The organism is Castellaniella sp. (assembly GCF_049650445.1).
Taxonomy (GTDB): domain Bacteria; phylum Pseudomonadota; class Gammaproteobacteria; order Burkholderiales; family Burkholderiaceae_B; genus Castellaniella.
In genome coordinates this window covers 1-55,458 of record NZ_JBASAD010000020.1, presented here as the reverse complement: position 1 = coordinate 55,458, position 55,458 = coordinate 1, and the positions used below count along the sequence as shown (strand labels likewise).

Annotated in this window: 57 protein-coding genes (1 of these 57 only partly in view); 31 read left to right on the top strand and 26 right to left on the bottom strand. The window is 67.4% G+C overall.

From position 1 onward, the window contains the following. Nucleotides 1-580: the 5' portion of an EI24 domain-containing protein gene (locus WA983_RS06850; RefSeq protein WP_424311782.1), read on the bottom strand. Its footprint begins 212 nt before the window's first position; 580 of the gene's 792 nt are visible here — the first part of the coding sequence; its start codon is at nt 578-580; the stop codon falls past the left edge of the window. 64 nt (nt 581-644) lie between these two features. Here WA983_RS06850 and WA983_RS06845 point away from each other — a divergent pair, with 64 nt between their 5' ends. After that, complete coding sequence (locus WA983_RS06845) at nt 645-1,022, top strand: thioredoxin family protein (RefSeq protein ID WP_424247930.1); 378 nt, start codon at nt 645-647, stop codon at nt 1,020-1,022. Nucleotides 1,023-1,033: 11 nt separating this feature from the next. Here WA983_RS06845 and WA983_RS06840 read toward each other — a convergent pair whose 3' ends face one another. After that, nucleotides 1,034-2,425 (bottom strand): DEAD/DEAH box helicase, encoded by a 1,392-nt coding sequence (locus WA983_RS06840; protein WP_424247928.1) that lies wholly within the window; start codon nt 2,423-2,425, stop codon nt 1,034-1,036. A gap of 129 nt (nt 2,426-2,554) precedes the next feature. Between WA983_RS06840 and WA983_RS06835 the strand changes: the two genes are divergently transcribed. The 4 genes from WA983_RS06835 (at nt 2,555) to WA983_RS06820 (ending at nt 5,282) form a co-directional block, all read left to right on the top strand. Continuing rightward, nucleotides 2,555-3,475: a branched-chain amino acid transaminase gene (locus WA983_RS06835; RefSeq protein ID WP_424247926.1), complete on the top strand. Its 921-nt coding sequence runs from the start codon at nt 2,555-2,557 to the stop codon at nt 3,473-3,475. A gap of 62 nt (nt 3,476-3,537) precedes the next feature. Beyond that, nucleotides 3,538-3,747: a zinc-finger domain-containing protein gene (locus WA983_RS06830; RefSeq protein ID WP_424247924.1), complete on the top strand. Its 210-nt coding sequence runs from the start codon at nt 3,538-3,540 to the stop codon at nt 3,745-3,747. A gap of 11 nt (nt 3,748-3,758) precedes the next feature. Further along, nucleotides 3,759-4,181 carry a YybH family protein gene (locus tag WA983_RS06825; RefSeq protein ID WP_424247922.1) on the top strand — a complete coding sequence of 141 codons (423 nt, stop codon included), beginning with the start codon at nt 3,759-3,761 and terminating at the stop codon, nt 4,179-4,181. A gap of 15 nt (nt 4,182-4,196) precedes the next feature. Further along, a complete protein-coding gene (locus WA983_RS06820; RefSeq protein ID WP_424247920.1) occupies nt 4,197-5,282 on the top strand; it encodes a YheT family hydrolase in 1,086 nt (361 codons plus the stop codon). A 60-nt stretch (nt 5,283-5,342) separates the two neighbouring features. On the opposite strand, the gene WA983_RS06815 is transcribed toward WA983_RS06820, so the two are convergent. Together WA983_RS06815 and WA983_RS06810 are read right to left on the bottom strand one after the other, a co-directional pair. Continuing rightward, on the bottom strand, nt 5,343-6,824 hold the full coding sequence (locus tag WA983_RS06815) for a M48 family metalloprotease (protein WP_424311781.1): 1,482 nt from the start codon (nt 6,822-6,824) through the stop codon (nt 5,343-5,345). 31 nt (nt 6,825-6,855) lie between these two features. Beyond that, nucleotides 6,856-7,713, bottom strand: a complete 858-nt coding sequence (locus tag WA983_RS06810) for a cytochrome c oxidase assembly protein (protein WP_424311780.1) — start codon at nt 7,711-7,713, stop codon at nt 6,856-6,858. 128 nt (nt 7,714-7,841) lie between these two features. On the opposite strand from WA983_RS06810, the gene WA983_RS06805 reads away from it, so the two are divergent. The 9 genes from WA983_RS06805 (at nt 7,842) to WA983_RS06765 (ending at nt 17,001) form a co-directional block, all read left to right on the top strand. Then, nucleotides 7,842-8,993 (top strand): monooxygenase, encoded by a 1,152-nt coding sequence (locus WA983_RS06805; protein WP_424247914.1) that lies wholly within the window; start codon nt 7,842-7,844, stop codon nt 8,991-8,993. 47 nt (nt 8,994-9,040) lie between these two features. After that, a complete protein-coding gene (dusB, locus tag WA983_RS06800) occupies nt 9,041-10,051 on the top strand; it encodes a tRNA dihydrouridine synthase DusB (RefSeq protein ID WP_424247912.1) in 1,011 nt (336 codons plus the stop codon). Nucleotides 10,052-10,077: 26 nt separating this feature from the next. Then, nucleotides 10,078-10,317 carry a helix-turn-helix domain-containing protein gene (locus tag WA983_RS06795; RefSeq protein ID WP_376811556.1) on the top strand — a complete coding sequence of 80 codons (240 nt, stop codon included), beginning with the start codon at nt 10,078-10,080 and terminating at the stop codon, nt 10,315-10,317. A 36-nt stretch (nt 10,318-10,353) separates the two neighbouring features. Next, nucleotides 10,354-11,949 carry a bifunctional phosphoribosylaminoimidazolecarboxamide formyltransferase/IMP cyclohydrolase gene (purH, locus tag WA983_RS06790; protein ID WP_424247910.1) on the top strand — a complete coding sequence of 532 codons (1,596 nt, stop codon included), beginning with the start codon at nt 10,354-10,356 and terminating at the stop codon, nt 11,947-11,949. A 13-nt stretch (nt 11,950-11,962) separates the two neighbouring features. After that, a complete protein-coding gene (gene ruvC, locus WA983_RS06785; RefSeq protein WP_424247908.1) occupies nt 11,963-12,511 on the top strand; it encodes a crossover junction endodeoxyribonuclease RuvC in 549 nt (182 codons plus the stop codon). 61 nt (nt 12,512-12,572) lie between these two features. Then, nucleotides 12,573-13,160 carry a Holliday junction branch migration protein RuvA gene (gene ruvA, locus WA983_RS06780; RefSeq protein ID WP_424247906.1) on the top strand — a complete coding sequence of 196 codons (588 nt, stop codon included), beginning with the start codon at nt 12,573-12,575 and terminating at the stop codon, nt 13,158-13,160. Between the two features lie 54 nt (nt 13,161-13,214). Continuing rightward, nucleotides 13,215-15,089, top strand: coding sequence for a DNA helicase RecQ (gene recQ, locus WA983_RS06775; protein WP_424247959.1), 1,875 nt, complete (start codon nt 13,215-13,217; stop codon nt 15,087-15,089). A 237-nt stretch (nt 15,090-15,326) separates the two neighbouring features. After that, a complete protein-coding gene (locus WA983_RS06770; protein ID WP_424247904.1) occupies nt 15,327-16,076 on the top strand; it encodes an SHOCT domain-containing protein in 750 nt (249 codons plus the stop codon). After that, a complete protein-coding gene (locus tag WA983_RS06765) occupies nt 16,066-17,001 on the top strand; it encodes a hypothetical protein (protein ID WP_424247902.1) in 936 nt (311 codons plus the stop codon). The genes WA983_RS06770 and WA983_RS06765 overlap by 11 nt, the downstream gene beginning before the upstream one ends. Before the next feature lie 43 nt (nt 17,002-17,044). Here the strand turns inward: WA983_RS06765 and ruvB are convergent, their stop codons facing one another. From ruvB to WA983_RS06745, 4 genes are read right to left on the bottom strand one after another with little or no spacing between them, the layout of a single operon-like run. After that, entirely contained in the window at nt 17,045-18,106 is a 1,062-nt protein-coding gene (gene ruvB / locus WA983_RS06760) for a Holliday junction branch migration DNA helicase RuvB (protein WP_424247900.1), read from the bottom strand. Between the two features lie 50 nt (nt 18,107-18,156). Then, nucleotides 18,157-19,911 carry a ClcB-like voltage-gated chloride channel protein gene (locus WA983_RS06755; RefSeq protein WP_424311779.1) on the bottom strand — a complete coding sequence of 585 codons (1,755 nt, stop codon included), beginning with the start codon at nt 19,909-19,911 and terminating at the stop codon, nt 18,157-18,159. A gap of 19 nt (nt 19,912-19,930) precedes the next feature. Beyond that, nucleotides 19,931-20,980 carry a cytochrome d ubiquinol oxidase subunit II gene (locus tag WA983_RS06750; protein ID WP_424247896.1) on the bottom strand — a complete coding sequence of 350 codons (1,050 nt, stop codon included), beginning with the start codon at nt 20,978-20,980 and terminating at the stop codon, nt 19,931-19,933. Continuing rightward, nucleotides 20,977-22,311 carry a cytochrome ubiquinol oxidase subunit I gene (locus WA983_RS06745; protein WP_424311778.1) on the bottom strand — a complete coding sequence of 445 codons (1,335 nt, stop codon included), beginning with the start codon at nt 22,309-22,311 and terminating at the stop codon, nt 20,977-20,979. The genes WA983_RS06750 and WA983_RS06745 overlap by 4 nt, the downstream gene beginning before the upstream one ends. A gap of 41 nt (nt 22,312-22,352) precedes the next feature. Between WA983_RS06745 and WA983_RS06740 the strand changes: the two genes are divergently transcribed. The 4 genes from WA983_RS06740 (at nt 22,353) to minE (ending at nt 26,175) form a co-directional block, all read left to right on the top strand. After that, nucleotides 22,353-24,104 carry a glutamine--tRNA ligase/YqeY domain fusion protein gene (locus WA983_RS06740; protein WP_424311777.1) on the top strand — a complete coding sequence of 584 codons (1,752 nt, stop codon included), beginning with the start codon at nt 22,353-22,355 and terminating at the stop codon, nt 24,102-24,104. Between the two features lie 13 nt (nt 24,105-24,117). Continuing rightward, complete coding sequence (gene minC / locus WA983_RS06735) at nt 24,118-24,939, top strand: septum site-determining protein MinC (RefSeq protein ID WP_424311776.1); 822 nt, start codon at nt 24,118-24,120, stop codon at nt 24,937-24,939. Nucleotides 24,940-25,090: 151 nt separating this feature from the next. Next, a complete protein-coding gene (gene minD, locus WA983_RS06730) occupies nt 25,091-25,906 on the top strand; it encodes a septum site-determining protein MinD (RefSeq protein ID WP_424247135.1) in 816 nt (271 codons plus the stop codon). 2 nt (nt 25,907-25,908) lie between these two features. Then, nucleotides 25,909-26,175: a cell division topological specificity factor MinE gene (minE, locus tag WA983_RS06725; RefSeq protein WP_424247136.1), complete on the top strand. Its 267-nt coding sequence runs from the start codon at nt 25,909-25,911 to the stop codon at nt 26,173-26,175. Here minE and WA983_RS06720 read toward each other — a convergent pair. The 5 genes from WA983_RS06720 to ettA all read right to left on the bottom strand — a co-directional run bounded on the left by WA983_RS06720 (nt 26,172) and on the right by ettA (nt 31,945). Beyond that, nucleotides 26,172-27,056, bottom strand: a complete 885-nt coding sequence (locus tag WA983_RS06720) for an AEC family transporter (protein ID WP_424247138.1) — start codon at nt 27,054-27,056, stop codon at nt 26,172-26,174. The genes minE and WA983_RS06720 overlap by 4 nt on opposite strands. Before the next feature lie 79 nt (nt 27,057-27,135). Next, complete coding sequence (locus tag WA983_RS06715; protein ID WP_424311775.1) at nt 27,136-28,941, bottom strand: acyl-CoA dehydrogenase C-terminal domain-containing protein; 1,806 nt, start codon at nt 28,939-28,941, stop codon at nt 27,136-27,138. Between the two features lie 317 nt (nt 28,942-29,258). Continuing rightward, complete coding sequence (locus WA983_RS06710; protein WP_424247142.1) at nt 29,259-29,486, bottom strand: glycine zipper 2TM domain-containing protein; 228 nt, start codon at nt 29,484-29,486, stop codon at nt 29,259-29,261. Between the two features lie 147 nt (nt 29,487-29,633). Further along, a complete protein-coding gene (locus WA983_RS06705) occupies nt 29,634-30,191 on the bottom strand; it encodes an isochorismatase family protein (protein WP_424247144.1) in 558 nt (185 codons plus the stop codon). An 80-nt stretch (nt 30,192-30,271) separates the two neighbouring features. Continuing rightward, nucleotides 30,272-31,945: an energy-dependent translational throttle protein EttA gene (gene ettA, locus WA983_RS06700; RefSeq protein ID WP_424247146.1), complete on the bottom strand. Its 1,674-nt coding sequence runs from the start codon at nt 31,943-31,945 to the stop codon at nt 30,272-30,274. Nucleotides 31,946-32,321: 376 nt separating this feature from the next. Between ettA and WA983_RS06695 the strand changes: the two genes are divergently transcribed. From WA983_RS06695 to WA983_RS06685, 3 genes are read left to right on the top strand one after another with little or no spacing between them, the layout of a single operon-like run. Next, entirely contained in the window at nt 32,322-32,582 is a 261-nt protein-coding gene (locus WA983_RS06695; protein WP_424247148.1) for a toxin HicA, read from the top strand. Then, complete coding sequence (locus WA983_RS06690; RefSeq protein WP_424247150.1) at nt 32,579-32,902, top strand: type II toxin-antitoxin system HicB family antitoxin; 324 nt, start codon at nt 32,579-32,581, stop codon at nt 32,900-32,902. The genes WA983_RS06695 and WA983_RS06690 overlap by 4 nt, the downstream gene beginning before the upstream one ends. Nucleotides 32,903-32,917: 15 nt before the next feature. Then, nucleotides 32,918-33,361: a hypothetical protein gene (locus tag WA983_RS06685; protein WP_424247152.1), complete on the top strand. Its 444-nt coding sequence runs from the start codon at nt 32,918-32,920 to the stop codon at nt 33,359-33,361. 4 nt (nt 33,362-33,365) lie between these two features. Here WA983_RS06685 and WA983_RS06680 read toward each other — a convergent pair whose 3' ends face one another. From WA983_RS06680 to WA983_RS06670, 3 genes are all read right to left on the bottom strand, one after another. Then, on the bottom strand, nt 33,366-34,328 hold the full coding sequence (locus tag WA983_RS06680; protein WP_424247154.1) for a glycosyltransferase family 2 protein: 963 nt from the start codon (nt 34,326-34,328) through the stop codon (nt 33,366-33,368). A gap of 135 nt (nt 34,329-34,463) precedes the next feature. Next, complete coding sequence (locus WA983_RS06675) at nt 34,464-34,592, bottom strand: hypothetical protein (RefSeq protein WP_003803595.1); 129 nt, start codon at nt 34,590-34,592, stop codon at nt 34,464-34,466. Nucleotides 34,593-34,655: 63 nt separating this feature from the next. Then, on the bottom strand, nt 34,656-35,216 hold the full coding sequence (locus WA983_RS06670; RefSeq protein WP_424247156.1) for a YceI family protein: 561 nt from the start codon (nt 35,214-35,216) through the stop codon (nt 34,656-34,658). Nucleotides 35,217-35,381: 165 nt separating this feature from the next. Here WA983_RS06670 and uvrA point away from each other — a divergent pair, with 165 nt between their 5' ends. From uvrA to WA983_RS06655, 3 genes are read left to right on the top strand one after another with little or no spacing between them, the layout of a single operon-like run. Further along, complete coding sequence (gene uvrA / locus WA983_RS06665; RefSeq protein ID WP_424311774.1) at nt 35,382-41,048, top strand: excinuclease ABC subunit UvrA; 5,667 nt, start codon at nt 35,382-35,384, stop codon at nt 41,046-41,048. After that, entirely contained in the window at nt 41,048-42,193 is a 1,146-nt protein-coding gene (locus WA983_RS06660) for an aminodeoxychorismate synthase component I (RefSeq protein ID WP_424311773.1), read from the top strand. The genes uvrA and WA983_RS06660 overlap by 1 nt, the downstream gene beginning before the upstream one ends. Nucleotides 42,194-42,216: 23 nt before the next feature. After that, complete coding sequence (locus tag WA983_RS06655) at nt 42,217-42,903, top strand: aminotransferase class IV (RefSeq protein ID WP_424311772.1); 687 nt, start codon at nt 42,217-42,219, stop codon at nt 42,901-42,903. Here WA983_RS06655 and WA983_RS06650 read toward each other — a convergent pair. Then, complete coding sequence (locus tag WA983_RS06650) at nt 42,900-43,784, bottom strand: tRNA threonylcarbamoyladenosine dehydratase (protein WP_424311803.1); 885 nt, start codon at nt 43,782-43,784, stop codon at nt 42,900-42,902. The genes WA983_RS06655 and WA983_RS06650 overlap by 4 nt on opposite strands. Nucleotides 43,785-43,920: 136 nt before the next feature. Between WA983_RS06650 and WA983_RS06645 the strand changes: the two genes are divergently transcribed. From WA983_RS06645 to purU, 4 genes are read left to right on the top strand one after another with little or no spacing between them, the layout of a single operon-like run. Further along, the gene (locus WA983_RS06645) at nt 43,921-44,553 is read left to right on the top strand and encodes a gamma-glutamylcyclotransferase (RefSeq protein ID WP_424311802.1); all 633 of its coding nucleotides are present in this window, start codon (nt 43,921-43,923) and stop codon (nt 44,551-44,553) included. Between the two features lie 23 nt (nt 44,554-44,576). Next, complete coding sequence (pdxH, locus tag WA983_RS06640; RefSeq protein ID WP_424251445.1) at nt 44,577-45,209, top strand: pyridoxamine 5'-phosphate oxidase; 633 nt, start codon at nt 44,577-44,579, stop codon at nt 45,207-45,209. Between the two features lie 6 nt (nt 45,210-45,215). Beyond that, a complete protein-coding gene (locus WA983_RS06635) occupies nt 45,216-45,746 on the top strand; it encodes a flavin reductase family protein (protein WP_424251447.1) in 531 nt (176 codons plus the stop codon). Nucleotides 45,747-45,805: 59 nt separating this feature from the next. Then, nucleotides 45,806-46,654: a formyltetrahydrofolate deformylase gene (gene purU / locus WA983_RS06630; RefSeq protein WP_424251448.1), complete on the top strand. Its 849-nt coding sequence runs from the start codon at nt 45,806-45,808 to the stop codon at nt 46,652-46,654. Between the two features lie 19 nt (nt 46,655-46,673). Here the strand turns inward: purU and WA983_RS06625 are convergent, their stop codons facing one another. The 7 genes from WA983_RS06625 to mog form a co-directional block, all read right to left on the bottom strand. Continuing rightward, complete coding sequence (locus WA983_RS06625; protein WP_424251450.1) at nt 46,674-47,120, bottom strand: MaoC family dehydratase; 447 nt, start codon at nt 47,118-47,120, stop codon at nt 46,674-46,676. A gap of 45 nt (nt 47,121-47,165) precedes the next feature. Further along, nucleotides 47,166-48,248, bottom strand: coding sequence for an L-threonylcarbamoyladenylate synthase (locus WA983_RS06620; protein ID WP_424311771.1), 1,083 nt, complete (start codon nt 48,246-48,248; stop codon nt 47,166-47,168). Continuing rightward, complete coding sequence (locus WA983_RS06615; protein ID WP_424251733.1) at nt 48,241-49,431, bottom strand: 5-(carboxyamino)imidazole ribonucleotide synthase; 1,191 nt, start codon at nt 49,429-49,431, stop codon at nt 48,241-48,243. The genes WA983_RS06620 and WA983_RS06615 overlap by 8 nt, the downstream gene beginning before the upstream one ends. Then, complete coding sequence (gene purE / locus WA983_RS06610) at nt 49,428-49,943, bottom strand: 5-(carboxyamino)imidazole ribonucleotide mutase (protein ID WP_424311770.1); 516 nt, start codon at nt 49,941-49,943, stop codon at nt 49,428-49,430. The genes WA983_RS06615 and purE overlap by 4 nt, the downstream gene beginning before the upstream one ends. Beyond that, nucleotides 49,940-50,827 (bottom strand): phosphoribosylaminoimidazolesuccinocarboxamide synthase, encoded by an 888-nt coding sequence (locus tag WA983_RS06605; RefSeq protein ID WP_424251123.1) that lies wholly within the window; start codon nt 50,825-50,827, stop codon nt 49,940-49,942. The genes purE and WA983_RS06605 overlap by 4 nt, the downstream gene beginning before the upstream one ends. A 6-nt stretch (nt 50,828-50,833) precedes the next feature. Further along, the gene (fba, locus tag WA983_RS06600; RefSeq protein ID WP_424251121.1) at nt 50,834-51,898 is read right to left on the bottom strand and encodes a class II fructose-bisphosphate aldolase; all 1,065 of its coding nucleotides are present in this window, start codon (nt 51,896-51,898) and stop codon (nt 50,834-50,836) included. 68 nt (nt 51,899-51,966) lie between these two features. Beyond that, nucleotides 51,967-52,593, bottom strand: a complete 627-nt coding sequence (mog, locus tag WA983_RS06595) for a molybdopterin adenylyltransferase (protein WP_424251119.1) — start codon at nt 52,591-52,593, stop codon at nt 51,967-51,969. Between the two features lie 65 nt (nt 52,594-52,658). On the opposite strand from mog, the gene WA983_RS06590 reads away from it, so the two are divergent. From WA983_RS06590 to WA983_RS06580, 3 genes are all read left to right on the top strand, one after another. Further along, on the top strand, nt 52,659-53,519 hold the full coding sequence (locus tag WA983_RS06590; RefSeq protein ID WP_424311769.1) for an NAD-dependent epimerase/dehydratase family protein: 861 nt from the start codon (nt 52,659-52,661) through the stop codon (nt 53,517-53,519). Nucleotides 53,520-53,592: 73 nt separating this feature from the next. Next, nucleotides 53,593-53,847 (top strand): winged helix-turn-helix domain-containing protein, encoded by a 255-nt coding sequence (locus WA983_RS06585; protein WP_424251973.1) that lies wholly within the window; start codon nt 53,593-53,595, stop codon nt 53,845-53,847. 62 nt (nt 53,848-53,909) lie between these two features. Further along, on the top strand, nt 53,910-54,395 hold the full coding sequence (locus WA983_RS06580) for a TOBE domain-containing protein (RefSeq protein WP_424251971.1): 486 nt from the start codon (nt 53,910-53,912) through the stop codon (nt 54,393-54,395). On the opposite strand, the gene WA983_RS06575 is transcribed toward WA983_RS06580, so the two are convergent. Further along, entirely contained in the window at nt 54,359-55,051 is a 693-nt protein-coding gene (locus WA983_RS06575; RefSeq protein ID WP_424311768.1) for an ABC transporter ATP-binding protein, read from the bottom strand. The genes WA983_RS06580 and WA983_RS06575 overlap by 37 nt on opposite strands. After that, the coding region (locus WA983_RS06570) for a molybdate ABC transporter permease subunit (RefSeq protein WP_424311767.1) at nt 55,048-55,458 on the bottom strand (411 nt) is incomplete at its 5' end. The genes WA983_RS06570 and WA983_RS06575, both read right to left, overlap by 4 nt.

Genomic DNA, 55,458 nt, shown 5'->3' with positions numbered 1-55,458 from the left:
CCACGCGCAACATCCGGTTCAGCGCGAAGGCCCACCAGAACACCGGCAGCACCAGCGCCATGGGCGGTATCAGCCACAAAGGCATGGTGAACAGCCATCCCAGGCAGAACAGCGTCCCGACCCAGATCGCATTCCAGAGCCCCAGCGCCGTGGTGTTGCGCCCCTGGCGGTCCAGCCCCTGATAATCGCGACGTTCCAGGTGGTGCAGCGCGATGGGCATGACGAACACGGCGGCGACCACCAGGCCCAGAATGCCCGCCATGGGCAGCAGCAAGCCCGCCGCCAGCAGCGGCACCAGCCACAGTTTCAGGGAAAACAGGCCGATGGCGATGAGCCAGCCGTCAATGGTGTTGAACAGGCCCCAGGACGAGGCCTCCTGGTCCAGCCAGCCGGTCAACGGCTGCCAGAAGAACCACAGCAACAGCGCCGCCCCCAGGAAGGCGATCACGAAGGGCAGAAACAGGGCCGCGAGCATGCGCGGATGGAACTGGCTGGCGATGGCACGGCGAAAGGCCTGCCCGACCAGCGCCAGGCCATGAGAGGAACGGGGATCGCGCAGGGCGAGGTCTTGATGCGTCATACGGCGGAATGATCCTTGTGAACCCATACAATCATCTTATTCAAAGAACGGGATGTCTGTCTGCATGAAATTGTTTGACCCGCACGCCGACCCGCACGCCCTGCGCGACCGGCTATCGACGGATTCAGGCCAGCGCGTGGCCTGCTACTGCGCCGCCTGGTGCCGCACCTGTGACGCCTGGCGCCCCCTGCTGGAGGCCCTGGCCGACGAATACCCCGACTGGACCTTTCTGTGGGTGGACGTCGAAGACAGCCCCGACTGGCTGGGCGACGAGGACATCGAGAACTTTCCGACGATCCTGGTGCAGGACAGGAACGGCACCCGCTACTGGGGCGCACTGCAGCCGCGCGTCGAGCAATTGCGCCGCCTGATCGACGGCGCAGCCGAGCTGCCGGTGCTGACGGGCGGCCCCGGCAGCCTGGACGCGCTGGCGCGAGACTAGAAAATACCGAATCAGGCGGGCTTGCCGCCGCCCAGCAACACGCCCACCGGCCGACGCGCCGGTGTCACGGTGGGACGCGCTTCGGGTTCGGCGCGCGGTGCGGCCGCAGCGGGCTCGTAGGGCTTGGAGAAAAAATCATCCAGCGGCGCTTCCGGCGCGCGCCAGACTGAACCTGAACCGCCGCGATGCGCCCCGCCCACCGGACGGCGGCGGTCCATCGTGCGCGGCAATTCGAGCTCGCCGCGCGGGATCGTGGTCTTGATGAGTTTTTCGATGTCCAGCAGATAGCGCTCTTCGTCGGGCGCGAACAAGGCGATGGCCTCGCCCGAGGCCCCTGCACGGCCGGTGCGGCCGATGCGGTGGACGTAGTCTTCGGCGTTGCGCGGCAGGTCGTAGTTGATGACGCAGGGCACGCCGGCCACGTCCAGACCGCGCGCGGCCACATCGGTGGCCACCAGGACTTCCAACGTGCCGGCCTTGAAGGCGTCCAGCGCCTTCATGCGTTCGATCTGGGTCTTGTTGCCATGGATCGACTCGGCGCGCACGCCGTCTTGTTCGAGCTGGCGGGCCAGACGACTGCAACCGATCTTGGTGTTGGAGAACACGATGACCTGATTGAGCTGGCGGGACTTGACCAGATGCACGACCGCGCGGCGCTTAGCTTCGCCTTCGAGGGGATAGGCGATCTGGGTGACGGTGTCGGCCGTGGCATTGGGGCGCGCGACCTCGACTTCGACCGGGGTGCGCAGAAACGTGCGGCCGAGCTTGCGGATTTCCGGGCTGAAGGTGGCGGAAAACAACAGGCCCTGGCGGCCCGGCGGCAGCAGCCGCATGATGCGGTCCAGATCAGGCAGAAAGCCCATGTCCAGCATGCGGTCGGCTTCGTCCAGCACCAGGATGCCGACCTGGCTGAGATTGACGTTGCGCTGTTCAACGTGGTCGAGCAAGCGGCCCGGGGTGGCGATCAGGATTTCGCAGCCCTGGCGCAGCAGATCGCGCTGCGGGCGGATATCGACCCCGCCGAACACCACCGCCGTACGCAGAGGCACGAAACGGCTGTACTGGGCGACGTTGGCATGCACCTGGTCAGCCAGTTCGCGCGTCGGCGTCAGGATCAGGGCGCGCACGGGGTGCCGCGCGGGCGAGGCACTGCTGTTGGCGAACGGCATCAGCCGATGCAAAATCGGCAGCGAGAAAGCGGCGGTCTTGCCCGTACCCGTCTGGGCGGCGCCCATGACGTCATGTCCGGAGATGGCGATGGGGATGGCCTTGGCCTGGATCGGGGTGGCGGATACGTAGCCGGTGGCCTCGATAGCCTGCATGATGCCGGGGTGCAGGCCAAATTGGGCAAACGGAACGGGCGCCTCGGGGGCGGAGGTGTCTTGAGAGATGGAGTCGGTCATTCGTCGGATAAGGTGCGCAGGCACCCGGAAATCCGGCCCCACGCGTTCATGAACCTCTTATTTTAACGTGCATCTTCGCAGACCGGGCAATTGGTACAATGTATCCCTGATAATTTCCAGGAGACGGCGATGTCCATGTCTGATCGAGACGGTGTGATCTGGTACGACGGCAAGCTGGTGCCGTGGCGCGATGCGACCACGCACGTGCTGACGCATTCGCTGCACTACGGCCTGTCCGTCTTCGAAGGCGTCCGCGCCTACCGCACCGACCACGGCACGGCGATCTTCCGCCTGGAAGACCACACCAAGCGCCTGTTCAACTCGGCGCACATCTACCAGATGAAGATCCCCTTCTCGCGCGAGGCGATCTCCGAGGCCCAGATCGAGGTCGTGCGCCGCAACGAGCTGGAATCCTGCTACATCCGGCCGCTGGTGTTCTACGGCTCCGAAAAAATGGGCGTCTCGCCCAAGGGTGCCGCAGTGCACGTCGCCATCGCCGCCTGGCCCTGGGGCGCCTACCTGGGCGAAGAAGCCCTGAAACAAGGCATCCGCGTCAAGATTTCTTCTTTTGCGCGACAGCACGTCAACGTCACCATGCCGCGCGCCAAGATCGCCAGCACCTACGCCAACTCCATCCTCGCCAACGCCGAGGCTCTGGATCACGGCTACGACGAGGCCATTCTGCTGGACACCCAGGGCTTCGTGGCCGAAGGCTCCGGCGAGAACCTGTTCATCGTGCGCGACGGCGTGGTCTACGAACCGGACATCGCCTGCGCCCTGACCGGCATCACCCGGGCTTCCATCCACCAGATCGCCGCCGATCTGGGTCTGCGGGTGGAATCGCGCCGGCTGACGCGCGACGACCTGTACATCGCCGACGAGGCCTTCTTCACCGGCACGGCGGCCGAAGTCACCCCGATCCGCGAAATCGACGGCCGCCAGATCGGCGCCGGCGAGCGCGGCCCGATCACCACCCAGCTCCAGAAAGCCTTTTTCGACGCGGTTTCCGGCAAGACGCCGAAATACCACCACTGGCTCTCGAAAGTCTGACTCCCCCATCCCGAACCCCCAACCCGGGCGGCATGGCCGCCCGGCCCTTTCCAGGAAACACCATGAGCAGCGTGCCCGAAACCGCCAACAACCAGGACATCGTTGAAGTCGGCGCCGCCGATCTGCCGGTCTACTGCCCCGGCCCCAAGGCGCCCCTGTGGAGCCAGCATCCGCGCATCTACATCGAGATCGTCAAGAACAAGGTGGCCCGCTGCCAGTACTGCGGCACCCGCTACGCCCTGCGCGAAGGCGAGAAGGCGCACAGCCACTAAGCCTGCCGCCCATGTTCCCCACGCCTGAAGAAGCAGAATACGCCTTCTACGAAGCCATGCGCCAGGGCGATGCCGCCCTGATGATGCGCGTCTGGAGCGACGACGAAGACGTGGTCTGCATTCATCCCGGAGGCCTGCGCACCCTCGGCCCCCGGGCCCTCCGGGAAGCCTGGGAACGAATCTTCAGCAACGGTCCGCTCAGCGCCTTCCCGGCTCAGGTCAAGGCCATGAACGGGGTGATGACCACAGTCCACACACTGATCGAGCAGATCATGGTGGATACCCCGCGCGGCAAGGACACCCTGAGCTTCTACACCACCAACATCTACCAGAAAGGCCCTGAGGGCTGGCGGATGATCGTGCACCACGCTTCGGCCGCGCCCCGCGAGGCCGAGCGGCTGGACCGGCCCGATCCGTCCCGCACCCTTCACTGATCCCATCAAAGCCTCATGACTGCGCGCATCGACACCAGCCCCTGTCCCGTGCCGGTCTGGCTGCCGGGCGGCCACACCCAGACCCTCTATGGGGCCTTCTGCGCCCAGCACCCCACCCTGCACTTCGTGCGCGAACGGGTCGATACACCGGATGGCGATTTCATCGACCTGGACTGGTGCGGCCCCGGCCTGAACCCCAATCAGCGTGCCGACGGCCTGGCCTCGCCGCACGAACCGGGCCTGGTGGGCACGGCAGCGCGGCGCTGGATCGAAGACGCAGATTGGGCCGTACTGGCGGGCGACGCCCCCGCCCTGATTCTGTTCCACGGCCTGGAGGGCAGCAGCCTGAGCCCCTACATGCAGGCGATCGCCCACGATTTTCGCGCGGCCGGCTGGGTGGTGGCGGCGGTGCACTTTCGCGGCTGCTCGGGCGTGCCCAACCGCATGGCGCGGGCCTATTACAGCGGCGATTCAGCCGAGATCGACTTCATCATCAGCCACGTCCGCGCCCGCCTGCCCGGCGCCGGACTGCACGCCGCCGGCGTCTCGCTGGGCGGCAATGCCCTGCTGAAGCTGCTGGGCGAAGCGGGCGGCGCCCCGCACGGTCTGCGAGCGGCTGCGGGACTCTCCGTGCCGATGGACCTGGCCGCCTGCGGCCGGCGTCTCTCGGACACGGCCTGGGGACGGCAGATGTATTCCCGCTACTTTCTGCACAGCATCCGCCGCAAGATCTTCGACAAGGCACGCGAATTCCCCGGCTCGGTGGATGTGTCGCGCACCCAAAGCATGCGCAGTCTGCGTGAATTCGACGACCTGTACACCGCCCCCATGCACGGCTACCGCAACGCGCTGGACTACTGGACCCGCGCAGCCAGCCTGCCGCTGCTGCCGTCGATCCGCACGCCGGTCCTGATCCTGAACGCCCGCAACGATCCCTTCGTGCCCGAAGCCTCGCTGCCCGGTTCGCGGGACGCGGCCGACGACGTGTTGCTGCACCAGCCGGCCCAGGGCGGCCACGCGGGCTTCGTCACCGGCATGTTCCCGGGCAGCCTGCACTGGCTGCCGGCACGGCTGCTGCGGTTTTTCGAGACCGGCACCTGATTCCCGCCCCCGGCGCGCCGGAGAACGCCCGACCGCATCAGGCGGCCCGGCCGGCGCGCATCATTTCTTGAACGGTTCCAGCAGCGCGCGCTGATTGTCCAGGCGTTCACGCAGGGCGCGGATACGCATGTCCAGCCGCGACTGGACGTAGAAATCCTTGGACTGGCTGCGCGCCTGCTGCAGATGTTCGACCGCCGTGGGCAAGGCGCCGGTCTGCTCGAAATAGCTTGCCATGGCTTCGTGGGCCTCGATTTCGCGCCCCAGGCGCTGCAAGCTGGTCGCCAGCAGTTTCTGGAATTCCGGCGTGTCCGGCCATTGTTTGACGACGGCCTGGAGGAACGTGGCGGCGGCCTCGTTCTGACCTGCCTTCTGCAGGGCACGGGCGCGCCCGTCGGCCACGCCCTGACTGCGGGGCCAGCGCTTCCAGGCCGCTGCCGAAACGTCCACAGCGGCGGCGGGGCTCTGGGCGCCGGCCAGCTGGATCGCCAGCATGTCCAATTGCGGCGCTGCCTGCACGGACTGCGCCTGGTCCAGTTGCGAACGCGCGCCGGCCAGATTGCCCGCCGCCTTGTCCAGCGCGGCCAGACCGAACAGCGCGGCCGCCTGGCGAGCGCCCTGCAGATCGCGCGCCTCGCCGCTCAAGGTCTGCCGCAGACGCTGCTGGTCGGCATGGTCACGTGCCTGGATCAGGGCCAGGCGCGCGCGCACGAACCAGAATTCGGGATCAGCCTTCACTGCCGCAGCGGAATGACCTTCGATCCGGTTTTCCAGGTCCGACAGACGCTGGATGGACAGCGGGTGAGTCGAGGCGTAACCACCACCCGTGCCTTCGTTCAGGCGCGAGGCGTTCATCAGACGGCGGAACATGTCCAGCATGCCCTGGGGGTCGAAGCCCGCCTGGCGCATCATCTGCAGCCCGGCCCGGTCGGCTTCCTGCTCGGCGCCCCGGGAAAAACCGAGCTGCTGGTCGATGGCAGCCGCCTGGCCGAAGGTGGCCACGCCCATGGCGAGGTCGCCCTGCCCGGCCAGCGCTGCCAGCAGGGCACCGATCAGGCTGGCCACCATGATGCCCGTGCCCTGGGATTGCTGAGCGATGCCCCGGGCGATGTGGCGCTGCATGACGTGGCCGATTTCGTGGGCCAGCACGCCGGCCAGTTCGGATTCGCTCTGCGCGCCGACCACCAGGCCGCTGTTCACGCCGATGTAGCCACCCGGCAGTGCGAAGGCGTTGATCGAGGGATCGCGCACGGCGAACACGGTGATCTCCTGAACCAGAGCCTGCGGCGCATGGGCGGCCAGCCGCCGACCGAGCACGGTCAGGTACTGATTCACGTCCAGGTCGCCGATGTAGGTGGGATCCTGGCGGCCTTGTTCCATGATGGCCTGGCCCAGGGTACGTTCCACCGCCGGGGACAGTTCCGCCGACGAGGCTGCCCCCATCGAGGGCAGGCCCATGGGCTGGCCCCAGGCGGGCGGCACGCCGGCCGCCAGAGCGCCGGCCAGGCTCAGGCCCGCGCCCGCGCGCCGCATCCAGGTCTTCATGGCAAATCCTTTGTTCACGACGGCGAACCGTTCAGGCCGCGCGCACGGGCCGACCAGCCGGGCGCCGCTTGGGCTGCGGCAGGCGGTTGCGGGCCGACAGGCGCATCAGTGTGCCCAGCGCCACCAGCAGCCCGAAGGTCTCGATCAGGCCCGCCGGCACCCACATGATCAGTCCGCCGATGATCTGATCGTCCAGCGCGCTGAAACCGGGCAGCGCACGGCCGCACAGATCGAACACCGGGTAGATGTCATATTCGGAAAAGACGATGACGGCCCCGGCGACCATCTGCGGCGCCATGGTGAAAATGGGCGACAGCACCCGACCACCGGGCGACATCGCAGCCGGCGGGCGGGGCCGCCGATCCAGGATCAGGTTCCAGTACATGAAGCCGGTGATCACCACCGCCCAGTTCATGAGCCGGTACAGCCGCCAATCCAGCATGGAATAGAACTGCACGGTCGGCTCCAGCCAGACCAGCACCATCAGCAGGAACAGCAGGGGGACCAGAAAACGGTGCGTCGCCAGGTACTCCAGGCCGCGGACGAAGCCGGACGACCGGCGCGCCGCCGCCAGCCACGTCCGCCAGACCAGGGGCAGGCCGGCCCGCAGGACCTGGCCGGGGTAGGCACCCATGATCAGCAGCGGCCCCAGGTGGTGCAGGACCAGGTGCTGCAGACGGTGGATGAAGAACATGCGCTCGGCGTAGTAATCCAGTTGCGTGTGCATGGACAGGTACAGCATGACCCAGCCGATCCAGAACAGGGACTGGCGTACGGCCCCGACGCGATGGACGCGGCGCCCGCGCAGGAACAGCCACGCTGAGACCACGAAGGCCAGCACCAGAGCGGGCGAGAATTCCCAAGGCTGCAGCCAGGCGAGTACGTCCATGACATCCAGAATGAAACGATCGGGGGCGCCGAGTCAGCCACGCGCATGCATGCGACACGGCGGCGTGCTCGGGAGATTCCCAGTTTAAAGCATTCTAAAATGGTCGTTTTCGCCTCTTTCGACACACCATGGCCTCTCCGACCTACGACATCGCCATTCTGGGCTCCGGCCCGGTCGGCTGCGCCCTGGCCCTGTGCCTGGCGGACGCTGCCCCGGACCCCGCGCGCATCGCCCTGATGGGGCCGGAGCCGGAGCCGCGTCCGACCGGCCAGACCATCGACCCGCGCGCCCTGGCGCTGAACCATGGCAGCCGCCGTTTCCTGGAGACCCTGGGCGCCTGGCCGGAACGCGCCGCCGACATTCTGACCGTGCACGTGTCCCAGGCCGGACACCTGGGCCGTACGCTGATCGATCAGGCCGAACTGGACGTACCCCGGCTGGGCTGTGTGGTGGCCTATGACGACCTGCTCGACACGCTCTCTGCGGCCGTGCGTCGCGCGGGCGTCACCCGGGTGACGGAACGGCCGCCGCGCCCCCTGGCGGGTTTGCCGGTACAACTGCAACTGGCCGACGGGCCGCGCAGCGCCCGCCTGGCGCTGTTGTCCGACGGCGCCCGCCCCCAGGGCGTGCACCGCGAATACGATCAGCACGCCGTGCTGGCAACCGTCCGGGCCGACGCCCCGGTGCCGGGCCGCGCCTTTGAACGCTTCACCCGCACCGGACCGCTGGCCTTGCTGCCGCATCCGGCCGCCGCCGACCTCTACAGCCTGGTCTGGTGCGTGCCGCCTGGACGCGCCCAGGCCCTGCGGGCGCTCCCGGACACCGAGTTCGACGCGGCGCTGCAGGTGGCCTTTGGTCAGCGCCTGGGCCGTCTGCAGCGAGTGGGTGAGGCCCATGCCTTCCCCCTGTCCCTGCACGCCGGTCCCAGCCTGCTGGGCCAGGGCCTGGTGGCGGTGGGCAACGCCGCCCAGACCCTGCACCCGGTCGCCGGCCAGGGCCTGAACCTGGGCCTGCGCGACGCGGGCCAACTGGCCCAGGCGCTGCGTCCCTGGCTGGCGGCGCCGGACGTCTCGGTCCAGCCCCTGCTGGAACGCCATGCCCGGCAACGCCGCGTGGACCGCGCGCTGACCCTGAGCGTCACCGACACCCTGCCGCGCCTCTTCGCCACGGCCAACCCGCTGCTGCGCCACGCCTGCGGCCTGGGACTGGCCGCCCTGGACCTGCTGCCGGCACTGCGCAAACCTCTGGCCCGCCACCTGCTGCAAGGCCAGCGCCTGTAGATACGCGCCGCGCAAGTGCCCGCACCGGACCGCCTACAATGCCCGTCATGCGCATCGGACCCTGGACCCTGCCCCACCCTGTCTGCGTGGCCCCCATGGCGGGGGTCACCGACCGCCCCTACCGGCGCCTGTGCAAGGCACTGGGGGCGGCCTATGCCGTATCGGAAATGGCGGCCAGCAACCCACGTCTGTGGGACAGCGTCAAGACCGCGCGCCGCCTGAATCACGACGGCGAACCCGATCCCGTGGCGGTGCAGATCGCCGGCGCCGATCCCGACATGCTGGCCGAAGCCGCCGTGTTCAACGTCCGCAAGGGCGCGCGCATCATCGACATCAATATGGGCTGTCCCGTGAAAAAGGTCTGCAACGTGGCCTCCGGGTCGGCGCTGCTGCGCGACGAGGACCTGGTGGCCCGCATCCTGGACCGCGTGGTGTCCGCCTGTGCCCCGCTGGGTGTGCCGGTCACCTTGAAGACCCGCACAGGCTGGGACCGCGACAGCCGCAACGCCGTACGCATCGCCCGCCTGGCCGAAGACTGCGGCATCGCCGCCCTGACCCTGCACGGGCGCACCCGCTGCGACCTGTACACAGGGGAAGCCGAATACGACACCCTGCGCGAGGTCCGCCGGGAAATCCGCATTCCACTGATCGCCAACGGCGACATCGACTCGCCGGAGAAAGCCCGCCGCGTCCTGGATTACACTGGAGCCGACGCCATCATGGTCGGCCGCGCCGCCCAGGGGCGGCCCTGGATATTCCGCGAGATCGCCCATTACCTGGCGCACGGCACCCATCTGCCGCCGCCCACCTACGGCGAACTGCGCGAACATCTGTTGGGCCACCTGGACGACCACTACGCCTTCTACGGCGAACACACCGGCGTGCGCAGCGCCCGCAAGCACATCGGCTGGTATCTGGCCGACTTGCCAGGCGCGGACACGCTATTGCCGCGCATCATGACACTGGACAGCACGGCGCTGCAGTCCGACGCCCTGCGGCGCTGGTTCGACGAGCGGCCCGCCGATGCCGCCCTCGAACCCGCGCCTTCCCATCACTGACTTTCCTGATTTCCCGACGACCCGACATGAGCACCACCACCCCCCTGGAACATGCCGTCCGCGAACAGCTCGAACGCTATTTCGAAGATCTGGGCGACTCCTCTCCGCACGACATGTTGTCCATGGTCGGCCTGTGCGTCGAGCGCACCGTCCTGCAAGTCGCGCTGGAGCGCACCGGGGGCAACCAGACACGCGCGGCCGACATGCTCGGCATCACGCGCGGCACCCTGCGCAAAAAACTGCAGACGCATCAGATCCAGGCCTGAACGCCGCCCGTTTTTCTTTTCCTTCCCGCCGCCAACATGACCATCCAGACCGCCCTGATCTCCGTGTCCGATAAATCGGGCATCGTCGAATTCGCCCAGGCCCTCGCCCAACGCGGGGTCGCCCTCCTGTCCACCGGCGGCACCGCCCGCCTGCTGGCCGACGCCGGCCTGCAAGTCACCGAGGTCGCCGCCCACACCGGCTCGCCGGAAATCCTGGACGGCCGGGTCAAGACCCTGCATCCGCGCATCCACGGCGGCCTGCTGGCGCGTCGCGACGATCCCGCGCACCTGCAAACGCTGAAAGAACAGAACATCCCCCCGATCGACCTGCTGGTGGTCAATCTGTATCCCTTCCAGCAGACCGTCGCCAGGCCGGACTGCATTCTGGCCGATGCCATCGAAAACATCGACATCGGCGGCCCGGCCATGCTGCGCTCGGCGGCCAAGAACCACGGCTCCCCGGCCGGCGGCGGCGTCACCGTGGTGATCGACCCGGCCGACTATCCGCGCGTGCTGGCCGACCTGGACAGCCCTGCCCGCCAGCCTTCCTACGGTCTGCGCCTGGAACTGGCCGCCAAGGTCTACGCACACACCGCTGCCTACGACGGCGCCATCGCCGCCTACCTCAGCAGCCTGGCGGCGCGCGAACCCGAACCCGCCCAAGTCCCTGAACGCGAAACCTGGCCGCGCGTGCTGACCGTGCAGATGCGCCGCGAGCAGGCCCTGCGCTATGGCGAAAACCCACACCAGGGTGCCGCCTTCTACCGTGACGCCCAGGTGGGCGAAGGCCTGCTGGCCGGCTACCGCCAGATCCAGGGCAAGGAACTGTCCTACAACAACATCGCCGACGCGGATGCCGCCTGGGAATGCGTGCGCAGCTTCCAGACCGGCGCCTGCGTCATCGTCAAGCACGCCAACCCCTGCGGCGTGGCCCTGGGCGCCAACGCCCTGGCGGCCTACCAGCAGGCCTTCAAGACCGACCCGACCTCGGCCTTCGGCGGCATCATCGCCTTCAACACCACGGTGGACGAGACCGCCGCACAGGCCGTCTCGGAACAATTCCTGGAAGTCCTGATCGCCCCGGCCTACACCGGCGCCGCTCTGGCCCTGCTGGCTGCGAAGAAGAACGTGCGCGTGCTGGAAGTCCCCCTGGGCACGACCCACAACCCCTACGACGTCAAGCGCGTCGGCGGCGGCTGGCTGGTCCAGGACCCGGACAATCTGTCGGCCACCGAAGCCGACGTGCGCGTCGTCACCCGTCTGGCGCCCACCGCCGAACAGATGCGCGACCTGCTGTTTGCCTGGAACGTCGCCCAGTACGTCAAATCCAACGCCATCGTCTTCTGCGGCCAGGGCATGACCCTGGGCGTGGGCGCCGGCCAGATGAGCCGTATCGACTCGGCCCGCATCGCCTCGATCAAGGCCGAGAAGGCCGGGCTGACGCTGACGGGTTCGGCGGTGGCTTCGGACGCCTTCTTCCCGTTCCGCGATGGCCTGGACGTGGTGGCCGACGCGGGCGCGACTTGCGTCATCCAGCCGGGCGGCAGCATCCGCGACGACGAGGTCATCGCGGCCGCCGATGAACGCGGCATCGCCATGGTCTTTACCGGCACTCGCCACTTCCGCCACTGAGGTCCGGGCATCGATGATCATCCTGGGGGTCGATCCGGGCTTGCGGCGCACGGGCTTCGGCGTGATCGAAGCCCAGGGCGCGCGGCTGCGCTATGTGGCCAGCGGCACCATCGTCGTGCCGCCCACCCTGCCCCTGCACGGACGCCTCAAGGTCATCCTGGACAATCTGCGCGAAGTCGCCCGCGACGCCCGGCCCGACCAGGCGGCGATGGAAAAAGTCTTTCTGAACGCCAACCCGGCCTCGACCCTGCTGCTGGGCCAGGCGCGCGGCGCCGCCCTGTGCGCCCTGGCCGACTGCGGCCTGGACGTCGAGGAGTACACCGCGCTGCAGATCAAGAAGGCCGTGGTCGGCACCGGCCGCGCCAGCAAGGAACAGATCCAGACCATGGTGCGCCACCTGCTGTCGCTGGACGGCGAACCCGCCCCCGACGCCGCCGACGCCCTGGCCTGCGCCATCTGCCACGCTCACTGCGCGCCGCTGGCCGGACGGCTGCAGGCGCTGGCGCCCGAAACCCTGACCATGGGCCGGCGGCGCCTGCGCACCGGCCGCCTGGTGTCCTGATGGACATCAGCACCCTCCTGCACCCCGCGCCCCGCATACACCCCGAACGACGGAGTCCGCCATGATCGGCCGCATCACCGGCACCCTGATCGAACTGTCCCCCCCCACGGTCTGCGTCCAGGCCGGCGGCCTGGGCTACGAGATCGACGTGCCCATGAGCACGCTCTACAAGCTGCCCCCCGTGGGCCAGACCGTGACCTTGCAAACCCATCTGGCGATCCGCGAGGACGCCCACGTGCTGTACGGCTTTGCCACGCCGGCCGAACGCGCGGCCTTCCGGGCGCTGATCAAGGTCAGCGGCATCGGCGCACGCACGGCCCTCTCCGTGCTGTCGGGCCTGAGCGTGGAGGATCTGGCCGATGCGGTCGAACGCCAGGAATCCGGCCGCCTGGTCAAGGTGCCCGGCATCGGCAAGAAAACCGCCGAACGCCTGCTGCTGGAACTGCGCGACAAACTCGGCGCCGTCGCCGGACTGGCGCGGCCCGACGGCGCACCGGTGTCGGCGGCAAGCGGCGGCGACGTGCTCAACGCTCTGCAGGCCCTGGGCTATTCCGCCGCCGAGGCCCGCCGCGCCATGACCTCCCTGCCCGAGGACCTGAGCGTATCCGAAGGCATCCGCCAGGCCCTCAAGGCCCTGGCGCGAGGCTAGGGCGGCATGCACGACGAGGAGTTGATCCCCTTCTGGGACGAAGACGGCCGACCCATGGACTTCCCGGACGGCGGCCGACGCACGCCGCCGCCTGCGGAACCGGCGCGCTACGCCACCGCACTGGACGCGCTGCGCGAAGTCTTCGGCTACGACGCCTTCCGCGGGGAACAGCAGGCCGTCATCGAGCACATCATCGACGGCGGCGATGCGCTGGTGCTGATGCCCACGGGCGGAGGCAAATCCCTGTGCTATCAGATCCCGGCGCTGGTGCGCCCGGGCACGGGCGTCGTCATATCGCCCCTGATCGCCCTGATGCAGGACCAGGTCGACGCCCTGCTGGAACTGGGCGTGCGCGCCGCCTTTCTGAATTCTTCGCAGACACCCGGCCAGGCCCGCGAGGTCGAGCGCGCCTTCGTGCGCGGCGAACTGGACTTGCTGTACGTGGCCCCGGAGCGCCTGCTGACCCCGCGCTGTCTGGATCTGCTGGACGGCGGACGCGTCGCCCTGTTCGCCATCGACGAGGCCCACTGCGTGTCCCAATGGGGCCACGACTTCCGCCCCGAATACCAGGAGCTGAAGCTGCTGGCCGAGCGCTGGCCCGGCGTGCCGCGCGTCGCCCTGACCGCCACCGCCACGGCCGCCACGCGCACCGACATCGTCGCCTGCCTGTCGCTGGACGCCGCCCCTCAGTTCGTCGCCAGCTTCGACCGGCCCAACATCCGCTACAGCATCATCGAAAAACACGAAGTCCGACGCCAGTTGCTGGACTTCATCCGCGCCGAACACGCCGGGGAATGCGGTATCGTCTATGCCCTGTCGCGCGCTCGCGTCGAGCAGACGGCGGAATTCCTGTCGCGCAACGGCATCGACGCCCTGCCCTACCACGCCGGCCTGGACGCCCGCACCCGCGCCGACAACCAGGCGCGCTTCCTGCGCGAAGACGGCATCGTCATGGTCGCCACCATCGCCTTCGGCATGGGGGTCAACAAGCCCGACGTGCGCTTCGTCGCCCACATCGATCTGCCCAAATCCGTCGAGGGCTACTACCAGGAGACCGGCCGCGCGGGACGAGACGGCCTGCCCGCCGACGCCTGGCTGGCCTACGGCCTGCAGGACGTGGTGCAGCAGCGGCGCATGATCGACGATTCGGACGGCGACGCCCTGCATCAGCGTCGCCAGATGCGCCAACTGGACGCCATGCTGGCCCTGTGCGAGACCGTCACCTGCCGGCGCCAGGACCTGCTGGCCTATTTCGGCCAGACCATCCAGCCCTGCGGCAACTGCGACACCTGCCTGGAGCCGCCCGCCGCCTGGGACGGCACCGTGGCGGTGCAGAAGCTGTTGTCCACGGTCTACCGCCTGATGCGCGAACGCGGCCAGCGCTTCGGCGGCGGCCACCTGATCGACATCCTGCGCGGCCAGATGACCGATCGCGTCAAGCAACAGGGACACGACACGCTCAGCGTCTTCGGTGTGGGCGAGAATCTGTCAGTGGACGCCTGGCGCGGCATCCTGCGCCAGGCTCTGGCCCTGGGCCTGCTGACGGTGGACCTGGAAGGCTATGGCACCCTGGCGCTGACCGAGGCCAGCCGCGCCGTGCTGAAGGGCGAACGCACCCTGATGCTGCGACCCGTGGCCGTCAAACGCGCCAAGCCCGGCCGCCAGCGCACCACCACGACCGCGCAACTGGACGCCCTGCCGCCCGATGCCCTGGCGCGCTTCGAGCACCTGCGCGCCTGGCGCGCGCGCACCGCGCGTGAACACAATGTGCCCGCCTACGTGATCTTCCACGACGCCACGCTGCGCGAGATCGCCCTGCGCAATCCCGACAGCCTGGACGCCCTGGCCGGCGTCAGCGGCGTGGGCGCGCGCAAGCTGGAAACCTACGGCCCCGATGTGGTGGCCTGCGTGGGACAGATCCGCGATTAGCGTGGACAGACCCTGGTGGTGCTGCCAGAGCGTGCACTGCACGTAGGTTGGTGCCTGCGCACGAGCCCGACAACTCGAACGGGTTACGACATGTTCCCGGCACTGCGCACCCGCGCTGGCCAGAATATCCCGCAAGCGCCCCTGATTTCATTCATTTGAAGGATGCGTCGCCCACGTTCCTAGCCTAAACTGCCGATACAGACCGGCCCGTAGCTCCGGTGGATCAAGGTACGCTCCATGAACGACGAAAGCAATATCTTTGCCGGCATCACGATCCTGAGCATCGCCCTGCCCTTAGTCGTCCCTGTCGTGATTCTTTTCTTCCTGCGCCGCCGCATCCCCGGCCTGTCGGCGGTCTTGTCCATCCGCAACCAGTTTCTGTCCCGACTGCTGGGCAGCCAATGGTTCCGGATCCCCGTCAGTCTCTTCATCGGCCTGATGATCGCCACGGCCGGCGGGGCGCTGCATCCGCCGCTGCTGACCGTGGCAGCCTCGGTGCTGTGCGACGGCGACATGGACATTTCATCCCAGAACTATTCCTACAGACCAGGACAACGCGGAACGGCCTATACGATGCGCTGCGAACGCGAAGGCCGCGTCGAGGAAGTCTCGCTCCGGGCCATCGGCGTCTCCACCCTGATCTACGGCGCGGGCGCCTGGGTTCTGCTGACGTTGCTGAATCTGCGTTCCAAACGTCAGCAGGACGAGAATCCGAACGAAGGCCTTGCCGCAGGGATCAGTTCAGGATTTGGAGGACGCGTTTCGGCAGACGATCTCATCGCCGCCTTTACTCAAAAGATGAAAAAAGGCACCGGCTCACCCGTGACCTTCAACCTGCGCAGCTTCACCACCACGTCGTCAGGCGAAACGCTATCGGGAGGGGACGTCGCCTCCCGTCTGAAACAATTGAAAGCGCTGCGCGATCAGGGCCTGATCAGCGCGCAGGACTATGAATCCCGCAAGCAGGATATCCTGAATGAACTGTGATCGTCTTCTGGACGTGGCTTGCGAAGCCGGCCCGTCGTCATGTCAACGACTGCGCCCCACACTGGCGGCCCTGCTGGCCGCCGGCTGGTTCGCCGCCCTGCCCGGCCCCGTGATGGCCGAATCCATGCGCGTCGACACCCCGAAAGGCGTGTTCGAGTGCGAAAACAGCATGGAAACCGACAACCGCCAAGTGCTGCGGCTGAACGGCCAGGAGCTGTACCGCCAACCCCGGGGCCCGGGCGATCCCGAAGAAACCGACTTGCTGAAGGACGGCATCATCGACCGCAACCTGGGCTGCCCGTCGGTGGCGGGCCAGCGCGGCGGCTACATCGTGCTGGAACGCTACCTGCAGCCGCCCCAGTACGGTGTGATCGGCTACCTGCTCGCCGACTTCAACCAGGACGAGCCGACCCTGATCGACCTGGGCACCAGCGACGGGGCCGTCCCGAAAAGCGACAATCCAAAGGACCACGGGCTGTACCTCAACGACGGCGGGCTGGTGCTGCGCTACCACGGCACCCTGCCCGACGCGCTGGCCCCCGAAAACCAGCCGGACGATCCCCCGCCGGCCGATCGCGCTGTTCTATACAGTTTTTCCTTGGGGGCGCTGCAAAACCTGGACACCTGCATGCCCCTGAAAGACGTCCCCCTGTTCGGCGACATGGCCTTCCTGGCCAAAGCAGCCGATCCGATCCACTATCTGCCTGCGGGCTTAAAGATCGGCGCATCCCGGACCGAAACCGTGGCGGCATTGCGGCGCTACGGCACACCCTATGACCCCGACGACACCGACGGCGGCTCGGTCAAGACCGCCCCGCAACTGGTCATCCCCCTGTGCGGCGACGCCAACGGCGCCGTCATGCCCCTGTTCCAGTTCGAAAAAGACCGCCTGAAGGCCGTCCGTTTCGAGGCGCTGGAGTTCTAGGCGGCCCTCTTTGATCCGCCCCTGCGGGGCTGGAGGTCAAACACTAAAACAACTCCCCCCCGCCTCCGGCGGCGGGAGCCTTCAGGCCCAGGTGTTCCCAGCAGCGGCGCGTGGCCATGCGGCCGCGCGGGGTGCGCTGCAGGTAGCCGTGCTGGATCAGATAGGGTTCGATGACGTCCTCGATGGTGTCGCGTTCCTCGCCGATGGCGGCGGCCAGGCTGTCCACCCCGACAGGGCCGCCATCGAACTTGTGCACGATGGCTTCGAGCAATTTGCGGTCCATCAGGTCCAGGCCCTGGGGGTCGACCTCCAGCATGGCCAGCGCCGCCTGGGCGGTGGCGGTGTCGATGCGTCCACCCGCGCGCACGTCGGCGTAGTCGCGCACCCGGCGCAGCAGGCGGTTGGCGATGCGTGGCGTACCGCGTGAGCGGCGGGCGATTTCGGTGGCGCCGTCCTCGGTGGCATCCACGCCCAGCAAGCCGGCACTGCGCTGCACGATGTGGGCCAGTTCGTCAGCCGAATAGAATTCCAGCCGCGAGACGATGCCGAAGCGATCGCGCAGCGGGTTGGTCAGCATGCCGGCGCGCGTAGTCGCCCCGACCAGGGTGAAGGGCTGCAGGTCGATCTTGACGCTGCGGGCAGCAGGGCCTTCGCCGATCAGGATGTCGATCTGGAAGTCTTCCAGCGCGGGATACAGGATTTCCTCGACCACTGGAGACAGGCGGTGGATCTCGTCGATGAACAGGACGTCGTTGCGTTCCAGATTGGTCAGCATGGCGGCCAGATCGCCCGGGCGTTCCAGCACCGGGCCGGAGGTCTGGCGCAACTGCACGCCCATTTCATGGGCCACGATGTGCGCCAGGGTCGTCTTGCCCAGGCCCGGCGGGCCGAACAGCAGCACGTGGTCCAGCGATTCGCCGCGCTGGCGGGCCGCTGCGATGAAGATGTCCAGTTGTTCGCGTACCCGTTTCTGGCCGACGTAGTCCCCCAGGGACTTGGGCCGCAGGGCGCGTTCGACCGAGTCTTCGGCGCGCGAGGCCACGTCAGGGGTCACCAGACGGGGTTCGGGCGGGCGGGCCGAGAGGGAATCTGCTTGAATGACCATGAAAAGACTGTGTTGATATCCAGTATCGGGACTGTACCGGGATTATGCCATCACGGACGCCCCCTGCGCGGCGACAGCACGAAATCGGCATCGCCATCCAGTGCCCGCTTCAACTGCGAATAGCGCTCCAGCAGATCGGACTTGTACACCACCCCCAGCAGCCGGGCGGGCCGGTCGCGGCTGACCACCGGCAGCCGTTCCCCTTGAAAAGCGCTGAACTGGGCCTGCGCCTCGTCCAGACTCAGGTCGGGATACAAGGGCTTGACGAAGTCCAGCCGCAGCACCTCGCCGCAGGTCTTGGACTGCACGTCGATCTCGCCCAGCATCATGCGGGTCAGATCCTGCTGGGCGATCACTCCCTGCCAGACATCCTCGGCATCGGTCACGTACAGATACTTCACCGGGTAGTCCAGGAACATTTCCTGCGCGCGGCGCACCGGCGCATCCGTACGGATCACGGTTTCCGCCGGACGCATCAGGCTGTCCAGCCGGGCATCACGCAGTCGCTGGCGCAGCGCCTGGTTGTCCTCGTGGTGCAGGGTGACCTGATACATCACCGCCTGGGCCAGGCCGCGCGACACGAAATACGCGGCCACGCAGGCCAGCACCAGCGGCAGCACCATCTGGTAGCTGAGCGTCATCTCGAAGATCATCAGGATCGCCATGAAAGGCGCACTGGTCGCTGCCGCCAGAAAGGCCCCCATGCCCACCAGGGTCAGGACTGTGCCATGGCTCGCCAGCTCGGGCCAGACGGCCCCCAGGCCCTGGGCGAACAGCGTGCCCAACGCCGCGCCGACGAACAGCGTCGGCGTGAACACCCCGCCCACGGCGCCCGATCCTGCCGTCAGCGCCGTCGCCAGCACCTTGCACAGCAAGATCCACAGCACCATCTGCCAGGCCTGAGGCTGGTGCAGCAAGGACACGACCACGCTATAGCCATTGCCCGCCATCTGCGGCATGCCGATCAGCACGCCCCCCAACAGCAAGCCGCCTAAAGCCAGGCTCAGGGGCAACGGCAGGCCGGTGCGGCCGAACAGCGATTTCACCCCGTGGATGCAGCGCAAAAACTGCGGTGCCCCCACCCCGGCCAGGACGCCCAGGGCCAGACTGGGCAGCAGCAGGTTCGCCGGCACCGCCTCCAGGCCGGGCATGGCGTACAGCGCCACATAGTGGCCGCTCAAGCGCATGAGCAGATTCGACACGGCAGCCGCAACCAGCAACGGGCCGAAATTCTGGAAGGACATGGAACCGAGGATGATTTCGCCCACGAACACGGCACCGGCAATGGGCGCGCCATAGGCGGCCGAAACCCCGGCCGCCGCCCCGCAAGCTACCAGCAGGCGCAAATGTGCAGTGCCCGAGCGCAACAGCCGCCCCAACACCGACGCCCACAGGGCGGCCAGGTGCACCATGGCGCCCTCGCGACCGATGGAGCCACCCGTGGCGACCGTGCACAGCGAGGACAGGGAGCGCAGCAGGCCCTGACGCACGGACATGCGCCCATCGCCGATGGCCACGGCCTCCATATAGTCGGAATGTGTGTCGCGCGACACGCGCCGGGCCGCGACCAGCAGCCCTCCGGCGCACAGGCCGCCGACCGCGGGCGCCAGCAGGCGCAGCCACCAGGGCAGATCACGCATCACCTGGGTGATGGCCCCCGAATGTCCGGCGAACAGCCACTGGACTCCATGGATGCCGGCATGAAAAGCAATGGTCACCATCGCACCGCCGACGCCGGCCAGGGCCGCCCAGCACAGCATGGCGACCGCGCCATCGGCTCGAAGGTGCAGGTCAGGTCCCCGCATGCGCGCCCCGAACCCGGCCCTACCGCCTGAAATCCGGCAGACTGGGCGGCCGCGACCGGCCCAGCATGCGCCAGTACACCCAGAGGTTGAAGATCAGCGCCACCGGCAGCGCAATCACGACGGCCGACAGGGCCAGCCGCAGGGTCGCCACCGGCGCGGCGGCGTCCCACAGCGTGATCTCATCCAGCACCAGATAGGGAAAGAAACTGTAGGCCAGGCCGCCCAGCACGGTCAGGACGATCACCAGCACCAGGGCGTACGGCAGGGCCGAGGCACGATAGCTGTGGCTGATCATGCGCTGCAGCGTCATTTCCGTCAGGACGAAGCACGTCAGCAAAGCGCCCCAGACCAGCCCCACCGCCAGCCAGTGCGAACCATCGCCCCACTTCAGGAATACCCCGGCATTGGAAAAGTCCAGCACCACCGACACGCCGATGGCGCCCACGGCGCTCCAGCGCAGAGTGCGGCGCGCCCAGCCCACCGCGCGCACGCGCAATTCACCCGCCTCGCGCATCATCAGCCAGGCGGCGCCCAACAAGCTGTAGACCGCCACGGCGCAGCCGCCCATCAGCACCGCGAAGCCGGTGTTGCCCCCCCCGGGCTGGTAGGCCACCGCCACCCGCGCCAGGATGTAGCCATGGGAAAAAGCAACCAGCACGGCCCCCGCGCCAAAGCCGAACTGCCAACGGCCCTGATGCTCGGGCGGCGCCCGCAGGCGCCATTCGAAGCACACCGAGCGCAGCATCGTGCCCAGCGCCAGCAGCGACAGCGGCAAGTACAAGCGCCCCAGGGTCTGCGGCCAGGCATAGGGGAAGGCCACCGCAAACAGCCCGACCCCCAGGAACACCCAGAATTCGTTGGCATCACGCCAGGGGCCCAGCAGCGACAGCATGCGCGGCCGCAGGGGGGGCGGCGCCACCAGGGACACACAGCCCACACCGATGTCGAAACCGTCCAGCAACACGCCCGCCACGACGATGGCGAAAAATACGACGATCAGCGCCAGAGGAATCCAGAAGGCAGGGTCTTGAGCGCCCAGTCCCAGCAAGGCCGCCAGGGAATCGATCATGCGCGCCCCCGGTGACGGGCGACCGGCACCACGCCGTAGCGGGTGGCGTGCCGCAGCAACTGATGAAAGCCCACGGCCAGCGCGCCATAGACCACGAGTTGCAAGCCCAGGACGGCCCAAAGCGCCCCTTCGCTCGCGTTCGTGCCGATCTCGCGCAGCGAGACCGTGCCCTGAATGGCATATGGCAGATTGCCGATCAGCAGATGCCCCCAACCCGCCGCCTGCAGCATCACGACCAGCCAGGCCATGGCCCGCAGTCCGATGCGTCCGGCCCGCGACAGGCTGTCGGGCTCGTGCCCCAGACGGCGGCCCCGCCACAGCGCCCAGGCGGCCATCATCATCAGCACTCCGGTCAATGCGACGGCCAGCCGCACCGACAGGTAGGTGGCCAACAAAGGCGGCCGGATGCCCGACAAGTCGCTCAATCCCCGCAGCGGGCCGTCGGCAGGCAGCCGCACCCATTCGGGCCAATCGGACGGTCCTGCCAGGCGCCAGGCGGCACGCCCCCGGGACTCGTCCGGCCAGGCGATCAGGGACAAGCGCTCCGGCGCGCCACTGTTCCATTGCGGCACCACGGCCGCCACGCGCGCCGGCTGCAAGGGCAGCAACTGGCGCGCCAGCACCGCCGCCAGCACCGCCTGCAGCACCAGCGCCAACAGCAGCAGCCGCAGGCCCCAGACATAGACACTGCGATCGCCCTCATCGCTGGGGCGCACCTCCGTGCGCCAGGCAGTCACGGCCAGCATCAGCGCCGCGGCCACCATCAGACCGCCGCACAGCAGCATCCCGAACAGCACAGGAGCAACCCCGCCGCCCAGCAATTCCAGCCAGTCCGCCACCTGGTAGCGGCCCTCGGACATCACCGCGCCCGCCGGCCACTGCAACCAGGCCAGCAGCGTGGCGATCCACCAGGCCGTCAGGGACGTACCCGCCGCCACCATGCCCACCACCAGCGTGTGGATCCGGTCAGACAGGGTCCGCTGGCCATACAGCATGGCCCCCAGAAAGCAGGATTTGAAAATGAAGGTCGTCAGCACCGCCATGCCCACCAGCGGACCCGCGACTTCGCCGGCCCGGTCCATGAAGCCCGGCCACAGCGTGCCCAGTTGCAACAGCAGCGGCAGACTGGCGGCGAATCCAAGGATCAGGGACAGGGCGAACACGCGCGCCCAGAAGCGGTAGGCGAGCAGCGCCGCCTGGCTGCGGCCGGCGAACAGCCGGAAGCCGAACAAGACCCAGGCCAGGCCCAGTTCCAGCGCCAGGAAGAACAGCACGAACCCCAGGCTCAGGTAAAACTGGGACAGCGACAGAACCCATGCGGTTTGCGTCATAATGTGCGCTAGTTTATATGAACGTCTCCCATCCCCGCACCATGACCACCGATTCAGCGCCAGTCTCCAATTTCCTGCGCACCATCATCGACAACGACCTGAAAGCAGGACGCTATCAGGACAGGCAATGGACGCTTCCGCCCAGCCCGGCCGAAGTCCGCCGCGCCGGCGCACTCGACCCCGCCCGCATCCGCACCCGCTTTCCGCCCGAACCCAACGGCTATCTGCACATCGGCCACGCCAAGAGCATCTGCCTGAATTTCGGCCTGGCGCGCGACTACCAGGGCATCTGCCACCTGCGTTTCGACGACACCAACCCCGAAAAGGAAGAGGACGAATACGTCCACGCCATCATCGACATGGTGCGCTGGCTGGGCTTTGACTGGACGCAGGACGGCACCGAGCACTGCTTCTACGCCAGCGACTACTTCGAAACGCTGTACCGCTTCGCTGAAGCCCTGGTGCAGGCCGGCCACGCCTACGTGGACGAGCAATCGGCCGACGAAATGCGCGCCACGCGCGGCACGCTGACCGAGCCGGGTACGAATTCGCCCTGGCGAGACCGCCCCGCCGCCGAATCCCTGGCGTTGTTGCGTGACATGCGCGACGGCAAATTCCCGGACGGCCGCATGGCCCTGCGCGCGCGCATCGACATGGCCTCGCCCAACATCAATCTGCGCGATCCGGTCCTGTACCGCATCCGCCATGTGGCCCACCACCGCACCGGCGATACCTGGTGCATCTATCCCATGTACTCCTGGGCGCACCCGGTCGAGGACGCCCTGGAAGGCATCACGCACAGCATCTGCACGCTCGAATTCGAGGACCAGCGCCCCTTCTACGACTGGATCCTGGAACGCCTGGCCGAACTGGGCCAACTCGCTGCGCCGCTGCCGCGCCAGTACGAATTCGCGCGCCTGAACCTGAGCTACGTCGTCACCAGCAAACGCAAGCTGCGCCAACTGGTGCTGGATCACCACGTCAACGGCTGGGACGACCCGCGCCTGCCGACCCTGGCCGGCCTGCGCCGCCGGGGCTATACGCCCGGTGCCATCCGCCTGTTCTGCGAACGTCTGGGCGTATCCAAGGCCGACTCCCGCATCGACTACAGCATCCTGGAACAAGCCCTGCGCGACGACCTGGACCCCGTGGCGGCCCGTGCCGTGGCCGTGCTCGACCCGATCAAGCTCGTCATCACGAACTTCCCGGAAGGCCTCGAAGAGCCCTGTTCCGCTCCGCTCAATCCGCATGAACCCGAGGGTGCCCGGCGCGCCTTTCCCTTCACGCGCGAACTCTGGATCGAGCGCGACGACTTCCGCGAAGATCCGCCCAAGAAATACTTCCGCCTGTTCCCGGGCAATCTGGTACGCCTGAAATACGGCTACGTCGTGCGCTGCACCGGCTGCGTCAAGAACATGCAGGGCGACATCACCGAGGTACACGCCGAATACCTGCCCGAAACGCGCAGCGGCACGCCGGGCGCCGACAGCGTCAAGGTCAAGGGCACCGTCACCTGGGTCAGCGCGGCCCACGCCGTGCCCGCCGAGATCCGCCTGTACGACCGCCTGTTCACCGAACCGCACCCCGACAGCGGCGACCGCGACTTCCTGCAGGCCATCAACCCCGACTCCTGTCGGGTCGTGAACGCCTGGCTGGAGCCAGGCACGCAGGCCGAGCCCGGCACCGCCTGGCAATTCGAGCGGCTGGGCTATTTCGTCGCCGACCGCGAGGATTCCACGTCCGAACGCCCCGTGATCAACCGCGCCGTCACGTTGCGCGACACCTGGGCCTAGGAGCCGGACGAACATGGCCAAGACCGTTGCCGCCCTGGATTTCAAGAGCGCATCCCTGCACGTCCTGCGGGCCGTGCTGCACACGGCCGACACCGCCGAACTGACCCGGGCGCTGGACCAGCGCATGCAAGAGGCCGGTGCCTTCTACGAAAACGAACCCGTGGTGCTCGACGCCCAGGGGCTGGAGCAGGCACCCGACTGGCAGACACTGGCCGACGCCCTGCGCCGCTATCGGCTGCACCCGATCGGCGTGCGGGCACCCGGGGCCCTGCTGGCCTCGGCCCATCAGGCCGGCCTGGCGCCTCTGGACATTTCCACAAGCCGGCAGTCGGCGGGCCGCGCCGCCGCGCCGGCCAGGACGACTCGCGCGCCGGAAGCACCGGACACGCCCGCCCCGGAACCGACGCCTGCGGCCCGCCCCCAGCCCGAATCCGGCGCCAACGCGGCCTCGTCCGCCGACGACACCATCCCGCCCACCGGCACGGGCGCGTCCTCGGAGACCCTGGTGATCCGCCACCCGCTGCGCTCGGGCCAGCGCATCTACGCGCGCGGCGGCGACCTGATCGTCATGGGCATGGTCAGTCAGGGCGCCGAAGTCATCGCCGACGGCCACATCCACGTCTACGGTCCGTTGCGCGGCAAGGCCATGGCCGGCGCGCGCGGCAACCCGCGCGCCATGATCCTGACCACCCAGCTCGACCCTGAACTGCTGGCCATCGCCGGCGTCTACCGGGTGGTCGAGACCCGTCTGCCCGACACGCTGCACAACCGCCCTGCCCAGATCGAACTGGACGGGGACACGCTGCGCATCCGGGCGCTGCAGAACAGCGCTTGACGGACCTGTCCGCCACCCAGGGGGCAGCCCGGCACCCCTGAAGCGGGTATCCGGTCACATCCGGACACGGCCCGCCACCGGCCAGTCAGCCCTCCCGGGGGTTTTTGCTTTACGATGTCATGAATTTTTCGAACAGGGGAACACAGTCACCATGGCGCGCATCGTTGTAGTCACCTCCGGCAAGGGGGGGGTGGGCAAAACCACCACCAGTGCGAGCTTTTCGGCCGGTTTGGCCATGCGCGGCCACAAGACGGTCGTGATCGACTTCGACGTCGGCCTGCGCAACCTGGACCTGATCATGGGCTGCGAACGCCGTGTGGTCTACGATTTCGTCAACGTCATCCAGGGCGAAGCCACGCTGAACCAGTCACTGATCCGCGACAAGCAACTGGAAAACCTGTACATCCTGCCGGCGTCCCAGACGCGCGACAAGGACGCCCTGACGCGCGAAGGCGTGGAAAAGGTCCTGACCGATCTGGCCGCCATGGACTTCGAATACATCGTCTGCGACTCCCCCGCGGGGATCGAGACCGGCGCGGTGATGGCGTCCTACTTCGCCGACGACGCGCTGGTGGTCACCAATCCCGAGGTCTCCTCGGTGCGCGACTCCGACCGCATCCTGGGCATTCTGTCGGCCAAGTCCCGCCGCGCCGAACAGGGCGATGAGCCGATCAAGGAACATCTGCTGCTGACCCGCTACAACGCCAAGCGCGTGGCCGACGGTGAAATGCTGTCCCTGAACGACATCGAAGACATCCTGCGCATCCGCCTGATCGGCGTGATCCCGGAATCGGAGACCGTGCTGCAGGCGTCCAACCAGGGCATTCCGGCCATCCACATCCGCGACTCCGACGTCGCCCTGGCCTACCAGGATGTGGTGGACCGCTACCTGGGCGAAGAAAAGCCCCTGCGTTTCGTGGACTACGAAAAACCCGGCCTGTTCAAGCGCCTGTTCGGGGGTAAATAAGCATGTCGTTCCTGGATTTCCTGCGCGGAAGCAAGAAGACCTCGGCCAGCGTCGCCAAGGACCGCCTGCAGCTCATTCTGATCAACGAACGTGGCAGCGGTCGCAACGCGCCCGACTTCCTGCCGCAAATGCAAAAGGAACTGATCGCGGTGATCTCGAAGTACGTGCAGATCAACCCCGAGGACATCAAGGTCAACCTGGACCGCCAGGATTCCCTGGAAGTACTTGAGGTCAAGATCGAGATGCCGCAAACCGAAGCGCGCAATTAAACCCAAGTCAGCGTTGCCCAGACCACCAGCGGGATCGTTGCCAGAGACAACAGGTTCCCTAGCAGCACCACGCTGGCCACGGTCTTGGGCTCTACGCGATACTGTTCGCACAGCAGATAGTTCAGCACCGCCGGCGGCAGCATGACCGACAAGGCGATCATGCGTGACCATTCCGGCGTCAGGGGCAGCAACCACAGCACGATGGGCAGCGTCAGCAGGCCCACCAGCAGATACAGCACGTTGATGCGCAGCGCCAGGCCCAATTGCTCGACCCTGTCCTGGGACAGACGCACGCCCAGACTGAACAGCATCAGCGGAATCGCGATCTGCCCGGTCAGGTCCAGCGTGGTCATCACGAAGGGCGGAATCCAATCCCGGTGCGGTGCCATGACCACGCCCAGCACGGCCGCCCAGATGTTCGGATTGCGCAGCCACAGCCAGCGATCGCCCTGACGCGACAGCAGGAACAGGCCCAGGGAGAAATGCAGCAGGTTCGACAGCACGAACAGCAGCACGATGTCGCCCAGCAGATCCTTGCCATACGCCAGCATCATCAGCGGAATGCCGATGTTGCCGGTGTTGCGGAACATCCCCGGCACCAGGAAAGCGGGACGGGACACTCCGGGGCGGCGCACCAGGGCCAGCAGCAGACCCGGCACGAGAACGATCAGAACCCCGGCCGCCACCAGCGGCCAGCCGCGCGTCAGATCGACCGGATTATTCACCAGGGCCGAAAACACCAGCGCGGGACAGAACACCATCACATTGGCGTGATTGATGAACCCCATGTCCGGCTTGCGCGCCTGACGGCGGCCAAAGGCAAAGCCCAGGGCCGCCACGGCAAAGACGGGCAGGACGATATTCAGCAGGGTCAGGAACATGAAAAGAGGCGGGGATTGACGACGGCAGCCCAGAGTGTACAGCGCCCCGCCTCTTGTTCCCGGATCAAGACCCCTGGGATCAATACCCCAGTGCGAAGTCCTCTGCCGGCAGATCCATCAGCACGTCGGGGCCGGCCTTGATGGCGTCCACGTGCGCGCGGGTGCGCGGCAGGATGCGGGTGAAGTAGAAACGCGCGGTGTGCAGCTTGGCCTGGTAGAAGGCCTTGTCGCCCTCGCCCGTCGCCAGCTTCTCGGCCGCGACACGCGCCATGTCGGCCCAGAAATAGGCCAGCGTCACGTAACCCGAATACATCAGATAGTCCACGGACGCCGCGCCCACCGCCTCGCGGTTGGTCATGGCCTTCATGCCGATCTTCAGGGTCAGGTCGCCCCATTCCTTGTTCAGTTCGGCCAGGGGCTTCACCAGTTCGGAAATCGCGCGGTTGCCGCTGTTGGCCTTGCAGAATTTGTGCACGACCTTGGTGAAGAGCCGCAGCGGCTCGCCCTGGGTCATCAGCACCTTGCGGCCCAGCAGGTCCAGCGCCTGAACGCCGGTCGTGCCTTCGTACAGCATCGAGATGCGGCTGTCGCGCACGTTCTGCTCCATGCCGCGCTCGGAGATATAACCGTGGCCGCCGAAGACCTGGACGCCCAGATTGGCCGCCTCGAAGCCGGTCTCGGTCATGAAGGCCTTGGCGATCGGGGTCAGGAAACCCAGCAGCTTGTCGGCCTGTTCACGCGCGTCCGCGTCCTGGCTGTGCTGCATGATGTCCACTTGCTGCGCGGCGTAGTACAGCAGCGCGCGGTTGCCCTCGGCGTAGGACTTGATCGTCAGCAGCATGCGGCGCACGTCGGGGTGCACGATGATGGGGTCGGCCGGCTGGTCCGGGAACTTCGGGCCGCTCAGGGCGCGCATCTGCAGGCGCTCACGCGCATAGGCCGTGGCGCCCTGCAGGGCGACCTCGGCGTGCGCCAGCCCCTGGATGGCGGTGCCCAGGCGTGCCGTGTTCATGAAGGTGAACATGCAGTTCAGGCCCTTGTTGGCCGGTCCGATCAGGAAACCGGTGGCGCCGTCGAAATTCATCACGCAGGTGGCGTTGCCATGGATCCCCATCTTGTGTTCGAGAGAGCCGCAGGACACGCCATTGCGCGCCCCCAGGCCGCCCTGGCCGTCGGCCAGGAATTTGGGCACGATGAACAGGGAGATCCCCTTGGTGCCGGCGGGCGCGTCGGGCAGGCGGGCCAGGACGATGTGGACGATGTTTTCCGCCATATCGTGTTCGCCGGCGGAAATGAAGATCTTGGTGCCGCTGATCTTGTAGCTGCCGTCGGCCTGGGGCTCGGCCTTGGTGCGCAGCATGCCCAGATCGGTGCCGCAGTGCGGCTCGGTCAGGCACATGGTGCCGGTCCACTGGCCGGACACCAGGGGTTCCAGATAGGTCTTCTGCTGTTCCGGCGTACCGTGCGCCTGCAGCGTGTTCATGGCGCCGTGCGACAGGCCGGGGTACATGCCCCAGGCCCAGTTGGCCTCGCCCATCAGTTCGCTGATGGCCATGCCCAGGGATTCGGGCAGGCCCTGGCCGCCGTGGGCCGTATCGTGCGACAACGCCGGCCAGCCGCCTTCGATGTACCGGGCGTAGGCTTCCTTGAAGCCCGTCGGGGTCTTGACGCCTTCGGACGACCAGGTGCAACCCTCGCGGTCGCCGACCTGATTCAACGGCGCCAGCACTTCCTGACAGAATTTAGCGCCCTCTTCCAGGATGGCGCCGACCATGTCGGGGGTGGCATCCTCGCAGCCCGGCAGGGACTGATAGTGGGCGGGGTAGTTCAGGACTTCGTCACGCACGAAACGGATGTCGCGCAGAGGGGCTTTGTAATCGTGCATCTCCGGTCTCCAAAGGGATGTTCTAAATTCAAACGATCGTTTGAATTTAAGGGAGAAGCCTGTTTGAAGTCAAGGCCCGGAGCAGTCCGAACAGGGTTGGACACGCAAAAAAGGGCCCCCACGCTGCGCAGGCCTACGGCCAGCTTGCTGTCCACCTCGCGGCCTGCATGCCGCTCGGATTCGCCAGGCACAACTCAGTCCGCAGGGACTGACTTGTGTCCGGGCTCATCCCCAAAGGGGGCGCTTTTTACCTTGGGACGGCCCGGCGGCAAAAAAAGCGCCCCGGAGGGCGCTCATCGCACTGCATGTGTCGCGGATCAGCGGTTCTTGCCGACCTGATCGCCGATGACGCCACCGATGGCAGCGCCACCCACCGTGCCCAGGATACCCCCGCCGGTGACGACGGCTCCCGCCACGCCGCCCAGGCCCGCGCCCGTGACAGCCGATTTCTGGCGGTGGCTCATATTGTCCCAGGACGAGCACCCGGCCATGGCTGTCGCCAATATCAGGGCCGTGCCGATTTTTCCGAATGTCCTGATCGTCATAGTGATTCTCCTTCTCGTGTGCCGCATGATGGTTCATGCCCGGTCGGGCATCCTGACTTCTTTATAAGCGGCCGTCCCGGAAAAAGCTGTGAGCCAAGATGTCGATCCTTGTAACTTGTAACAGCAGTATCAGGGATACGGCGCGCTTCACTTCACCAGCGCCAGCACATCCCGGAAGGCCGGATGCGCCGGCGTTTCCAGCCATTCGTAGATCGCCATTTCGGACGTGACGGTCTCCAGGCCGTACCGGCGCCAGCGTTCGCAAGCTCCTGCCCAGTCGGATGGGCGCCGGGAACCGATACCGTCCGTGATCAGTACCGGCTCGTAGCCGGCCTGCGCCAGACCCAGTCCTGTTTGTAACACGCAGATATGTGCTTCGGTGCCTGCCAACAACACTCGGGAACGGCCCGCCGGCCATTGCTCCAGGAAAGCGGCCTCACGGCAGGCGTTGAAATGCGTCTTGGAGACGACCCGGTCGATATGGAGCGCCAGATCGGCGTGGGTCGGACCGATCTTCTCAGGCCAGTGTTCCGTGGCCCAGACCGGGACGGAGAGCAGACGGGCTGCCTGGGCCAGCCTGGCGACACGCCCTCGCAAGGCGTCGGTGTCCTGGATCGCCGGCAGCAGTTTTTCCTGCATGTCCACGATCAGCAGCAGACTGGTGCCAGTCGTCAGCAAAGCCCGGTTCACATCCACGTGTTTCATGACGCACTCCTTGGAGGGGGCTCTGAACGTCAGGCGCCGAACGGTCCGCAGGAACGGCCCGGCGCCCGGACTCATTCAGTTCATTTCAGGGCCTTGTAGCGGATCCGGCGCGGCCGGGAGGCCTCTTCGCCCAGGCGGGCCTTCTTGTCGGCCTCGTATTCCTGGTAGTTGCCGTCGAAGAACACGACCTGGGAATCGCCTTCGAACGCCAGGATGTGCGTGGCGATGCGATCCAGGAACCAGCGGTCGTGGCTGATGACCAGCACGGAGCCGGCGAATTCCAGCAGGGCGTCCTCGAGGGCGCGCAGGGTTTCGACGTCCAGGTCGTTGGACGGCTCGTCCAACAGCAACACGTTGCCGCCCGCGATCAGGGTCTTGGCCAGGTGCAGGCGGCCGCGTTCACCGCCCGACAGCTTGCCGACGTGTTTGCCCTGATCCGCGCCCTTGAAGTTGAAGCGGCCCAGATAGGCGCGCGCCGGCATTTCGAAGCGCCCCACGGTCAACAGGTCGGCACCGTCGGAAATGGCGTCGAAGACGGTCTTGTCGTCGGGCAGAGAATCGCGCGACTGGTCGACGTAGGCCAGCTTGACGGTCTGACCCAGCACGACTTCGCCCGAGTCCGGGGCTTCCTGGCCGGCGATCATGCGGAACAGCGTGGATTTACCCGCGCCGTTGGGGCCGATGATGCCGACGATGGCCCCGGCGGGAATCTTGAAGCTGAGATCGTCGATCAGCAGCCGGTCGCCGAAAGACTTGGACACGTTGCGGAATTCGATGACCTCGTTGCCCAGGCGCTCGGCCACAGGAATGAAAATTTCCTGAGTCTCGTTGCGCTTCTGGTATTCGTGCGAGGACAGTTCCTCGAAGCGCGCCAGGCGCGCCTTGGCCTTGGCCTGACGGCCCTTGGGATTCTGCCGCACCCATTCCAGTTCTTTCTTGATGGTGCGCTGGCGGGCGGATTCGGCGGCTTCTTCCTGTTTCAGGCGGTCTTCTTTCTGTTCCAGCCAGGAGCTGTAGTTGCCCTTCCAGGGGATGCCGTGGCCCCGGTCCAGTTCCAGAATCCATTCGGCGGCGTTGTCCAGGAAGTAGCGATCGTGGGTGACACCGACGACGGTCCCGGGGAACTGACGCAGAAAGACTTCCAGCCATTCGACCGATTCGGCGTCCAGGTGGTTGGTGGGTTCGTCCAGCAGCAGCATGTCGGGCTTGGACAGCAGCAGGCGGCACAGGGCCACCCGGCGCTTTTCACCGCCGGACAGTTTGCCGACCATGGCATCCCAGGGCGGCAGGCGCAGGGCGTCGGCGGCGATTTCCATCTGGGTCTCGATGTCGTCGCTGCCGCTGGTCGCGGCGGCCGCAATGACGGCTTCCAGTTCGGCCTGCTCGGCGGCCAGGGCATCGAAATCAGCGTCGGGCTCGGCGTAGGCGGCATAGACCTCGTCCAGGCGCTTGCGGGCTTCGAAGACTTCGCCCAGGCCGGCTTCGACCGCCTGACGGACGGTGTGATCGGGGTCGAGCTGCGGTTCCTGCGGCAGGTAGCCGATGCGCAGGCCCGCCATGGGGACGGCTTCGCCTTCGATGTCTTTGTCCACGCCGGCCATGATCTTCAGGAGGGTGGATTTGCCCGAGCCGTTCAGGCCCAGAACCCCGATCTTGGCGCCGGGGAAGAAGGACAGGGAGATGTCCCGCAGAATCTGACGCTTGGGCGGCACGATCTTGCCGACCCGGTGCATGGAATAGACGTACTGTGCCATGTCGCAACCGTGAAAAAGGCGGGCCAAAGGATTCAGCCACGCAAAGTTCCGATTGTAGGCCGGACGGGGGGGTGGTGGGCGGGGGGATCGCCTCAGCCGGAGGGCCAGGCGGTTCTTCGGGCTGCCCGGGTCTGCCTCGTGCCTTCGTCAGCACTCGGCGCCTGACAACACCGGCGCCGTCGGGGGTGTCTGTCCCGGCTGGGGAGGGTGTCTTGTGGCGGACGCCTGAGACATTCTTGGCACAGCGCAATTTCCCGACTAGAAGAGACGCTCGCCCACATTCACACTTCAGGATGAATGCCAAACGAATCAATAACAAAAACTTGCCATCAAACACCACTATTGATACCATTCATACATAGCGTTGTTTCTTTCAATGTCTTCCATCGAAAAAATTATCCAGCAGATGAAAGCACAACCTCATGCCGTGCCTTTCAAGGATGTCGTCAAGATCTGCCGCGTCCGCTTCGGCCCACCCCGCCGTACCAGGGGCAACCACGTGATCTTCAAAACCCCATGGGCAGGCGACCCGCGCTTCAATCTGCAAAATGCGAACGGCCAGGCCAAGGCTTATCAGGTCCGACAGGTGCTGCAGGCACTGGACCAACTCGCTACCTATCAGGAACCTTTGTCATGAACCCCCAGCACTACACCTACCGCGTCACCTGGTCCGAAGAAGACCAGGAACACGTCGGTCTGTGTGCCGAATTTCCCAGCCTGTCCTGGCTGGACGCGGACCCGGCCCTGGCCCTGCGCGGTATCATGGGGGTCGTTGCGGAAACCGTGGCCGATCTTCGAAACAACGGCGAGCCCGTTCCGGAACCGATCGCCGAACGCCGTTTCAGTGGTCGTTTCGCCGTCCGCGTTCCGCCTATGATCCACCGCAGACTCGCTCTAGAGGCGGCTGAAGAGGGCATCAGCATGAATCGCCTGATCAGCGCCAAACTCGCCCTGTAATTTGACGAACGACCCATGACCCTTCCTCTCGCATTCACCCCGGCCGAGGCCGATCTGCTGGGCCGTACGGCCGATGCGCTGTGCGCCTATCTGGGCAAGCCCGTGATCGCCGAAATCGTGACCGAACCCGACGAGGGCTATGAATGGGCGCTGTTCGCCCTGCCGCTGGGCCCCAAGGACGAGGACGGCGACGCGCCCCACGTTCAGGCGGGCGGCCCCGGAGCACGCTTTCTGGGCAATTGCGGCGGTCTGGACCTGAGCGATGGCCAGGCGGTGGATTGCGAATTCCTCTGGGCCGTACAGTTGTCCGACCTGGAAGGCGTGCGCTACATCAAGGTGGACGCCCAGGGCGAGGAAGTCGCCTGGACCGACACACTGACGGACCTGCTGCCCTTCGGCCTGCAAGAAACCGAAGCGCCCCCGGACGACGAAGACGACGGCAGCGAAGACGACGAATAGGCCGTCAGGCCGTCACCGAGCGCTTGGACCGCGCGGTTGCGGCGCGCAGGCGGTCACGCACATACAGCGCCGCCCCGGCCGGCCACATGGCGGCCACCAGCAGACGCGAGGACCAGTGGCTCAGATAGCGCCCGGCGGGGCGGGCCACCCGCTGTGCGCGCAGATGCAGGCTGAAACGGGTGTAGCGGATCGCCGCACCAAAGAACGAGGCCGGCTGGTAGCGGAACCAGCCCAGGCAATACGCCACCGTGTCATGCGCCAACAGCCACAGGCCCAGCGCATGCCGGCCGCCATCGGCCCGTCCTTCGCTCGACAGACTGCTGCCGCCGTCGTGATACACGCGGAACACCTGATTGACGAAGCGGGTCACGTAGCCGGCCCGGGCGAGCGCCCGCCACACCAGGCTTTCGGGCACGAAGCCGGGGATGTCCTCGGGGAAGGGAAACCGGCGCAGCACATCCGTGCGCAGACAGCCGAATTTTTCGCCCCGGACGTGATAACGGAAGGTCATGTCCAGCGAGGACACGTCCATTACGTCGTGGGGATACATATCGCCCACCACGCTGCCATCGGGTCGCGCGCACAGGCCGGTGATCGCCACGGTGCGGTTGCGCTGGGCGGGCGGGATCTGCTCCCAGACCCCGGCCATGTGGTACAGGGCGTTGGGATCGAGTTCGTCATCGCTGTCGATGGCCACCAGCCATTCACCTTGGGCGTGACGCACCCCGTTGTTGAAAGCTGTTTTCTTATGTTGATTAGGTTGCCAGACGTAACGGATCGGGAAACTGGCTTCCTGTTGCCACCCCTGGATCAGGGTCCGGGTGGTGTCCGTCGAACCGTCATCCACGACCACCCATTCAAAGTCCTGGAAGGACTGTTCCCGCAGCGAACGGTACACGCGTTCCAGCGTGTGCGCGCGGTTGTAGGTCGGCGTGATGACGGAAAACAGATGGCGCCAGCAAGCCATGCCGGAGGCTCCTCTTTATTCCAATCAGCAACGATCAGCCCATGATAGCCGCAAAAAAAACCACGAACCGTCGGGTTCGTGGTTTCCCTGATGCCGAATTGTATATAAACAATACGGCTGGCCGTCGTCGAACAATCAGACGCGCTTGACCTTTTCGAGCATCTTGAAGACGCCCTTGGGCGCGCGCACGAACAGACGCTTGAAGGCCTTGCCAAGGCAACGGCGCTCCAGCGTGTTGCGCCGGGTGCGTTTGATTTCTGCCATGTGAATCTCCTGGTGTACGGGTGTAAGGCGGGCTTTAAAAGCAAAACACGCTATTTTAGCACTTTACTGGCGCACACCCTCGATCTCGATCTGCAGACGCACGGTGTCGGGAATCCCCGGCAGGCCGAATCCCATGCCCCACTGGCTGCGCTGGAGATCGACCCGGAAATCCCCGCCGCAGACTTCACGGTCCAGGCGCTTATTCTGGTAGCAATTGAAACGCACGGCATTCAGTTTGACCGGATGGGTCTGACCCAGCAGAGTCAGCTTGCCCTCGACGGCATGCACCAGGTCGCCCTCGAAACGAAAGGCGGTGGATTCAAAGCGAGCCTCGGGGTGCTGCTCAGCCTGGAAGAAATCACCGCCCAGCAAGTGTTTGTCGAAACCCTTGGAACCTGTGTTGATCGACTTCATATCGACGCGGATCTTCGCCTGGCCCGTCTTGGCCGCGCGGTCGAAGACGACATCCCCCTCGACCGTGTCGAAGCGGCCTCGTACCGTAGACGTGCCGTTGTGCAGGACCTCGAACGTGATGAAGGTGTGGTCCGCATCCGTCTTGTAGTCGGCCGCCTGGACCAGGATGGGGGCGGCGCACAACAGGGGCAGGGCAAGCAGGCGTTTCATGACGATTCTCCGGTGTTCCATGAGGGCCGGGACCGGCCCTGTAGCATTCAACCATTGTAAGAACGCAGCGATGCCGGATCTCTGACACGGATCAAGCAGGGCGGCATTCCTCAGGGACGATTTTCACCGTCGCAACGACGCGACGCACCGGATTATGATGGTGGAATGAACGCACCCATCCGCATCTTCGGCGCCCGCCAGAACAATCTGAAAAACCTGGATTTGACGATCCGCACCGGAGAACTTCTGGTGGTGACCGGCGTGTCAGGATCCGGCAAAAGCTCGCTGGCCTTCGACACGCTGTACGCCGAAGGCCAGCGCCGCTACGTCGAGACCTTTTCGCCCTACGCGCGTCAATTTCTGGACCGCATGGACAAGCCCCAGGTCGACCGCATCGAAGGCATCCTGCCTGCCATCGCTATCGACCAGGTCAACCCGGTGCGCAATTCGCGCAGCACCGTGGGCACGATGACGGAACTGAACGACCACCTGAAGCTGCTCTACGCCCGGGCCGGCCACCTGCATTGCCGGAACTGCGCCCGGCCGGTGACGCGCGACGATCCCGCCAGCATCCGGCGCCAGCTGGACGGCCTGTGCGCCGCCCATGATCCCCGCCTGGTGATCACTTTTCCGGTCTCGGTGCCTGCCAACTTCACCGAGGACGAGGTGCGGGGTTTCCTGGAACAGCAGGGCTACACGCGCATTCACCGCCAGGACGAACCGGTGCCCGCGGCCGCCGTGACCACCGGAAAAACAGCCGGCAAGCGCAAAGCGAACGATCCCGGCCGGCGCGTCCTGCACGTCGTGCAGGACCGCTTCCGCCTGAGCAACGCAGAGTCCGCGCGGGTGGACGAGGCCCTGGAAACGGCGCTGCGCCAGGGCAACGGCAAGCTCACCGTCCATGCGCTGTTCGACGCGGGCGAGGAAGAATGGCGCTTCAGCACCGGCCTGCATTGCGCACAATGCGACATCGACTACGCCACGCCGCTGCCCAGCACTTTTTCCTTCAATTCCCCGCTGGGCGCCTGCGAACACTGCCGGGGGTTCGGCCGGGTGATGGGCATCGACTACGGCCTGGTGGTGCCCGACGAGACCCGCAGCCTGCGTGACGGTGCGATCAAACCCTGGCAGACCGCCAGCTACAAGGAATGCCAGGTCGAGATGGAGCGCTACGCTCCCAAGGTCGACGTGCGCCTGGACGTGCCCTGGCGCGACCTGACGGACGCAGAACGCGGCTGGGTGATCGGCGGAGCCCCCGACTGGAAGGGCGGCCTGTCCGCCTGGAAACACCAGTGGTACGGCGCGCAGCGCTTCTTCGACTGGCTGGAATCGCGCGCCTACAAGATGCACGTGCGCGTGCTGCTGTCGAAATACCGCAGCTACACCCCCTGCCCTCACTGCAAGGGCGCACGGCTCAAGCCCGATGCCACACTGTGGCGCCTGGGGCGGGACCAGGACCCGATTCCCGGCACAGCCCGTTTCCTGCCGGTGCACGCACACTGGACACCCGGACAACTGGCGGCCCTGCCCGGCCTGGGGCTGCACGATCTGATGCGCCTGCCGATCGAGCGGGTGCGCGACTGGTTCGAGCGCATCGAACTCGGCCGTTCGCTGGACGACGCGCTGACCGAACTGCTGGACGAGGTCCGCGCCCGCCTGCGCTTTCTGTGCGACGTCGGTTTGGGCTATCTGTCGCTGGACCGCCAGAGCCGCACCCTGTCGGGCGGGGAAGTCCAGCGCATCAACCTGACCACCGCGCTGGGCACGTCCCTGGTGAACACGCTGTTCGTGCTGGATGAGCCGTCCATCGGCCTGCACCCGCGCGACATCCACCGCATCGTCCAGGTCATGCACCGGCTGCGCGACCACGGCAACACTCTGGTGGTGGTGGAACACGACCCTCAGGTCATGATCGCCGCCGACCGCATCCTGGACGTCGGTCCGGGGCCGGGCGAGCGCGGCGGGTACATCGTCTTCGACGGCACGCCGGCCGAATTGTCCGTGGCCGACACACTGACGGGCCGCTATTTCGGCGGCCGGATGCGCATCGAATCGCCGCGCCCCCTGCCGGTGCAGGACAATACCCCGCGTCTGCTGCTGCAGGGCGCCCGCGCCAACAATCTGCAAGGCGTGGATTTCTCCCTGCCGCTGGGCCGGCTGGTGTGCCTGACCGGCGTCTCCGGCTCGGGCAAATCCACCCTGGTGCAGGACGTGCTCTACCCTGCCCTGCTCAAGCGCCTGGGCCGTTCCACCGAGGCCCCCGGCGAATACGCCGCCCTGCTGGGCGCGGAGCGGATCGCCGACGTGGTGATGGTGGACCAGACGCCCATCGGCAAGACGGCACGCTCCAACCCCGCCAGCTACGTCGGCGCCTTCGATGCCATCCGCAAGCTGTTCGCCGCCGCCGCACTGTCGCAGGAACGCGGCTACACGGCCGGCACCTTCAGCTTCAACACCGGCGACGGCCGCTGCCCCGGCTGCGGCGGCACCGGCTTCGAACACGTGGAAATGCAGTTTCTGTCGGACGTGTACCTGCGCTGCCCGGACTGCGACGGCCACCGTTTCCGTCCTCAGGTGCTGGAAGTCCGCATCGAGCATCTGGGCCGCAGCGCCTCGATCGACGAAGTCCTGGACATGACCGTGAGCGAGGCGCTGGACTTTTTCAAGGGACTGCGCGACGTGCAGTGGGGCCTGGCACCCCTGGCGGACGTGGGCCTGGAATACGTGCGCCTGGGCCAGCCCGTGCCCACGCTGTCGGGCGGCGAGGCGCAGCGCCTGAAGCTGGCCGGTCACCTGGCCGAGGCCGCACGCTCGCGCGCGCCCCAGGGCGCGCTGAAGGGCAGCCTGCTGCTGTTCGACGAACCCACCACCGGCCTGCACTTCGACGACATCGCCCGTCTGATGCGGGCCTTCCGCAAGCTGCTGGCCGCCGGCCATTCGCTGCTGATCATCGAGCACAATCTGGACGTGATCCGCGCGGCCGACTGGGTCGTGGACCTGGGACCGGAAGGCGGCGACCAGGGCGGCCGCATCGTCGCCCAAGGCACGCCGGACGAGCTGATGCGCCACCCGGATTCCCATACCGGCCAGGCCTTGGCCGATTATGCCAAACAGATCGACAGCCCCGCGCTGGCCCTGAACGAGCCGGCCCCGCGTCTGCCGGCCGCGTCGGCCAGCCCCGACATCCACATCCTCAATGCCCGCGAGCACAACCTGAAGGGCATCGACGTGCACATCCCGCGCGACGCCTTCACGGTCATCACCGGGGTGTCGGGTTCGGGCAAGTCCACGCTGGCCTTCGACATCCTGTTCAACGAGGGCCAGCGGCGCTACCTGGAGTCCCTGAACGCCTACGCGCGCGCCATCGTGCAGCCGGCCGGCAAGCCGGACGTGGACGCGATCTACGGCATCCCGCCCACCGTCGCCATCGAGCAGCGCACCAGCCGGGGCGGGCGCAAGTCCACCGTCGCCACCATGACGGAGATCCACCATTTCCTGCGCCTGCTGTACGTGCGCCTGGGCACCCAGATGTGTCCGGACTGCGCCGTGCCCGTGGCGCCGCAGACGCCGGAGCAGATCGTCGCGCAACTGCTGCGCGACCACACGGGCGAGCACATCGGCCTGCTGGCGCCGCTGGTGGTGGCGCGCAAGGGCTACTACACCGATCTGGCGAAATGGGCGGCCTCGCACGGCCACACCCATCTGCGCGTGGACGGCACGTTCATCCCGGTCAGCCCCTGGCCGCGCCTGGACCGCTACCAGGAACACACCATCGAACTGCCGGTCAGCGACCTGATCGTGGACGTGCGCGACGAGGCCGGCCTGCGCGAGGCCGTGCGCGCCGCCCTGGCCTTGGGCCATGGCAGCTTCCGCGTGCTGGCCGGCCTGACCGCGCCCGGCCCGTCGTCCGTCGATGCACGCCGCGCCGCCGGCCTGGCACCCGACCCGCGCCTGCTGACCTTTTCCATCAAGCGCGCCTGCCCGAACTGCGGCACCAGCTTTCCGGAACCCGATCCGCGCCTGTTTTCCTACAACTCGCGCCACGGCTGGTGCCCGGGCTGCTATGGCACCGGCCTGCAACTAACCGGCTTCACCGAGGACCAGACCGGCGAGGAAACCGTCTGGCTGGACGAGGCCACCGGCCTGCCGCAGCCCTGCACCCAATGCCAGGGCCAACGGCTGAACCGCGTGGCGCGGGCCTTCCGCTGGCGCGACCGCTCGATCGCCGAACTGGCCTCGATGCCCGTCAGCGACGCCCAGCGTTTCTTCCTGGGCCTGGGCGCCCAGGGCCGCGAGGCCGAAATCGCCCGCGACATTTTCACCGAAATCCGCGGTCGCCTGAATTTCATGATGGACGTGGGCCTGGGCTATCTGGCCCTGGACCGCGCAGCCCCCACCCTGTCGGGCGGCGAGGCCCAGCGCATCCGCCTGGCCGCGCAACTGGGCTCCAACCTGCAGGGCGTGTGCTACGTGCTGGACGAGCCCACCATCGGCCTGCACCCGCGCGACAACCGTATCCTGCTGGACGCACTGGCGCGCCTGGAAGGCAACGGCAACACCTTGGTGGTGGTCGAGCACGACGAGGACACCATCCGCCGCGCCGGCCACGTGATCGACATCGGCCCGGGCGCCGGAGTGCGCGGCGGCATGGTGGTCGCCCAGGGCACGGTCGAGGAAATCACCCGCAACCCGGCTTCGGTCACCGGGCGTTATCTGCGCGAACCGCTGGTCCATCCCATGAACGGCCGGCGCGCGGTGGACGCCGCCACGCCCAGTCTGGACATCGAGGACGCCACGCTGCACAACCTGCGCCAGGCCAACGCGCGCATTCCGCTGGGACGGTTGAACGTCGTCACCGGGGTGTCGGGCTCGGGAAAATCCACGCTGGCGCGCGACGTGCTGCTGGACAATCTGGCCCGCCGCGTCGGCCAGCGCCAGACCGGACCCTGGCAAGGCTGCCGGACGATTCACGGCTGGGAAGCCGTGGACCGGGTGCTGGAGGTCGACCAGACGCCCATCGGCAAGACGCCCCGCTCCTGCCCGGCCACGTACGTGGGTTTCTGGGACGACATCCGCAAACTGTATGCCGGCACGCGTGAATCGCGGCTGCGCGGCTGGACGGGCTCGCGATTTTCCTTCAACACCGGCGACGGCCGCTGCCCGGAATGCGAAGGCCAGGGCATGCGCACCATCGAAATGAGTTTTCTGCCGGACGTGAAGGTGCCCTGCGACGCCTGCCACGGCGCACGCTTCAACCAGGAAACCCTGGGTGTGCAATGGAACGGCCGCAGCGCGGGTGACGTGCTGCGCATGGAAGTCGACGACGCCATCGGCCAGTTCTCCGCCCACCGCCGCATCGCCCGCGCGCTGCAACTGATGCAGGACGTGGGTCTGGGTTATCTGACACTGGGCCAGCCCTCTCCCACGCTGTCCGGGGGCGAGGCCCAGCGCATCAAGCTGGTCACCGAACTGACCAAGGCGCATCTGGACGAGGGCGTGCTGCGCACCGGCCGCGCCTCGCGCGTGCCGCACACCCTGTACGTGCTGGACGAGCCCACCGTGGGCCTGTCCACGGCAGACGTGGAAAAACTGATCCGCGTGCTGCACCGGCTGGTGGACGCCGGCCACACCGTGGTGGTCATCGAGCACAACCTGGACGTCATCGCCGAAGCCGACTGGATCGTGGACCTGGGCCCCGAGGGCGGCGACCAGGGCGGCCGGGTGGTCGCCCAGGGCAGCCCCGAAAAACTCTGCACGGGCGTGACCCACACCGGACGGATTCTGGCGGAATTCCTGGCGGCCGGGCGCGCACGCGGCGCCGTGGGGGCCTGATGCCCTGCCTGTTCGAAGATCGGCTGGCCGGCCGCGCGCTGCGGCTGCTCGACCCGGTGGCGCGCATTGCCGTCCACCGCCGCGCCGAACTGCCCGCCGCCTGGGACGCCATCGAGACCGCCCGGAGGGCAGGCCATTGGGTCGCCCTGCTGCTGGACTATGAACTGGGTGAATGGCTGGAGCCGGAAGCCGCAGACGCGGCGGGCGACGCCACACGCGATGCCCTGCCCCGCCTGACGGCGCTGGTCCATGCCCGCGCCGAATGGGGAAACTGCGCGGAACCGGACACGGCGGACGCGACACTTGCCGATGCCCAGGGCCGGCCATGGCGGCCGGACCCGCAGCCGGCCATCTCCCGCGAACGCCACGCGCAGGCCATCGAATCCGTCCGCGCCGGCATCGCCCGGGGCGACTACTACCAGATCAACTACACCCTGCCGCTGCGCCTGAACTGGCCGCCGGGCCTGGACCCTGCGCGGGTCTACGCCTACCTGGCCGAGCGCCATCCCGTGGCCCACGCCGCCTGCATCCAGGACGGCGAACGCTGGATCCTGTCGCTATCGCCCGAACTGTTCGTCACCCGCGAAGGCGCACACCTGCGCGTGCGGCCCATGAAGGGCACCGCCCCGCGCCACGCCGATCCGGCCTGGGACCGGCAGGCCGCCGAGGCGCTGCAGCGCAGCGCCAAGAACCGTGCGGAAAACCTGATGATCGTGGACCTGCTGCGCAACGATCTGGGCCGCATCGCCGTGCCCGGCAGCGTGCGCGTGCCGGCCCTGTTCAGCCTGGAGGCCTATCCCTCGGTCTGGACCCTGACCTCCACCGTGGAAGCCGAGGCGCCGGACGTGCCGCTGGCCGAGGTGATGCGCGCCTTGTTCCCCTGCGGCTCCATCACCGGGGCGCCGAAGATCGCCGCCATGCAGGCCATCCAGTCGCTGGAAGCGCGCCGGCGCGGCATCTATTGCGGCAGCGTGGGCTGGTTGGCGCCGGACGGGGATTTTTCTCTCAACGTGGCCATCCGCACCATCGAACTGCGCGACGGCCTGGCCGAATTCGGCGTGGGCGGCGGCATCGTCTACGATTCACAGGCCGCCGAAGAATGGGAGGAATGCCTGTGGAAAGCCCGCGTGTTGAATCCGGACTGAGTCGTCCCGCATCGAACCTGCCCGTGCCCCCCGCCGCTGAAATCCGACGCATCGCGCCTGCGCTGATCGAGACCCTGCGCCTGGAACAGGGCCGCATCGCGCTCTGGCCCGGCCACCGGGCACGGCTGCTGAACTCGGCCCATGCACTGGGCTACCCCCTGGATGCCTCGGGGCTGGACGCGTGGCTGGCCGGGCAGATCCGGGGGATCATGGACGCCCCCCATCGCTTGCGCCTGCTGCTGGCGGCCGATGGCGGGCTGTCTCTGGAATCGGCCCCGCTGCCGCCGACGCACGAACCGGTCCGTCTCGCCCTGGCGACGGACGTCCTGGGACCGGACGCGATCCTGGACGCGGGCGATCCCTGGCTGCGGCACAAGACCACCCACCGCCCCCGATTCGCGGCGGCGCAGACGTGGCTGCACGCCCATCCCGATCATTTCGACCTGATCTTCGGCAACACCGCCGGGGATCTATGCGAAGGCAGCCGCAGCACGATCTACGTCCAGGATGCCGACGGGGCCTGGCTGACTCCGCCCCTGGCCAGCGGCCTGCTGCCCGGCGTGCGCCGCCAGGCCCTGCTGGACGAGGGCGCCGCGCGCGAAGCCCGGTTGAGCCTCGCCGACCTGCGCCAGGCCCCGGCGCTGCGCGTATCAAATGCGCTACGCGGCTGTCTGGACGCCCGTCTCGATCCGGCCCCAGCCGGACGCTAGCGTCCCGCCGCCAGCCCCTGGCGCAGCGCCCAATCGGCCGCCGCCATGCCCATGGTGGCCGTGATCGCCACGGCCGAACCATAGCCCGCGCAGGACAGGCCCTGCGGCGCTGCGACAGGCGCGGCAAGGCTTCCAGCCTCGTCCGCCGAGGCACCGGCAGGTCCGGTGGCCGTGCGCTGCCAGGCATCAGGCAGCACGACAGGCTGGTCGAACCACAGGCAGTGCACCCCCATGCGCGGCACCCGGCGGCGCGGTTTGCCGCCCGACGCCCCGCCCTTGGGATAGCCGTGGCGCTGGCGCAATTCCTGGCGCACCCGGCCCAGCAGCGCGTCGTGCGTCACGACCGACAGGTCGCCGGCCCGCAAGGCCAGCGGGTCCGTCTTGCCGCCCGCCCCGCCGCACACCAGCACGGACCAATCCGCCGCACGAGCCCGCAGGATCATGGCGATCTTGGCCGTCACCTGATCGGTGCAGTCCAGCAGCACGCCGGACGGCCCCGACAGGATCGCGTCCACATTGTCCGGGCCGATGAAATCGTCGACGCATTCGATGCGGCACCCGGGGTTGATGTCGCGGATGCGGTCCGCCATGGCGGCGACCTTGGCCTGCCCCAGCGTGCTCCCCAGCGCATGGACCTGGCGGTTGATGTTGGATTCGGCCACGTGATCCAGATCCACCAGCGTCAGCGCCCCCACGCCCGAACGGGCCAGGGCCTCTGCGCACCAGGCGCCCACGCCGCCGATGCCGGCCACCACCACGCGCAGGTCCGCCAGCGTCCGCCGGGTCCCCTCGCCGTACAGGCGGTCCAGGCCGCCGAAACGGCGCGCGGCATCCGTCTCTAAATTGGCATCGATGGAATCGGCAGGCAGGGGATCGGTCATCACGATGGCGCGGAAAAAGCGCAAAGAAAGGGAATGCTCCATTTTAGCCAGGGACGCTCCCGGCAAACTCTCTCGTCGCGCAGTCCTCTACAATAGGGCGTTGCCCTTTCCATCCATGCCGCCCACCCTCGTGAACATGCCCGCCGCCCGCGCCCGCCAGCTTCCGCCCCCGCCGGAAGCCCTCCACTTGAGAGACACGGCCTGGCACCTGGCATCCATCGAACAGCACCTGCAACACTGGGACGGCCATTCCGACCTGTGGGTGTTCGGCTATGGATCCCTGATCTGGCGGCCGGAATTTGATCACCTGGAAGCCCGCCGCGCGCGCATCCACGGCTATCACCGCGCCCTGTGCCTGTGGTCGCGCGTCAACCGCGGCACACCGGAACAACCCGGCCTGGTCTTCGGCCTGGACCTGGGCGGCTCCTGCGAAGGCACCGCCTACCGCATCGCCGCCGCCCAGGCGCACGACATCCTGCTGCCCCTGTGGGAACGCGAAATGCCCAGCGCGTCCTATACTCCACGCTGGCTGAACTGCCAGACGGCAGCCGGCCCGGTCTCGGGCCTGGTCTTCACCATGGACCGTCGCGACGAGGGCTACGTGACGGGCCTGTCCGTCGATGAGATCATCGCCATCGTACGCCAGGGGCACGGGCGCTACGGCCCCTGCACCGAATACGTGTTGCAAACCGCCGACGCCCTGGACGCCGCCGGCATCACCGACCGCCGCCTGCGCACCATCGCGCAAGCGCTGCGCCGCCCCCTTTGACGCCCTTTTTCGACCGGAACACCATGTCCATCGCCGATATCCGCCAGACTTATCAGAAATTCGAACTGCTCGAATCCGCTGCGGCCACCGACCCCTACATCCAGTTCGACCAGTGGTTCCAGCAGGCCCTGCACAGCGAAGTGCACGAGCCGACCGCGATGACGCTGGCGACGGCGGACGTGGCCGGCCGCCCCTCGGCGCGCATCGTGCTGCTGAAAGACTTCGACGCCCGAGGCTTCGTGTTCTACACCAACTATCAGTCCCGCAAAGGCCAGGAACTGAGCGCCAACCCTCAGGCCGGGCTGCTGTTCTTCTGGCCGGAACTGGAACGCCAGATCCGCATCGAAGGCCCCGTCAGCCCTGTCTCGGCGGCGGAATCCGACGCCTACTACGCCAGCCGCCCGCTGGGTTCGCGCATCGGCGCCTGGGCCTCGCCCCAGAGCCGGCCCATCACCCACGAAGCCCTGGCCGAACGCGTCGCCGAACTGAGCCGCACGCTGGGCGATGATCCGGCTCGCCCGCCGCATTGGGGCGGTTACCGCCTGGAGGCGACCCGCGTCGAATTCTGGCAGGGCCGGCCGTCCCGCCTGCACGACCGTCTGGTCTACGCGCGCGACGCCGAAGGCGACTGGGTGCTCGACCGCATCGCGCCCTGAAGCCCCATGCGCCCCCACCCTACGCCCGCCGACTTCCCGGCCCTGTTCTTTCGCTCGGCCCTGGGTCGATTCCCCACCGGCGTCACCGTGGTCACGGCGGAGCATCCCGACACAGGCGCCCCGCTGGGGCTGACGATCAGTTCTTTCAGTTCGGTCTCGCTGGAACCGCCGATGGTGCTGTGGACGCTGACGCACACGGCCGCCTCCCTGGCAGCCTTCAAGGCGCTGGATCGCTACGTCATCCACGTGCTGTCCGCCGGCCAGGTCGATCTGGCCCGACGCTTTGCCAAGGGGCCGCAGGATGAGCGCTTTTCCGGGCTGGAACTGGATCGCGCGCCCAACGGCACCCTGATGCTGGCCGACACCCGCTGCGCCGCCTGGTTCGAATGCCACAACACCCAGCGCCACGAGGCCGGCGACCACACCATCTTCGTCGGCCAGGTGGAACATTGCCACCGCCAGTTGCTGTCGCCGCTGATCTATCACGCGGGTGACTTCGAACTGACCCCTGGCAGCGAACCCCTGTCCCGCAACTGAACCCCGTCCCGCCCCACATCACAGCGCGGACCGGTGCCGCGCCACCCCTGACATCCATCATGCACGACTACATCCTGACGCTTTCCTGCCCCGACCGCATGGGCATCGTCCATACCGTCAGCGGCTGGCTGCTGACGCATCACGGCAATATCGTGCATGCCCAACAGTTCGGCGACCCGGATTCGTCACGCTTCTTCCTGCGCGTGCATTTCGCCCTGCCGACCGCCGAGCCGGTCGAGTCCCTGACGGACGATTTCGCCGGCATCGCCGCGCGCTTCGAGATGCAGTCCCAGTTCCACGACGCGGCCCGCAAGACCCGCCTGCTGGTGCTGGTCAGCCGCCAGGGGCATTGCCTGAACGATCTGCTGTTCCGGGTCAGCGGCGGACAGATGCCGGCCGAGGTGGCCGGCGTGGTGTCGAATCATGCGGATTTCCGCGCGCTGGCCGAATCCCACGGTCTGCCCTTCCATCACCTGCCCGTGACGGCGGACACGCGCGCCGCGCAAGAGGCGCAGATCCTGGATCTGATCGAGCGCGAGCGGATCGATCTGGTGGTGCTGGCGCGCTACATGCAGATCCTGTCGCCGGCGCTGTGCCGCGCCCTGGAGGGCCGCGCCATCAACATCCACCACAGTTTCCTGCCCGGTTTCAAGGGCGCGCGGCCCTATTACCAGGCGCATGCGCGCGGCGTGAAGCTGATCGGGGCGACGGCGCACTACGTGACCGAGGACCTGGACGAAGGCCCCATCATCGAACAGGACATCGAGCGCGTGGACCACGCCATGGGTCCGGGGGACCTGACGCACATCGGCAGCGACATCGAATCCGTGGTGCTGTCGCGCGCGGTGCGCTGGCACGTCGAGCACCGCATCCTGCTGAACGGCCACCGCACGGTGGTGTTCCGCTAGGGCGGGCGCAAAGCCGCCTTCAGGACTGCGACGTGTCCAGTTCAAACAGGTTGGTCACTTCGACTTCAAACACCTGAACCTCGTCCTGGTTGAACAGGCGCCAGGTCCAACGGACGATGCCCAGGTCGTCGCGTGTGGACGACACCCGCTTGGAATCCACCGTCGCCTCCAGGCGCAGCCGGTCGCCCGGACGCACCGGGTGCATCCAGCGCAGCCGATCCAGGCCCGGCGAGGCGAAACATTCCGAATCGTGCAAGACGGCCTCGACGGCCATCCGCATGGCCAGCCCGCAGGTCATCCAGCCACTGGCGATCAGGCCGTTCCAGCGGCCCTCACGGGCGAGTTCGGCGTCCACGTGAAACCACTGGGGGTCGTAGGTGCGGGAAAAGGCCAGCATCTCGGCCTCGTCCACGGTGACCGGGCCGTGACGGATGACCTGACCGGGTTCGAATTCCTTGAATTTCATCGAATCATGCTCCGGAAAGCGGCCACCGGGCCGTTGAATGGATCCTCAATCGAAGGCTGCCGACGCGCGCGTGATCCGGTCTTCGATACCCTGCCAGGCAGGCCCTGCAGGCGGACGTTGCAGCAGGATGCGATCATAGCCGGCCTCGTCGAGTTCGCGCAGCAGCGCATACAGGCGGCGCGCATACACGACGGGGTCGGCCGGCAGAACGACCCAATCCGCCCCGGCGGGTGCCGCGCCCGGCGCGGCACCCAGCACCACCGCAACCACGCGGCGGCGCTCGGTCCCCGGGATGCCTGTGCCCCCGACCCAGGCAGCCAGATCATCCGCCGACACCAGAGACACCGGCGTACGCGGCGCATAGTGCGCCCTGAGCGAACCCGACACCCGGGGCGCCGCCGCGTCGGGCAGGGCCGGCGCCACACCCAGCACCTCGGCAATCTGCGCGGCCGTCACGTGTCCAGGCCGCAGCAGCACGGGGCCAATACCCTGGTCGAGCCGCGACAGGTCCAGTATGGTGGATTCGATGCCGACTTCCGAGGCACCGCCTTCCAGGATCATCAGCGCCTGGCTGTCCAGATGCGGGAATTCGCCGCGCACGTGATCCGCGCGCGTGGGCGAGACCTGGCCGAACTGATTGGCCGAGGGTGCCGCCACCCCGCCAAAACCATGCGGCTTGAGGGCAGCAAAGGCATGCAGCAGCCGCTGCGCCACCGGATGCGAGGGGCAGCGCAGGCCGATGCTGTCCTGACCGCCGCTGACTGCGTCCGGAATGCGGGCCGCGCGCGGCAGGATCAGGGTCAGCGGTCCCGGCCAGAAGGCCGCCATCAACAGCCTGGCCTGGGACGAAATCGAGGCCGCCCAATAGCCCGGATCGGTGTCCGGCGACAGATGGACGATGACGGGATGGTTGGCCGGCCGCTGCTTGGCAGCGTAGATGCGCGCGACGGCCTCGGGGTTTTCCGCGTCGGCACCCAAACCGTAGACGGTCTCGGTCGGGAAGGCCACCAGCCGCCCCTGGGCCAGCCGCTGGGCGGCCTCCAGGATCTGATCGGGGCCAGCCTCGGCCGGGCTTGCGTCCGGACGCGGCGCGGCCGCGTCCCCCGCATCCGCGCACGGATCAGGCATCGGGCAGCCCCAGCACGGCCGACACCCGGGCGATGCGATCCCGCAGTTGCGCCGCGTCCGCGCCGAGGATGTTCACATGGCCCATTTTCCGGGCGCGCCGCGCTTCGGATTTGGCGTACAGATGCAGGCGCGTACCGGGCACCGCCAGCACACCCGCCCAGTCCGGCTCGCGCTGCCGCCCCTGGGCATCGAACCACAGATCGCCCAGCAGATTGAGCATGGCGGCCGGGCGCAGCGTATCCGTGTCGCCCAGCGGCAGCCCCCCCATGATGCGCGCCTGCTGCTCGAACTGGCTGACCAGGCAGCCGTCCTGAGTGTAGTGGCCGCTGTTATGGGGGCGCGGCGCCATTTCATTGGCCAGCACACGGCCATCGCGCAGCACGAAGAATTCCACGCACAGCACACCGTGGTAATCCAGGTGTCTGGCCAGGGACAGGGCATGGCTGCGCGCATGATCGGCCACGCCGGACGGCACCGAGCCATCCGCGACCGACAGCGCCAGAATGCCGTCACGATGCGCATTGCGCGAAGGCGGATAGCTGACGGCATGGCCACGCAGATCGCGTGCCACCACCACCGAAATCTCATAATCCAGAGGCTGCAGGGCCTCCAGTACGCACGGCACGCCGCGCAGCGTCTCGAAGGCCTGCCGGGCTTCGTCGCGCGAGGCCACACGGATCTGGCCCTTGCCGTCATAGCCCAGGCGAGCGGTCTTGAGGATGCCCGGGAACAGTGCATCGGAACAGGCGTCCACGTCGGCCACGGCCTGGATGGCCGCATGCGGCGCCACCGGCACGCCCGCCGCCTGGATATAGGCTTTTTCCGCCATGCGGTCCTGAGCCACGGCCACCGCATCCCCCGAAGGCGCCGTGACGCGCGTCCGAGCCAGGTGGCGCAGGCTGTCGGCCGGGACGTTTTCGAATTCCGTGGTCACGGCGGCACAGCGCCGCGCCAGGCGGTCGAGCCCCGCGATGTCGTCGTAGGCGGCGCGGATGTGCTCATCGGCCACCATGCCCGCCGGACAGGATTCTGCGGGGTCCAGCACGGCCACCCGGTAACCCAGGGCCTGGGCCGCCTGGCAGAACATGCGGCCCAACTGACCACCGCCCAGCACGCCCAGCCAGGCGCCCGGGGGCAGCGGCGAGGCGCCCCAGGCAGCGCCCGTGTCCGAGACACCACTCATGATTTCTCCGGCGGCACGACCATGGCACGCGCAGCGCCGGTCTGGCGCGCGCGGTAGTCCTGCAGTTTCTGCAGCAGGGCAGCGTCCGTCATGGCCAGATTGGCCACCACGTGCAGGGCGGCGTTGGCCGCGCCCGCCTCGCCAATGGCAAAGGTGCCGACCGGCACGCCACGCGGCATCTGCACGATGGACAGCAGGGAATCTTCGCCGCGCAGGTAGCGCGAAGGCACGGGCACACCGAACACCGGCACCGGCGTCAGCGCCGCCATCATGCCGGGCAGATGCGCTGCGCCGCCCGCCCCGGCGACGATGGCGCGCAGACCGCGCTCCACCGCCTGGGCGCCGTATTCGACCATGTCCAGCGGCATGCGGTGCGCGGACACTACCCGGGCCTCATACGCAAGGCCGAATTCATCGAACACCGCCGCCGCGTGGCTCATCACATCCCAGTCGCTGGACGAGCCCATGATGAGGCCGACCACCGGGGCGGCGGCGCCGCCGGCCACGCTCATTTCACCCCCTGGGTCAGCCGGTCCAGGGCTTCGCGGTACTTGGCCGCCGTGCGTTCCAGCACGTCGGCGGGCAGGCGCGGCGCCGGGGAGGTCTTGTCCCAGTCCTGGGTTTCCAGCCAGTCGCGCACGAACTGCTTGTCGAAAGACGGCGGGCTGATGCCCACGGCGTAGCCGTCGGCCGGCCAGAAGCGCGAGGAATCCGGCGTCAGGACCTCGTCCATCAGGTGCAGCGTGCCGCGCGCGTCCAGGCCGAACTCGAACTTGGTGTCGGCGATCAGGATGCCCTGGCTGCGCGCGTATTCGGAGGCCTCGGCGTACAGGGCCAGCGTGACGCGGCGCAATTCCGTTGCCAGATCGGCGCCCACCTGGGCCACGACGTAGTTGAAATCGACGTTCTCGTCGTGCTGGCCGAATTCGGCCTTGGCTGCAGGGGTGAAGATCGGTTCCGGCAGGCGTTCGGCCTGACGCAGCCCCGGCGGCAAGGCGATGCCGCAGACCGCACCACTGGCCTGGTAGTCTTTCCAGCCCGAGCCGATGATGTAGCCGCGCGCGACCGCCTCGACCAGGATCGGTTCGAGGCGCTTGACCACCATCGCGCGCCCGACTACCTGATCCCGCTCGCCGGGGGCGACCACGTCTTCCGGGGCAATGCCGGTGACATGCGTGGGAATCAGGTGTCCCAGGCGCTCCAGCCAGAATTCGGTCAGGGCCGTCAGGACCTGCCCCTTGCCGGGGATGGGATCGTCGAGAATCACGTCGAAGGCCGAGATCCGGTCGGTGGCGACGATGAGCAGCTTGTCTTCGCCCACGGCGTACATGTCGCGGACCTTGCCGCGCCCCAGCAGGGGCAGCGACTCGATGGAGGATTGGAGCAGGGCCTTCATGGGGATTTATTTCACCAATTGCTGGAGTTCACCGGACGCGTAGCGCGCGGCCATGTCGGACAGCGGGATCGCCTTGATCTTGGAGGCGTTGCCGGCAGTGCCGAACTGTTCGTAGCGGGCCAGGCAGACCTTCTTTGCAGCCTCGCGAGCCGGCTTCAGGTATTCGCGCGGGTCGAACTTGCCGGGGTTTTCCGCCATGAAGCGGCGGATGGCGCCCGTCATGGCCAGGCGGATGTCAGTGTCGATGTTGACCTTGCGCACGCCGAACTTGATGGCTTCCTGGAGTTCTTCCACGGGCACGCCGTAGGTTTCCTTCATGTCGCCGCCGAACTGGCGAATTTCCGCCAGCAATTCCTGGGGCACGCTGGAGCTGCCATGCATCACCAGGTGGGTGTTGGGCAGACGGGCATGGATGTCCTTGATGCGCTGCACCGACAGAATGTCGCCGGTGGGCTTGCGGGTGAACTTATAGGCGCCGTGGCTGGTACCCACCGCGATGGCCAGGGCGTCCAACTGAGAGCGCTTGACGAAGTCGGCGGCCTGCTCGGGGTCGGTCAGCAACTGTTCGCGGGTCATGGTGCCCTCGGCGCCGTGACCGTCTTCCTTGTCGCCCTTCATGGTTTCCAGGGAACCCAGGCAGCCCAGTTCGCCTTCGACGGTCACGCCCAGCTTGTGGGCCATCTTGACGACCTGCTGAGTCACGTCCAGGTTGTATTCATAGGAGGCAATCGTCTTGCCGTCGGCCATCAGCGAGCCGTCCATCATGACGCTGGAGAAGCCCAGCTCGATGGCGCCCCGGCACACCTCGGGCGACTGGCCGTGGTCCTGGTGCATGACCACGGGAATGTGCGGATAGGACTCGACCGCAGCCTGGATCAGGAGCTTGAGGAAGCCTTCGCCCGCGTATTTACGCGCGCCGGCCGACGCCTGCATGATCACGGGGCTGTCGGTCTGGTCGGCGGCCTCCATGATGGCCTGGACCTGTTCCAGGTTGTTGACGTTGAACGCGGGGATCCCGTAGCCGTGCTCGGCGGCGTGATCGAGGAGTTGACGCATGGAAACCAGGGCCATGGCTGGACCTCCAGAAAGAGTGGAATAGTGAAAAAAGCGGATTCCGGGATTTTAAGGCGGAACGGGAATCAGTGCTGACGCCGCGCGGACTTGGGCCGGAATGCCTTGACGATCTCGTCGCGGGTTTCCACATACGGGCCGCCGATCAGATCCAGGCAATAAGGCACGGCCGCGAAAATGCCGGGCACCTGGACGGCGCCATCCTCGCCGCGCAGGCCTTCCAGGGTTTCCCGGATGGCCTTGGGCTGGCCGGGCAGATTGATGATCAAGGCGGCGTGGTCCGGCAATTCGCGGATCACCGCCACCTGACGCGACAGAATCGCCGTGGGCACGAACTTCAGGCTGACCTGGCGCATCTGTTCACCAAAACCGGGCATCTCGCGGGTCGACACGTCCAGCGTCGCCTCGGGCGTCACGTCGCGCCGCGCCGGACCGGTCCCGCCGGTGGTCAGCACCAGATCGCAGCGCGCCTCGTCCACTAATTCGCGCAGCGTGGCGGCAATACCGGCACGCTCGTCCGGGATCAGCCGGGCGACCACCTGCGGCGGCCGCGTCAAAGCGGACGTCAGCCAGTCCTGCAGGGCGGGGATGCCCTGATCCTGATAGACGCCGGACGAGGCCCGGTCGGACACGGACACCAGCCCCACGATCAACTCATCGGGGTGGCTTCGGCGCAGCGGAAAGGAATCGCTCATGGGATAGACTGTGTGAAGATGGAAACCCATACATTCTATTAGGCCGCGTATCAGGCAGTGAAAGCGTGAACCCAAACACCCTGCTGCTCATCGGCGGCGACTTGTGCGCCCGCACCGCGAACACGCTGGCCCCGGACACCTGGGCCTGCATCGGCCTGCGGCGGCGGGCCATGGACGCCGCACCCGACGCCCGGATTCACTGGCGGCGCGCCGACCTGGGCGACCCCGCCGCCCTGGCCGGGGCGCTGACGACCGCCTCCATCACTCACCTGCTGTACGCCCCGGCGCCCGACGCCCGCACACCCGAGGCCTACGCCCGCGCCTATCCCCTGGGCTTGCGGGCGCTGCTGGACGCCCTGCCCGGCCTCGACCGCTTGCAACGCTGCGTGCTGGTCGATTCGACCGCCGTCTGGGGGCCGGACGCAGCCGACCCATGGGTGGACGAGGACACCCCCACGGCCCCGGCGGATTTTCGCGGCGCGGCCATGCTGGAAGCCGAATCCCTGCTGCACGCCCGGCTGCCCGGGCGCGGCGTCGCCCTGCGCCTGTCGGGTTTGTACGGCCCCGGACGGCTGCGCCTGATCGACGGCCTGCGCGCCGGGCGGATCGCCACGCCGGACGGGCCGGGCCACTGGGCCAACCGCATCCACATCGACGATGCGGCACGGGCCTGCGCGCACCTGCTGAGCCTGGATGCGCCCCTGCCCTGCTACATCGGCACCGACGACCGTCCGATACCCACGGCGGATCTGTACGACGCGCTGGCACGGATGGCAGGCGGGCCGCCCCCGGCCCGCGAACCCCGCCCGCCCGATGGCAAGCGCCTGTCGAACGCGCGGCTGCGGGCCAGCGGCTGGGCCCCCGTCTGGCCCAACATGCTCGACGGCTATGCGGCCTGCCTGGCTGGCGAGCAAGCCAAGTCCTGAATCCGCGCAAGCCCATACATGCACACGCCGCGCAGCCTTGAGCCACCCAGGACTGCCGCGTACACTGCCCTTCATGCCGAATACGCCTCCACCTCTTGAACTGAGCACCACGCTGAGCCTGCGCAGCGGCGACCAGAGCTGGGGCACGGAACGGCGCATGAACCTGCTGGCCGCCATCGGCACCGAAGGCTCGATCAGCGCGGCGGCGCGCAAAGTCGGGCTCAGCTACAAAGCGGCCTGGGACGCGGTGGACCTCATGAACGGCCTGGCCGGCGACCTGCTGGTCGAGCGCGTCACGGCGGCAAGCGCGGCGGCGGCGCACACCTGACCGACCGCGCGCGCGAACTGATCGCCTGGTACCAGGCCGCCCGGATCGAACACCAGCGCTTCATGGAAAGCCTGACACGCTTTGGCCCCAACGGCGCCCGCCACCTGGACCTGCTGCACCACATGACCTTGCAGACCTCGGCCCGCAACTGCTACGAGGGCACCATCGGCGCCATCGAATCCGGCCGCATCAACGACCGCATCCGGCTGGACCTGGACGAAGGCGTGTCCCTGAACGCCACACTGACCCACGCCAGCACCGAACGGCTGGGCCTGACCGAAGGCCGATGCGCCCTGGCGTTCCTGAAAGCCCAGGCCGTACGCATCCGCCCGCAAACCTCCGGAGACGCGGACTCGAATCTCTGGACCGGCCGGATCGACCATCGCGCGGATGACGACACACTGACGGAAATCAGTCTGGACATCACCCCCAAGGTCCGCATCACAGGACTGGCCGCTCCCGGCGCCCCACGCGGCAGCCTGCTGGCCGGCACCACCGCCACCGCCTGTTTTCAAGCCACCGACGTACTGATCGGTACTTTCGATTGAATTTCCCCGTGGGCAATGTGGAACACCTCGTCCGCCAGCGCCCCGACGTCGGCCTGATCATGCGTGATCAGCACGGTCGGAATGTCGATGTCGCGCTGCAATTGCGCCAGTTCTTTCCGCATCCGTACCCGCAAACCGGTGTCCAGGGCCGACAGCGGTTCGTCCAGCAGCAGCAGGCCCGGGTCGGTGGACAGCGCGCGCGCCAGGGCCACACGCTGGCGCTGGCCGCCGGACAACTCGGACGGATAGCGGTCCAGCAGCGTCGCCAGACCAAAGGCCCGCACCCAGCGTTGTGCCTGTTCCGGCAGATCGCGGCGGCCGTGCAGGTTCAACCACCCTCGCCGCAGGCCGAAGCCGATGTTCTGCCGCACCGTCAGGTGGGGAAACAGCGCATAGTCCTGGAACAGATAGGCCAGCCGCCGGGCGCGCGGCGGGACGTCCACCCCGGCATCGGCATCGAACAGCACCCGGCCGGCGACCTCGATGCGGCCCCGATCGGGGCGCAGCAACCCCGCAATGGACTGCATCGTCAGGCTCTTGCCCGAGCCCGACGGGCCGAACAGCGCCACACGCCGGGCATCGGTACGCCAGCGCGGCCGCAACAGGAAACCATCGTCGCCGCCGACGCGGCATTCGATATCGACCGACAGGCTCATGGCGCGCTCCGGCGCACGGGCCGCCCTGGACGACCGCCGCGCCCGCCGGGCATCAGCCAGGACGCCAGGCACAGAATCACGACGCAGGTCACCGACGTGACCAGCACCAGCACGTTGGCCGTGTCGTCATTGCCGGCCTGGACCGCCTCGTAGATGGCGATCGACAGCGTCTGCGTGCGGCCCGGAATATTGCCGGCCACCATCAGCGTCGCACCGAATTCGCCCAGCGCGCGCGCGAAGGCCAGCAGGACCCCCGCCAGAATGCCGCGCATCGCCAGCGGCAGACTGACGCGAAAGAACACGGCGGCGGGCGACACGCCCAGCACGGCTGCAGCCTGCTCCAGGCGATGATCCACATCCAGAAAGGCCGCGCGCGCGGCCTTCAACACCAAGGGCAACGCCACCAC

Bases quoted from the DNA above. Each gene is read 5' to 3' on its own strand.
- WA983_RS06845 (WP_424247930.1), top strand. From the start codon at position 645: ATGAAATTGTTTGACCCGCACGCCGACCCGCACGCCCTGCGCGACCGG.
- WA983_RS06840 (WP_424247928.1), bottom strand. From the start codon at position 2,425: ATGACCGACTCCATCTCTCAAGACACCTCCGCCCCCGAGGCGCCCGTT.
- WA983_RS06835 (WP_424247926.1), top strand. From the start codon at position 2,555: ATGTCCATGTCTGATCGAGACGGTGTGATCTGGTACGACGGCAAGCTG.
- WA983_RS06830 (WP_424247924.1), top strand. From the start codon at position 3,538: ATGAGCAGCGTGCCCGAAACCGCCAACAACCAGGACATCGTTGAAGTC.
- WA983_RS06825 (WP_424247922.1), top strand. From the start codon at position 3,759: ATGTTCCCCACGCCTGAAGAAGCAGAATACGCCTTCTACGAAGCCATG.
- WA983_RS06820 (WP_424247920.1), top strand. From the start codon at position 4,197: ATGACTGCGCGCATCGACACCAGCCCCTGTCCCGTGCCGGTCTGGCTG.
- WA983_RS06815 (WP_424311781.1), bottom strand. From the start codon at position 6,824: ATGAAGACCTGGATGCGGCGCGCGGGCGCGGGCCTGAGCCTGGCCGGC.
- WA983_RS06810 (WP_424311780.1), bottom strand. From the start codon at position 7,713: ATGGACGTACTCGCCTGGCTGCAGCCTTGGGAATTCTCGCCCGCTCTG.
- WA983_RS06805 (WP_424247914.1), top strand. From the start codon at position 7,842: ATGGCCTCTCCGACCTACGACATCGCCATTCTGGGCTCCGGCCCGGTC.
- dusB (WP_424247912.1), top strand. From the start codon at position 9,041: ATGCGCATCGGACCCTGGACCCTGCCCCACCCTGTCTGCGTGGCCCCC.
- WA983_RS06795 (WP_376811556.1), top strand. From the start codon at position 10,078: ATGAGCACCACCACCCCCCTGGAACATGCCGTCCGCGAACAGCTCGAA.
- purH (WP_424247910.1), top strand. From the start codon at position 10,354: ATGACCATCCAGACCGCCCTGATCTCCGTGTCCGATAAATCGGGCATC.
- ruvC (WP_424247908.1), top strand. From the start codon at position 11,963: ATGATCATCCTGGGGGTCGATCCGGGCTTGCGGCGCACGGGCTTCGGC.
- ruvA (WP_424247906.1), top strand. From the start codon at position 12,573: ATGATCGGCCGCATCACCGGCACCCTGATCGAACTGTCCCCCCCCACG.
- recQ (WP_424247959.1), top strand. From the start codon at position 13,215: ATGGACTTCCCGGACGGCGGCCGACGCACGCCGCCGCCTGCGGAACCG.
- WA983_RS06770 (WP_424247904.1), top strand. From the start codon at position 15,327: ATGAACGACGAAAGCAATATCTTTGCCGGCATCACGATCCTGAGCATC.
- WA983_RS06765 (WP_424247902.1), top strand. From the start codon at position 16,066: ATGAACTGTGATCGTCTTCTGGACGTGGCTTGCGAAGCCGGCCCGTCG.
- ruvB (WP_424247900.1), bottom strand. From the start codon at position 18,106: ATGGTCATTCAAGCAGATTCCCTCTCGGCCCGCCCGCCCGAACCCCGT.
- WA983_RS06755 (WP_424311779.1), bottom strand. From the start codon at position 19,911: ATGCGGGGACCTGACCTGCACCTTCGAGCCGATGGCGCGGTCGCCATG.
- WA983_RS06750 (WP_424247896.1), bottom strand. From the start codon at position 20,980: ATGATCGATTCCCTGGCGGCCTTGCTGGGACTGGGCGCTCAAGACCCT.
- WA983_RS06745 (WP_424311778.1), bottom strand. From the start codon at position 22,311: ATGACGCAAACCGCATGGGTTCTGTCGCTGTCCCAGTTTTACCTGAGC.
- WA983_RS06740 (WP_424311777.1), top strand. From the start codon at position 22,353: ATGACCACCGATTCAGCGCCAGTCTCCAATTTCCTGCGCACCATCATC.
- minC (WP_424311776.1), top strand. From the start codon at position 24,118: ATGGCCAAGACCGTTGCCGCCCTGGATTTCAAGAGCGCATCCCTGCAC.
- minD (WP_424247135.1), top strand. From the start codon at position 25,091: ATGGCGCGCATCGTTGTAGTCACCTCCGGCAAGGGGGGGGTGGGCAAA.
- minE (WP_424247136.1), top strand. From the start codon at position 25,909: ATGTCGTTCCTGGATTTCCTGCGCGGAAGCAAGAAGACCTCGGCCAGC.
- WA983_RS06720 (WP_424247138.1), bottom strand. From the start codon at position 27,056: ATGTTCCTGACCCTGCTGAATATCGTCCTGCCCGTCTTTGCCGTGGCG.
- WA983_RS06715 (WP_424311775.1), bottom strand. From the start codon at position 28,941: ATGCACGATTACAAAGCCCCTCTGCGCGACATCCGTTTCGTGCGTGAC.
- WA983_RS06710 (WP_424247142.1), bottom strand. From the start codon at position 29,486: ATGACGATCAGGACATTCGGAAAAATCGGCACGGCCCTGATATTGGCG.
- WA983_RS06705 (WP_424247144.1), bottom strand. From the start codon at position 30,191: ATGAAACACGTGGATGTGAACCGGGCTTTGCTGACGACTGGCACCAGT.
- ettA (WP_424247146.1), bottom strand. From the start codon at position 31,945: ATGGCACAGTACGTCTATTCCATGCACCGGGTCGGCAAGATCGTGCCG.
- WA983_RS06695 (WP_424247148.1), top strand. From the start codon at position 32,322: ATGTCTTCCATCGAAAAAATTATCCAGCAGATGAAAGCACAACCTCAT.
- WA983_RS06690 (WP_424247150.1), top strand. From the start codon at position 32,579: ATGAACCCCCAGCACTACACCTACCGCGTCACCTGGTCCGAAGAAGAC.
- WA983_RS06685 (WP_424247152.1), top strand. From the start codon at position 32,918: ATGACCCTTCCTCTCGCATTCACCCCGGCCGAGGCCGATCTGCTGGGC.
- WA983_RS06680 (WP_424247154.1), bottom strand. From the start codon at position 34,328: ATGGCTTGCTGGCGCCATCTGTTTTCCGTCATCACGCCGACCTACAAC.
- WA983_RS06675 (WP_003803595.1), bottom strand. From the start codon at position 34,592: ATGGCAGAAATCAAACGCACCCGGCGCAACACGCTGGAGCGCCGTTGC.
- WA983_RS06670 (WP_424247156.1), bottom strand. From the start codon at position 35,216: ATGAAACGCCTGCTTGCCCTGCCCCTGTTGTGCGCCGCCCCCATCCTG.
- uvrA (WP_424311774.1), top strand. From the start codon at position 35,382: ATGAACGCACCCATCCGCATCTTCGGCGCCCGCCAGAACAATCTGAAA.
- WA983_RS06660 (WP_424311773.1), top strand. From the start codon at position 41,048: ATGCCCTGCCTGTTCGAAGATCGGCTGGCCGGCCGCGCGCTGCGGCTG.
- WA983_RS06650 (WP_424311803.1), bottom strand. From the start codon at position 43,784: ATGACCGATCCCCTGCCTGCCGATTCCATCGATGCCAATTTAGAGACG.
- WA983_RS06645 (WP_424311802.1), top strand. From the start codon at position 43,921: ATGCCCGCCGCCCGCGCCCGCCAGCTTCCGCCCCCGCCGGAAGCCCTC.
- pdxH (WP_424251445.1), top strand. From the start codon at position 44,577: ATGTCCATCGCCGATATCCGCCAGACTTATCAGAAATTCGAACTGCTC.
- WA983_RS06635 (WP_424251447.1), top strand. From the start codon at position 45,216: ATGCGCCCCCACCCTACGCCCGCCGACTTCCCGGCCCTGTTCTTTCGC.
- purU (WP_424251448.1), top strand. From the start codon at position 45,806: ATGCACGACTACATCCTGACGCTTTCCTGCCCCGACCGCATGGGCATC.
- WA983_RS06625 (WP_424251450.1), bottom strand. From the start codon at position 47,120: ATGAAATTCAAGGAATTCGAACCCGGTCAGGTCATCCGTCACGGCCCG.
- WA983_RS06620 (WP_424311771.1), bottom strand. From the start codon at position 48,248: ATGCCTGATCCGTGCGCGGATGCGGGGGACGCGGCCGCGCCGCGTCCG.
- WA983_RS06615 (WP_424251733.1), bottom strand. From the start codon at position 49,431: ATGAGTGGTGTCTCGGACACGGGCGCTGCCTGGGGCGCCTCGCCGCTG.
- purE (WP_424311770.1), bottom strand. From the start codon at position 49,943: ATGAGCGTGGCCGGCGGCGCCGCCGCCCCGGTGGTCGGCCTCATCATG.
- WA983_RS06605 (WP_424251123.1), bottom strand. From the start codon at position 50,827: ATGAAGGCCCTGCTCCAATCCTCCATCGAGTCGCTGCCCCTGCTGGGG.
- fba (WP_424251121.1), bottom strand. From the start codon at position 51,898: ATGGCCCTGGTTTCCATGCGTCAACTCCTCGATCACGCCGCCGAGCAC.
- mog (WP_424251119.1), bottom strand. From the start codon at position 52,593: ATGAGCGATTCCTTTCCGCTGCGCCGAAGCCACCCCGATGAGTTGATC.
- WA983_RS06585 (WP_424251973.1), top strand. From the start codon at position 53,593: ATGCCGAATACGCCTCCACCTCTTGAACTGAGCACCACGCTGAGCCTG.
- WA983_RS06580 (WP_424251971.1), top strand. From the start codon at position 53,910: ATGGAAAGCCTGACACGCTTTGGCCCCAACGGCGCCCGCCACCTGGAC.
- WA983_RS06575 (WP_424311768.1), bottom strand. From the start codon at position 55,051: ATGAGCCTGTCGGTCGATATCGAATGCCGCGTCGGCGGCGACGATGGT.